At 67.0% G+C, this 54,134-nt stretch carries 56 protein-coding genes, 4 tRNA genes and 1 pseudogene; 31 read left to right on the top strand and 30 right to left on the bottom strand.

The window, feature by feature from the left end; translation table 11 throughout:
- Positions 1–93 precede the first annotated feature (93 nt).
- Together ACW5IY_RS15400 and ACW5IY_RS15395 are read left to right on the top strand one after the other, a co-directional pair.
- A complete protein-coding gene (locus ACW5IY_RS15400; protein ID WP_049434117.1) occupies positions 94–1,284 on the top strand; it encodes a glycoside hydrolase family 18 protein in 1,191 nt (396 codons plus the stop codon).
- 91 nt (positions 1,285–1,375) lie between these two features.
- Complete coding sequence (locus ACW5IY_RS15395) at positions 1,376–1,780, top strand: VOC family protein (protein ID WP_049434118.1); 405 nt, start codon at positions 1,376–1,378, stop codon at positions 1,778–1,780.
- Positions 1,781–1,803: 23 nt separating this feature from the next.
- Here the strand turns inward: ACW5IY_RS15395 and ACW5IY_RS15390 are convergent, their stop codons facing one another.
- The 3 genes from ACW5IY_RS15390 to ACW5IY_RS15380 are packed head-to-tail and all read right to left on the bottom strand — an operon-like array spanning position 1,804 to position 3,933.
- Positions 1,804–3,363: a PepSY-associated TM helix domain-containing protein gene (locus ACW5IY_RS15390; protein ID WP_049434119.1), complete on the bottom strand. Its 1,560-nt coding sequence runs from the start codon at positions 3,361–3,363 to the stop codon at positions 1,804–1,806.
- Between the two features lie 10 nt (positions 3,364–3,373).
- Positions 3,374–3,637 carry a hypothetical protein gene (locus ACW5IY_RS15385; RefSeq protein WP_049434120.1) on the bottom strand — a complete coding sequence of 88 codons (264 nt, stop codon included), beginning with the start codon at positions 3,635–3,637 and terminating at the stop codon, positions 3,374–3,376.
- Positions 3,637–3,933 (bottom strand): hypothetical protein, encoded by a 297-nt coding sequence (locus ACW5IY_RS15380; protein ID WP_049434122.1) that lies wholly within the window; start codon positions 3,931–3,933, stop codon positions 3,637–3,639. The genes ACW5IY_RS15385 and ACW5IY_RS15380 overlap by 1 nt, the downstream gene beginning before the upstream one ends.
- Before the next feature lie 429 nt (positions 3,934–4,362).
- Here ACW5IY_RS15380 and thrS point away from each other — a divergent pair, with 429 nt between their 5' ends.
- From thrS to ACW5IY_RS15335, 9 genes are all read left to right on the top strand, one after another.
- Entirely contained in the window at positions 4,363–6,264 is a 1,902-nt protein-coding gene (thrS, locus tag ACW5IY_RS15375) for a threonine--tRNA ligase (RefSeq protein WP_049434123.1), read from the top strand.
- A gap of 48 nt (positions 6,265–6,312) precedes the next feature.
- Entirely contained in the window at positions 6,313–6,855 is a 543-nt protein-coding gene (gene infC, locus ACW5IY_RS15370) for a translation initiation factor IF-3 (RefSeq protein ID WP_019660568.1), read from the top strand.
- Between the two features lie 264 nt (positions 6,856–7,119).
- Positions 7,120–7,317, top strand: a complete 198-nt coding sequence (gene rpmI, locus ACW5IY_RS15365) for a 50S ribosomal protein L35 (protein WP_005410436.1) — start codon at positions 7,120–7,122, stop codon at positions 7,315–7,317.
- 11 nt (positions 7,318–7,328) lie between these two features.
- Entirely contained in the window at positions 7,329–7,688 is a 360-nt protein-coding gene (gene rplT / locus ACW5IY_RS15360) for a 50S ribosomal protein L20 (RefSeq protein WP_005410435.1), read from the top strand.
- Positions 7,689–7,881: 193 nt separating this feature from the next.
- Positions 7,882–8,877, top strand: a complete 996-nt coding sequence (pheS, locus tag ACW5IY_RS15355) for a phenylalanine--tRNA ligase subunit alpha (RefSeq protein ID WP_049430376.1) — start codon at positions 7,882–7,884, stop codon at positions 8,875–8,877.
- Positions 8,878–8,998: 121 nt separating this feature from the next.
- Positions 8,999–11,380 carry a phenylalanine--tRNA ligase subunit beta gene (pheT, locus tag ACW5IY_RS15350; RefSeq protein ID WP_049434124.1) on the top strand — a complete coding sequence of 794 codons (2,382 nt, stop codon included), beginning with the start codon at positions 8,999–9,001 and terminating at the stop codon, positions 11,378–11,380.
- Between the two features lie 27 nt (positions 11,381–11,407).
- Positions 11,408–11,707 carry an integration host factor subunit alpha gene (locus tag ACW5IY_RS15345; protein WP_005410432.1) on the top strand — a complete coding sequence of 100 codons (300 nt, stop codon included), beginning with the start codon at positions 11,408–11,410 and terminating at the stop codon, positions 11,705–11,707.
- On the top strand, positions 11,688–12,044 hold the full coding sequence (locus ACW5IY_RS15340; protein ID WP_005410431.1) for a MerR family transcriptional regulator: 357 nt from the start codon (positions 11,688–11,690) through the stop codon (positions 12,042–12,044). Before ACW5IY_RS15345 ends, ACW5IY_RS15340 begins: the two co-directional genes overlap by 20 nt.
- A 68-nt stretch (positions 12,045–12,112) precedes the next feature.
- Positions 12,113–12,189 (top strand) — tRNA-Pro (locus ACW5IY_RS15335).
- Positions 12,190–12,257: 68 nt separating this feature from the next.
- Here the strand turns inward: ACW5IY_RS15335 and ACW5IY_RS15330 are convergent.
- From ACW5IY_RS15330 to ACW5IY_RS15320, 3 genes are all read right to left on the bottom strand, one after another.
- Complete coding sequence (locus ACW5IY_RS15330; protein ID WP_049434125.1) at positions 12,258–12,698, bottom strand: GNAT family N-acetyltransferase; 441 nt, start codon at positions 12,696–12,698, stop codon at positions 12,258–12,260.
- Positions 12,695–13,048 (bottom strand): DUF6713 family protein, encoded by a 354-nt coding sequence (locus ACW5IY_RS15325; protein WP_049434126.1) that lies wholly within the window; start codon positions 13,046–13,048, stop codon positions 12,695–12,697. The genes ACW5IY_RS15330 and ACW5IY_RS15325 overlap by 4 nt, the downstream gene beginning before the upstream one ends.
- 86 nt (positions 13,049–13,134) lie before the next feature.
- On the bottom strand, positions 13,135–13,644 hold the full coding sequence (locus tag ACW5IY_RS15320; protein WP_049434128.1) for a DUF3011 domain-containing protein: 510 nt from the start codon (positions 13,642–13,644) through the stop codon (positions 13,135–13,137).
- Positions 13,645–13,886: 242 nt separating this feature from the next.
- Between ACW5IY_RS15320 and ACW5IY_RS15315 the strand changes: the two genes are divergently transcribed.
- Positions 13,887–14,282 carry a hypothetical protein gene (locus tag ACW5IY_RS15315; protein ID WP_049434130.1) on the top strand — a complete coding sequence of 132 codons (396 nt, stop codon included), beginning with the start codon at positions 13,887–13,889 and terminating at the stop codon, positions 14,280–14,282.
- 24 nt (positions 14,283–14,306) lie between these two features.
- Here ACW5IY_RS15315 and ACW5IY_RS15310 read toward each other — a convergent pair whose 3' ends face one another.
- The gene (locus ACW5IY_RS15310; protein ID WP_049434133.1) at positions 14,307–14,999 is read right to left on the bottom strand and encodes an aspartate/glutamate racemase family protein; all 693 of its coding nucleotides are present in this window, start codon (positions 14,997–14,999) and stop codon (positions 14,307–14,309) included.
- A 150-nt stretch (positions 15,000–15,149) separates the two neighbouring features.
- Here ACW5IY_RS15310 and ACW5IY_RS15305 point away from each other — a divergent pair, with 150 nt between their 5' ends.
- From ACW5IY_RS15305 to ACW5IY_RS15295, 3 genes are all read left to right on the top strand, one after another.
- The gene (locus ACW5IY_RS15305; protein WP_049434135.1) at positions 15,150–15,782 is read left to right on the top strand and encodes a cation transporter; all 633 of its coding nucleotides are present in this window, start codon (positions 15,150–15,152) and stop codon (positions 15,780–15,782) included.
- A 97-nt stretch (positions 15,783–15,879) separates the two neighbouring features.
- Positions 15,880–16,521, top strand: a complete 642-nt coding sequence (locus ACW5IY_RS15300; RefSeq protein ID WP_019336882.1) for a LysE family translocator — start codon at positions 15,880–15,882, stop codon at positions 16,519–16,521.
- Positions 16,522–16,615: 94 nt separating this feature from the next.
- The gene (locus tag ACW5IY_RS15295) at positions 16,616–16,789 is read left to right on the top strand and encodes a DUF1328 domain-containing protein (protein WP_006380555.1); all 174 of its coding nucleotides are present in this window, start codon (positions 16,616–16,618) and stop codon (positions 16,787–16,789) included.
- A 22-nt stretch (positions 16,790–16,811) separates the two neighbouring features.
- Here the strand turns inward: ACW5IY_RS15295 and ACW5IY_RS15290 are convergent, their stop codons facing one another.
- From ACW5IY_RS15290 to ACW5IY_RS15275, 4 genes are all read right to left on the bottom strand, one after another.
- Positions 16,812–17,144: an SMR family transporter gene (locus ACW5IY_RS15290; protein WP_049434138.1), complete on the bottom strand. Its 333-nt coding sequence runs from the start codon at positions 17,142–17,144 to the stop codon at positions 16,812–16,814.
- A gap of 13 nt (positions 17,145–17,157) precedes the next feature.
- Positions 17,158–17,730 (bottom strand): TetR/AcrR family transcriptional regulator, encoded by a 573-nt coding sequence (locus ACW5IY_RS15285; RefSeq protein WP_049434141.1) that lies wholly within the window; start codon positions 17,728–17,730, stop codon positions 17,158–17,160.
- Positions 17,731–17,818: 88 nt separating this feature from the next.
- A complete protein-coding gene (locus ACW5IY_RS15280; RefSeq protein WP_019660549.1) occupies positions 17,819–18,052 on the bottom strand; it encodes a DUF1653 domain-containing protein in 234 nt (77 codons plus the stop codon).
- 12 nt (positions 18,053–18,064) lie between these two features.
- Entirely contained in the window at positions 18,065–18,349 is a 285-nt protein-coding gene (locus ACW5IY_RS15275; RefSeq protein WP_049434143.1) for a hypothetical protein, read from the bottom strand.
- A gap of 402 nt (positions 18,350–18,751) precedes the next feature.
- On the opposite strand from ACW5IY_RS15275, the gene ACW5IY_RS15270 reads away from it, so the two are divergent.
- The 3 genes from ACW5IY_RS15270 (at position 18,752) to ACW5IY_RS15260 (ending at position 20,024) form a co-directional block, all read left to right on the top strand.
- The gene (locus tag ACW5IY_RS15270) at positions 18,752–18,958 is read left to right on the top strand and encodes a hypothetical protein (protein ID WP_049434145.1); all 207 of its coding nucleotides are present in this window, start codon (positions 18,752–18,754) and stop codon (positions 18,956–18,958) included.
- Between the two features lie 131 nt (positions 18,959–19,089).
- Entirely contained in the window at positions 19,090–19,653 is a 564-nt protein-coding gene (locus tag ACW5IY_RS15265; RefSeq protein WP_010486507.1) for a DUF3011 domain-containing protein, read from the top strand.
- A 167-nt stretch (positions 19,654–19,820) separates the two neighbouring features.
- Positions 19,821–20,024: a hypothetical protein gene (locus ACW5IY_RS15260; RefSeq protein ID WP_005417823.1), complete on the top strand. Its 204-nt coding sequence runs from the start codon at positions 19,821–19,823 to the stop codon at positions 20,022–20,024.
- Positions 20,025–20,124: 100 nt separating this feature from the next.
- On the opposite strand, the gene dxs is transcribed toward ACW5IY_RS15260, so the two are convergent.
- From dxs to ACW5IY_RS15220, 8 genes and pseudogenes are all read right to left on the bottom strand, one after another.
- On the bottom strand, positions 20,125–22,032 hold the full coding sequence (gene dxs / locus ACW5IY_RS15255; RefSeq protein WP_010486509.1) for a 1-deoxy-D-xylulose-5-phosphate synthase: 1,908 nt from the start codon (positions 22,030–22,032) through the stop codon (positions 20,125–20,127).
- A gap of 105 nt (positions 22,033–22,137) precedes the next feature.
- Positions 22,138–22,803 (bottom strand): HNH endonuclease, encoded by a 666-nt coding sequence (locus ACW5IY_RS15250; RefSeq protein ID WP_019336875.1) that lies wholly within the window; start codon positions 22,801–22,803, stop codon positions 22,138–22,140.
- 488 nt (positions 22,804–23,291) lie between these two features.
- Positions 23,292–25,080, bottom strand: a pseudogene (locus ACW5IY_RS15245) (acyl-CoA dehydrogenase C-terminal domain-containing protein).
- 65 nt (positions 25,081–25,145) lie between these two features.
- Positions 25,146–25,622 carry an LEA/WHy family protein gene (locus ACW5IY_RS15240; protein WP_049401709.1) on the bottom strand — a complete coding sequence of 159 codons (477 nt, stop codon included), beginning with the start codon at positions 25,620–25,622 and terminating at the stop codon, positions 25,146–25,148.
- A gap of 162 nt (positions 25,623–25,784) precedes the next feature.
- Positions 25,785–26,336, bottom strand: a complete 552-nt coding sequence (locus tag ACW5IY_RS15235; RefSeq protein WP_049437370.1) for a lipocalin family protein — start codon at positions 26,334–26,336, stop codon at positions 25,785–25,787.
- Between the two features lie 97 nt (positions 26,337–26,433).
- Positions 26,434–27,009 carry a hypothetical protein gene (locus tag ACW5IY_RS15230; RefSeq protein ID WP_049437371.1) on the bottom strand — a complete coding sequence of 192 codons (576 nt, stop codon included), beginning with the start codon at positions 27,007–27,009 and terminating at the stop codon, positions 26,434–26,436.
- A gap of 100 nt (positions 27,010–27,109) precedes the next feature.
- A tRNA-Phe gene (locus tag ACW5IY_RS15225) sits at positions 27,110–27,185 on the bottom strand.
- 73 nt (positions 27,186–27,258) lie between these two features.
- Positions 27,259–27,334 (bottom strand) — tRNA-Phe (locus ACW5IY_RS15220).
- A 334-nt stretch (positions 27,335–27,668) separates the two neighbouring features.
- Between ACW5IY_RS15220 and ACW5IY_RS15215 the strand changes: the two genes are divergently transcribed.
- Positions 27,669–28,694, top strand: coding sequence for an NADP-dependent oxidoreductase (locus ACW5IY_RS15215; protein WP_049437373.1), 1,026 nt, complete (start codon positions 27,669–27,671; stop codon positions 28,692–28,694).
- Between the two features lie 37 nt (positions 28,695–28,731).
- On the opposite strand, the gene ACW5IY_RS15210 is transcribed toward ACW5IY_RS15215, so the two are convergent.
- The gene (locus ACW5IY_RS15210; RefSeq protein ID WP_049437375.1) at positions 28,732–29,574 is read right to left on the bottom strand and encodes a bifunctional transcriptional activator/DNA repair enzyme AdaA; all 843 of its coding nucleotides are present in this window, start codon (positions 29,572–29,574) and stop codon (positions 28,732–28,734) included.
- A gap of 132 nt (positions 29,575–29,706) precedes the next feature.
- Between ACW5IY_RS15210 and ACW5IY_RS15205 the strand changes: the two genes are divergently transcribed.
- Positions 29,707–30,468 (top strand): SDR family oxidoreductase, encoded by a 762-nt coding sequence (locus ACW5IY_RS15205; protein ID WP_049437377.1) that lies wholly within the window; start codon positions 29,707–29,709, stop codon positions 30,466–30,468.
- Between the two features lie 6 nt (positions 30,469–30,474).
- Here ACW5IY_RS15205 and ACW5IY_RS15200 read toward each other — a convergent pair whose 3' ends face one another.
- Positions 30,475–30,960, bottom strand: coding sequence for a hypothetical protein (locus tag ACW5IY_RS15200; RefSeq protein ID WP_049437416.1), 486 nt, complete (start codon positions 30,958–30,960; stop codon positions 30,475–30,477).
- Positions 30,961–31,120: 160 nt separating this feature from the next.
- Here ACW5IY_RS15200 and ACW5IY_RS15195 point away from each other — a divergent pair, with 160 nt between their 5' ends.
- Positions 31,121–31,291, top strand: coding sequence for a hypothetical protein (locus ACW5IY_RS15195; protein WP_162838413.1), 171 nt, complete (start codon positions 31,121–31,123; stop codon positions 31,289–31,291).
- A 63-nt stretch (positions 31,292–31,354) separates the two neighbouring features.
- On the opposite strand, the gene ACW5IY_RS15190 is transcribed toward ACW5IY_RS15195, so the two are convergent.
- The 4 genes from ACW5IY_RS15190 to ACW5IY_RS15175 all read right to left on the bottom strand — a co-directional run bounded on the left by ACW5IY_RS15190 (position 31,355) and on the right by ACW5IY_RS15175 (position 34,411).
- Positions 31,355–31,430: transfer RNA gene (locus ACW5IY_RS15190), tRNA-Ala, on the bottom strand.
- A 94-nt stretch (positions 31,431–31,524) separates the two neighbouring features.
- Positions 31,525–32,451, bottom strand: a complete 927-nt coding sequence (locus ACW5IY_RS15185) for an alpha/beta hydrolase (RefSeq protein WP_049437381.1) — start codon at positions 32,449–32,451, stop codon at positions 31,525–31,527.
- Positions 32,441–33,334, bottom strand: a complete 894-nt coding sequence (locus ACW5IY_RS15180; protein ID WP_049437383.1) for an alpha/beta fold hydrolase — start codon at positions 33,332–33,334, stop codon at positions 32,441–32,443. Before ACW5IY_RS15180 ends, ACW5IY_RS15185 begins: the two co-directional genes overlap by 11 nt.
- A gap of 21 nt (positions 33,335–33,355) precedes the next feature.
- Positions 33,356–34,411, bottom strand: coding sequence for a sugar phosphate isomerase/epimerase family protein (locus tag ACW5IY_RS15175; RefSeq protein WP_049437385.1), 1,056 nt, complete (start codon positions 34,409–34,411; stop codon positions 33,356–33,358).
- 101 nt (positions 34,412–34,512) lie between these two features.
- Here ACW5IY_RS15175 and ACW5IY_RS15170 point away from each other — a divergent pair, with 101 nt between their 5' ends.
- Positions 34,513–35,094: a TetR/AcrR family transcriptional regulator gene (locus tag ACW5IY_RS15170; RefSeq protein WP_049437387.1), complete on the top strand. Its 582-nt coding sequence runs from the start codon at positions 34,513–34,515 to the stop codon at positions 35,092–35,094.
- Positions 35,095–35,274: 180 nt separating this feature from the next.
- Positions 35,275–37,605 carry a TonB-dependent receptor domain-containing protein gene (locus tag ACW5IY_RS15165; RefSeq protein WP_049437389.1) on the top strand — a complete coding sequence of 777 codons (2,331 nt, stop codon included), beginning with the start codon at positions 35,275–35,277 and terminating at the stop codon, positions 37,603–37,605.
- A gap of 75 nt (positions 37,606–37,680) precedes the next feature.
- Here ACW5IY_RS15165 and ACW5IY_RS15160 read toward each other — a convergent pair whose 3' ends face one another.
- Positions 37,681–38,754 carry a hypothetical protein gene (locus ACW5IY_RS15160; RefSeq protein ID WP_049437392.1) on the bottom strand — a complete coding sequence of 358 codons (1,074 nt, stop codon included), beginning with the start codon at positions 38,752–38,754 and terminating at the stop codon, positions 37,681–37,683.
- Between the two features lie 90 nt (positions 38,755–38,844).
- Positions 38,845–39,924, bottom strand: coding sequence for a ribonuclease D (rnd, locus tag ACW5IY_RS15155; protein ID WP_049437393.1), 1,080 nt, complete (start codon positions 39,922–39,924; stop codon positions 38,845–38,847).
- A gap of 84 nt (positions 39,925–40,008) precedes the next feature.
- Between rnd and ACW5IY_RS15150 the strand changes: the two genes are divergently transcribed.
- Both ACW5IY_RS15150 and ACW5IY_RS15145 read left to right on the top strand, forming a co-directional pair.
- Positions 40,009–41,895: a formylglycine-generating enzyme family protein gene (locus ACW5IY_RS15150; RefSeq protein ID WP_049437395.1), complete on the top strand. Its 1,887-nt coding sequence runs from the start codon at positions 40,009–40,011 to the stop codon at positions 41,893–41,895.
- 89 nt (positions 41,896–41,984) lie between these two features.
- Positions 41,985–42,881: a M48 family metallopeptidase gene (locus ACW5IY_RS15145; protein ID WP_049437397.1), complete on the top strand. Its 897-nt coding sequence runs from the start codon at positions 41,985–41,987 to the stop codon at positions 42,879–42,881.
- 538 nt (positions 42,882–43,419) lie between these two features.
- Here the strand turns inward: ACW5IY_RS15145 and xseA are convergent.
- On the bottom strand, positions 43,420–44,751 hold the full coding sequence (gene xseA, locus ACW5IY_RS15140) for an exodeoxyribonuclease VII large subunit (protein WP_049437398.1): 1,332 nt from the start codon (positions 44,749–44,751) through the stop codon (positions 43,420–43,422).
- A 44-nt stretch (positions 44,752–44,795) separates the two neighbouring features.
- Positions 44,796–45,866, bottom strand: coding sequence for a tRNA epoxyqueuosine(34) reductase QueG (gene queG, locus ACW5IY_RS15135; protein ID WP_049437400.1), 1,071 nt, complete (start codon positions 45,864–45,866; stop codon positions 44,796–44,798).
- A gap of 23 nt (positions 45,867–45,889) precedes the next feature.
- Between queG and ACW5IY_RS15130 the strand changes: the two genes are divergently transcribed.
- The 6 genes from ACW5IY_RS15130 to ACW5IY_RS15105 all read left to right on the top strand — a co-directional run bounded on the left by ACW5IY_RS15130 (position 45,890) and on the right by ACW5IY_RS15105 (position 53,397).
- Positions 45,890–47,374 carry an NAD(P)H-hydrate dehydratase gene (locus tag ACW5IY_RS15130; RefSeq protein WP_049437402.1) on the top strand — a complete coding sequence of 495 codons (1,485 nt, stop codon included), beginning with the start codon at positions 45,890–45,892 and terminating at the stop codon, positions 47,372–47,374.
- Positions 47,371–47,853 carry a tRNA (adenosine(37)-N6)-threonylcarbamoyltransferase complex ATPase subunit type 1 TsaE gene (gene tsaE / locus ACW5IY_RS15125; protein WP_049437404.1) on the top strand — a complete coding sequence of 161 codons (483 nt, stop codon included), beginning with the start codon at positions 47,371–47,373 and terminating at the stop codon, positions 47,851–47,853. Before ACW5IY_RS15130 ends, tsaE begins: the two co-directional genes overlap by 4 nt.
- An 82-nt stretch (positions 47,854–47,935) precedes the next feature.
- On the top strand, positions 47,936–49,504 hold the full coding sequence (locus ACW5IY_RS15120; protein WP_049437406.1) for an N-acetylmuramoyl-L-alanine amidase: 1,569 nt from the start codon (positions 47,936–47,938) through the stop codon (positions 49,502–49,504).
- A gap of 92 nt (positions 49,505–49,596) precedes the next feature.
- Positions 49,597–51,501: a DNA mismatch repair endonuclease MutL gene (gene mutL / locus ACW5IY_RS15115; RefSeq protein ID WP_049437407.1), complete on the top strand. Its 1,905-nt coding sequence runs from the start codon at positions 49,597–49,599 to the stop codon at positions 51,499–51,501.
- Between the two features lie 11 nt (positions 51,502–51,512).
- Positions 51,513–52,442 (top strand): DUF1684 domain-containing protein, encoded by a 930-nt coding sequence (locus ACW5IY_RS15110; protein WP_049437409.1) that lies wholly within the window; start codon positions 51,513–51,515, stop codon positions 52,440–52,442.
- A gap of 1 nt (position 52,443) precedes the next feature.
- Positions 52,444–53,397: a TraB/GumN family protein gene (locus ACW5IY_RS15105; protein WP_049437410.1), complete on the top strand. Its 954-nt coding sequence runs from the start codon at positions 52,444–52,446 to the stop codon at positions 53,395–53,397.
- Between the two features lie 73 nt (positions 53,398–53,470).
- On the opposite strand, the gene phaR is transcribed toward ACW5IY_RS15105, so the two are convergent.
- Positions 53,471–54,010, bottom strand: coding sequence for a polyhydroxyalkanoate synthesis repressor PhaR (phaR, locus tag ACW5IY_RS15100; RefSeq protein WP_049437418.1), 540 nt, complete (start codon positions 54,008–54,010; stop codon positions 53,471–53,473).
- Positions 54,011–54,134 lie beyond the last annotated feature (124 nt).

Here is a 54,134-nt window from a genome sequence, read left to right as displayed (position 1 = left end):
ATCGTTGCTGTCCACTGGACGACATGTGGCGACATGGGTCCCACAGCCTCATCGGTTTGCTAACGTGGCGGCGCCTTCGAACCGGGAGATTCCATGTTCCGCCAGACCGTGGCCGTCCTTGCCGTGCTGATTGCCGGCGCCCTGCCCATTTCCGCGCACGCTGCGCCCGCACAGCCGCCGATCTTCGGTGCCTACTACCCCGGTGGTTCCGCCGAGCGCTATCCGGTGTCGAGCATTCCCGCCGAGCGCTTGACCCATCTGTTCTATGCGTTCTCCACCATCGAGGACGGCCGCTGCACGGTCGGTGCCGAAGCGCCGAAGAACTTCGCCGCGCTGGCTGAACTCAAGAAGGCGCATCCGCACCTGCACACGCTGATTTCGATCGGTGGCTGGGGCGCGGGTGGGTTCTCCGATGCAGCGTTGACCGAGGCCAGCCGCAAGCGCCTGGTGGACTCATGCATGGCACTGTTCTTTGATCGCCATGCCGGCAGCTTCGATGGCGTGGATATCGACTGGGAATTCCCGGTCAGTGGCGGCCCGAAGGAGCTGGCGCACCGTCCGCAGGATCGCACCAATCTGACCAAGCTCGCGCAGGCGTTCCGCGTGGCACTTGATGCGCGCGGTCGCAAGGCGGGGCGGCCGATGCTGCTGACCGCCGCGCTGGCCGCCGGTCGCCTGCAGACCGATGGCCCCTACGATCCGGCCGCCAGCTACGACCTGCCGGCGCTGGCCAAGGTGTTCGATTTCATCAACCTGATGAGCTACGACATGGGCACTGGCTTCTCGACGGTGTCGACCTTCAACGCACCGCTGCATGAGGTACCGGCCGACCCACTGGCGCCGGAGCTGCGGCGCTGGAACAACGTGGCCGGCGCGGTGCAGTACTACCGCGAGCACGGTGTGCCGGCCGGCAAGCTGGTGCTGGGCGTGCCGTTCTACGGGCGCGGCTTCAAGGTCACCGGCGATGCCCCGGATGGGTTGTACCAGCCCTACAGCGCACCGGCCGATGCAGGCGACTGGCGGGTGATCAAGGCGCGCTATCTCGACCAGCCGGGCTGGACCAAGCACTGGCAGCCTCAGGCACAGAGCCCATGGCTGTACAACGCCGCGCAGAAGATCTTCATCAGCTATGAGGACCCGCGCTCGATCGGCCTGCGTGCGCAGTTCGCCCGCGAGCAGGGCCTGGCCGGCGTGTTCATGTGGGAGCTGACCGGCGACGACGAGCAGGCCAGCCTGCTCAACGCCATGCTGGGCCCCTGGCAGAAGGCGCGCGTCGGCGATTGAGCTGGCATCAGGCGATGCCCGGCGCAATGCCGCAACGCCATCGGCCCAACCCCGCACAGCATGTCCATGCCCGCAGCGTTACGCTGCGGGTATGATCCATCTCGAACGCCTGGACCATCTGGTCCTCACCGTCGCCGACATCGACCGCAGCTGTGATTTCTACCAGCGCGTGCTCGGCATGCAGGTCGTGCGCTTCGGCGCGGGCCGTACCGCGCTGCAGTTCGGCCAGCAGAAGATCAATCTGCATCCGGCCAGTGCCCCGCTGCAGCCGCATGCGTTACGACCCATGCCGGGCAGTGCCGACCTGTGCCTGGTCACGCGTACGGCGACAGTCGATGTGCTGGCACACCTGCAGGCGCAGGCCGTCGCGGTGGAGGAAGGGCCGGTGGCCCGCACCGGCGCACTGGGTCCGATCGAATCGGTGTACTTCCGCGACCCGGATGGCAACCTGATCGAAGTCAGCCGCTACCTGGACCCAGCGCACCTGCTCCGGTAGCGCGTGCCATGCCCGGCGAAGGCTCAGTTGGCCCAGACGCTGTTCGGATCGCCGTTGCGGGCACGGCGTTGACTGGCCACTGCCAGGCGGGCGAAGCCGAAGGCCATGGCCAGCGCGATGGCATCGACCCAGAACAGCGGCCAGTGGCCACGCGCCGCAGCACGCCACAGCCAGTCACCATTGAGTGCGCCGTGCAGGATCGGCACCAGCGCGGTACTGATCGCCGCCGCCCACAGCAGCTCGCGTGCGGCCTGTGCCGGGCGGCGCAGCGCGGCCCACAGCGCACAGGCTGCCCAGCTGCTGAAGCAGGCCCAGCGGATGCCGTGGTCGACCGCCGCCGGCGCCAGCCGTTCCAGCACCAGCGCGGTGAGGAACGCGACCGAGATCGCCACGCACAGGCCGATGCACACGCCGACCGTGGCCCGTGCCATGTTCACTCCGGCGCGCGGCTGCTGCGGCTGGCGACGCTTGCGCCGCGACTCGATCCACAGCAGGTTGCCCGAGTAGAACAGGAACGCACCGCCCAGGCCGAGCAGGAAGTACAGCCAGACCACCACGCCGTTGCCGAACTCACCGAAGTGCAGCGCATAGGCGGCGCTGAGCGTGGCGTGGTTGGCGTCGCGCTGGCCTGGCAGCTGTGTGGCCAGTACCTGGCCGGTGGCGACATCCAGCGCCACGGCGCCGAGCGGGCCGAGCGTGCCGGTGGATTCGCCGGTGATCTCGATGGTGGCGTTGGTGTCGCCCGCGTTGGCCAGCTTCAGGTAGGCCGGCTCGAAGCTGGTCACGCCCTGTGCGCGCGCCACCTCCAGCGCCCGCGCATGCAGCACGCGCAGGCTACCCGGCGACGAGGGGATGCCGGCCGCTTCCCGCACCGGTGCGGTGTCCATCGCTGTTGGCACGGCCTGCAGGGCCTTGCCGTCGAAGATCAGGGGGTTGAGCAGGGCCATCTGCACGAACACCAGGCAGAGCAGGGCGCCGGTCACCGCGAACATCAGGTGGAAGGGCAGGCTCAGTACGCCGATCACGTTGTGCGCGTCCTGCCACAGCTGTTTCAGGTTGCGCCCCGGACGCAGCGCGAACAGGTCGCCGAGCAGCTTCGGCAGATGGATCACAAGGCCGCTCAGCAGCGCCATGCCGTACAGCAGGCTGACAATGCCCATCACGTAGATGCCGGCCACAGGCAGGCCGAGGCTGTAGTGCAGTTCGTTGACCAGTTCCGCCAGCCCGGTCTGCGGCGGCGTCGGGCTGCCTGCGATCTGGCCTGGCCAGGCATAGCGCCAGCTGCCGTCATCGGCCTGCCAATATGCCAGTGGCTGCGGATGTTCGGCGCCGGGGAAGGTCATGCCGACGTGGCGGCGGGCTTCCGGATGCGTGGCCAGCACGTCCTCCAGCAGGTACTGCGCATCGTCCAGCCCGGCCGGCAGCGCGGTGGCTGCGCCAGGCGTCTGCCACAGCGGCAGGTCGTGGTGGAACAGGGTCAGCGCACCGGCATAGAAGGCCACGAACAGGCCGAAGCCGGCCACCAGGCCGACCCAGGTATGCAGGGTGGTGAACGTGCGCAGGGTCTGGGAGCTGAACTTCATGGGACGGGTCTCATTGCACCACGCCGATCAGGCGCAGCAGCCCAAGCACGGCGAAGCCGGTGGCGGCGCCGCCACCCAGCACCAGCCAGGCACTCAGCGCGCTGCGGAAACTGAACGCCCACAGGGCGGCCAGCATCCACAGCGGGATGAAGGCGATCAGGGTTGGCACCAACGCCCGCTGCCAGGGGCCGGGCGGCAGCCATGCCAGCAGGCCGGTCGCGGCCGCGGCCAGGAAGAAGCCGGCGACGATGCCGGCGAAGGCGCGCGGCCACATCAGGGCGACTCCGGGCCGGGACGGTGCCAGGCGGCCAGGGCCGGCAACAGCATCGCAGCCAGCATCCAGGTGCACAGCATCGCCACCAGGCCAGCGGCAAAGCCAAGCTCGGCCATCCACAGCCAAAGCGCGGCGGCAGCGGCGACCAGGCCGATCTGGCGGCCAAGGCGGCCGGCGCGGCGCAGGCGCGGCCAGCGGCAGTGCGGCGAGGCGGCATAGAAGGCCAGCGCCGAGAACATCGCTGCCAGCATGCCCAGGCTGCAGAAGCCGAGCGTGGAAAGGCCGACGGTGATCATCGCGGGCGGCCAGCGTGGCAGCGGGCCGGCGAACGCGGGGCACGGGCGGGGCCGGCGGGAGCCGGTCGGAGCGGGTGGCGCATCACGAGGTCCTGGGGGAAAGCGGGCAGGCTGGCACGGGGCGGGCTGCGTGCACATGGTAGTCATTGCGTTTTCACGCTGCCAGCGGCGGCCATTCAGCGGACCGTACGGTAGCCCTTGGGCTTTCCGGTGCGCTGGTTTAAGATCATCCACACTCCCTGACTGGAACAAGGTGGCCCGCGCCCAGCGCCGGCCGAGCGTGCGACATGAGCACTACCACCGCCCACTGTTGACCTGCCCCCGAAGGCCCTGTGTTCCAGGCGCCCTCGTGGCGCTTTTTTATTGCCCGGGCGCCGCCCCGGGAGCGCTTTCCAGCCCGCCCCGCGGGCCCCGCACGAAGCCAATGCGATGATCAACATTACCCTTCCCGACGGCAGCCGCCGCGAGTTTGAAAACCCCGTCAGCGTCATGGACGTCGCCCAGTCGATCGGCGCCGGCCTGGCCAAGGCCACCATCGCCGGTGCCGTCGATGGCGTGCTGGTCGATGCCAGCGACGTCATCGACCACGATGCCAGCCTGCGCATCATCACCGCCAAGGACGAGGAGGGCGTGGAGATCATCCGCCACTCCTGCGCCCACCTGGTCGGCCACGCCGTCAAGCAGCTGTACCCGGACGTGAAGATGGTGATCGGCCCGGTGATCGCCGAGGGCTTCTACTACGACATCTACTCCGAGCGCCCGTTCACCCCGGACGACATGGCCGCGATCGAGAAGCGCATGGGTGAACTGATCGCCCAGGACTACGACGTCATCAAGAAGGTGACGCCGCGCGCCGAAGTGATCGAGATCTTCAAGTCCCGCGGCGAGGACTACAAGCTGCGCCTGATCGAGGACATGTCCGACGACATCCAGGCGATGGGCATGTACTACCACCAGGAATACGTGGACATGTGCCGCGGCCCGCACGTGCCGAACACGCGCTTCCTGAAGGCCTTCAAGCTGACCCGCATCTCCGGCGCCTACTGGCGTGGCGACGCGCAGAACGAACAGCTGCAGCGCATCTATGGCACCGCCTGGGCCGACAAGAAGCAGCTTGAGGCGTACATCAAGCGCATCGAGGAAGCCGAGATGCGCGACCACCGCCGCATCGGCAAGCAGCAGGACCTGTTCCACCTGCAGGAAGAAGCGCCGGGCCTGGTGTTCTGGCACCCGAAGGGCTGGGCGCTGTGGCAGGTGGTCGAGCAGTACATGCGCAAGGTGTACCGCAAGACCGGCTACGGCGAAGTGCGCTGCCCGCAGATCCTGGACGTGAGCCTGTGGCAGAAATCCGGCCACTGGGACAACTACCAGGACGCGATGTTCTTCACCGAATCGGAGAAGCGCACCTACGCGCTCAAGCCGATGAACTGCCCGGGCCACGTGCAGGTGTTCAACCAGGGCCTGCACAGCTACCGCGACCTGCCGATCCGCTATGGTGAGTTCGGGGCCTGCCATCGCAACGAGCCGTCCGGCGCGCTGCACGGCATCCTGCGCGTGCGTGGTTTCACCCAGGACGACGGCCACGTGTTCTGCACGGAAAACCAGGTCGAGGCGGAAGTGACCGCATTCCACCAGCAGGCGCTGGCGGTCTACCAGCACTTCGGCTTCGATGAGATCCAGGTCAAGATCGCCCTGCGTCCGGAATCGCGCCTGGGCGATGACGCCACCTGGGACAAGGCCGAGGGCGCGCTGCGCTCGGCACTGTCCAGCAATGGGGTGGAGTGGCAGGAGCTGCCGGGCGAGGGCGCCTTCTACGGCCCGAAGATCGAGTACCACCTGAAGGATGCCATCGGCCGTACCTGGCAGCTGGGCACCATGCAGGTCGACTTCATGATGCCGGGCCGCCTGGGCGCCGAGTACGTGGACGAGAACAGCCAGAAGAAGCATCCGGTCATGCTGCACCGCGCCATCGTCGGCTCGATGGAGCGCTTCCTGGGCATCCTGATCGAGCACCATGCCGGCCAGTTCCCGGCCTGGCTGGCGCCGACCCAGGTGGTGGTGGCCAACATCACCGACGCCCAGGCCGAGTACGTCTCGGGCGTGACCAAAACCCTTGCGGAGCAAGGCTTCCGCGTCAGCTCGGATTTGCGTAACGAGAAGATCGGCTATAAAATCCGCGAGCATACGTTGCAGCGCGTGCCCTACCTGCTGGTCATCGGTGACCGCGAGAAGGAAAATGGGGCTGTGGCGGTGCGTACGCGTTCTGGCGAAGATCTGGGCAGCATGAGCCTGCAGGCCTTCATCGAGCGGCTCCACGCCGAGGGCGCGTAAGCAAAGGTCCGGTCCGGGCGCACAGGCACCCGGACCGGTTCGATACCCTTGGGAGAACGTAATATCAGCACCCCTGACAACAAACAGAACCGCAAGAATCAGGAAATCCGTGTGCCGCGCGTCCGCGTGATCGGCAGTGACGGAGAAATGATCGGCGTGTTGTCGCGCGACGAAGCGCTGTCCATGGCCGAAGATGAAGGCCTGGACCTGGTCGAGATCCAGCCGCAGGCCGATCCGCCGGTCTGCAAGATCATGGACTTCGGCAAGTTCAAGTTCGAAGCGCAGAAGAAGGCCAGCGAGGCCAAGAAGAAGACCAAGCAGGTCGAGATCAAGGAAGTGAAGTTCCGTCCGGTCACGGACGAGGGCGACTACCAGATCAAGCTGCGCAAGATGCGCGGGTTCCTCGAGGATGGTGACAAGATCAAGGTCAACATCCGCTTCCGTGGCCGTGAAATGAGCCACCAGGAACTGGGCCGCGAAATGGCCAACCGGATCGAGGCCGATCTGGGCGAGGACATCGTCATTGAATCCCGTCCGCGCCTGGAAGGGCGTCAGATGGTCATGATGATCGCGCCGAAGAAGAAGACCTGAGGCCTGACGGGCCGCCTTCCGGGGCGCCTGGCTGAATGGTTCAGGATAAGGGGACGCCGCTGGCGTCCCTTTGCTTTTGCAGGAGGCCGGTGAATTGCCGGTAACGGGTTGCAGGGGCTGGTGGCAGGGCGGTTTTGCCTGTATCATGCCCGGCTCGACCCACCCAGGACGGGTCGTACGCCGATCATGGCAGGACGGAAAGAGCGGCCCAGGCCGCCGCCAGATCAGTCAGAAACCAGGGTCACCCCCATCAAGGACATTGCAATGCCCAAGATCAAGACCAACCGGGCAGCGGCCAAGCGTTTCCGCAAGACCGCCTCGGGCAAGTACAAGTGCGGCCACGCCAACCGTAGCCACATCCTCACGAAGAAAGCGACCAAGCGTAAGCGTAATCTGCGTCAGACGGGCCATGTCCGTGCAGAAGACGCAGGCCGTCTGGACCGCATGCTCCCTTACCTCTGAGGAACTGAAAAATGGCACGAGTTAAGCGTGGCGTACAGGCGCGTCGCCGCCACAAGAAAATTCTGGATCTCGCCAAGGGCTATTACAACGCCCGTCGCAAGGTCTTCCGCGTCGCCAAGCAGGCGGTCATCAAGGCACAGCAGTACGCCTACATCGGCCGTAAGCAGAAGAAGCGCAACTTCCGTTCGCTGTGGATCACCCGTATCAATGCGGCTGCCCGCATCAACGGCCTGAGCTACAGCCGCTTCATGAACGGTCTGCTGAAGGCCGGCATCACCCTGGATCGCAAGGTCCTGGCTGACATCGCCGTGCACGACGCAGCCGGTTTTGCTGCGCTGGCCGAAAAGGCCAAGGGCGCGCTGGCGGCATAAGTCCTTCCCGATGCCGTAACCGTTCACTCGGAACGGTGTCAGGTCAAGGCAATGCATGGGGAAGGGCGCAAGTCCTTCCCCATTCTTTTTTGGGTCCCGGCGAAGCCACGATGGCAGCGCGGGGACAGCGGTGGCGACAGGGGTCGGCCCTTCGCGCATCGCGATGGCAGATCGACTGGAGTTCCGGCCCCCCATGAGCGACATCCAATCCCTCACCACCCAGGCGCTGGCCGATGTGGCCGCCGCACAGAGCCCCGACGTGCTGGAACAGCTGCGCGTGGCCCTGCTTGGCAAGAGTGGCAGCATCACTTCGCAGCTCAAGCAGCTCGGCGCCCTGCCGGCCGAGGAGCGCAAGGCCGCCGGTGAAGCGATCAACCAGGCCCGTGACGCGCTGACCCGCGCGCTGGGCGAGCGCAAGGCGCTGCTGGAAGACGCGGCACTGGATGCGCGCCTGGCCGCCGAAGCCATCGACATCACCCTGCCGGGCCGCAATGGCGACCGTGCCGGCCTGCACCCGATCACCCGCACCCTGGAGCGCATCACCGGCATCTTCGGCCGGCTGGGCTACGAGCTGTCGGAAGGGCCGGAGATCGAGGACGACTGGCACAACTTCGAGGCGCTGAACTTCCCGCCGCACCACCCGGCGCGCGCCATGCACGACACCTTCTACTTCGGCGACGGCCGCCTGCTGCGTACGCATACCTCGGGTGTGCAGGTGCGCTACATGGGCGACCACGCGCCGCCGCTGCGCATGATCGCCGCCGGCAAGGTGTACCGCAGCGACAGCGACCAGACCCATTCGCCGATGTTCCACCAGGTCGAAGGCCTGCTGGTCGACGAGCATTCGACCTTCGCCGACCTGAAGGGCACGCTGGCCGAGTTCGTGCGCGCGTTCTTCGAGCGCGATTTCGAAATGCGTTTTCGTCCCAGCTACTTCCCGTTCGTTGAGCCGGGCGCGGAGGTGGACATCGCCTGGCAGCAGCCTGATGGCAGCACCCGCTGGCTGGAAGTGCTCGGCTGCGGCATGGTCCATCCGAACGTGCTGCGCAATGTCGGCATCGATCCGGAGCGTTACACCGGCTTCGCTTTCGGCATGGGCGTGGAGCGTTTCGCGATGCTGCGCTACGGCGTCAACGACCTGCGCGCGTTCTTCGAGAACGACGTGCGGTTCCTGAAGCAGTTCGCGTAAGCCGCAACCGTGTAGAGCCGAGCCATGCTCGGCTGCTTTTCTGGATGGACGCCTCCTTGCGCATGCGCTGGGCGACCACAAAAACCGCAACGGGAGGCACACCTCCCACCAGGGTGACACCATGAAATTCTCCGAAAACTGGCTGCGCAGCCACGTCCCGACCTCCGCCTCGCGCGATGAGCTCAGCGCGGTGCTGACCGCCATCGGCCTGGAAGTGGAAGAGGTGACCGCGCTCGGCGACGGCCTCGACCACGTGGTCGTGGCGCGCATCGTGGAAGCCGTGCGCCATCCGGAAGCGGATCGCCTGCAGGTGTGCAAGGTCGATGCCGGGCAGGGCGAGCTGCTGCAGATCGTGTGCGGCGCGCCGAACGCGCGCCCGGGCCTGGTCGCGCCGCTGGCGATGGTCGGTGCGCAGATCGGCGAGCTGAAGATCAAGCCGGCCAAGCTGCGTGGCGTCGAGTCCAACGGCATGCTGTGCTCGGCCAAGGAGCTGGGCCTGGACAATGATGCATCCGGCCTGCTGGAGCTGCCGGACGACGCACCGGTCGGCCAGTCCCTGGTCGAGTACCTGGGGCTGCCGGACGCCAGCATCGAGATCAAGCTGACCCCGAACCGCGCCGACTGCTTCAGCCTGCGCGGCATCGCCTATGACGTCGCCGCCGCGACCCGCAGTGAAGTGCTGGACTTCGCGGCCGACGCCATTGCGCCGGTCGGCAGCCGCGAACTGTCGATCCAGCTCGACGCCGGCGCCGAAGCACCGCGTTACCTGGGCCGCGTCATCGAAGGCGTCAACGCCGCTGCCAAGACCCCGCTGTGGATGGCCGAGCGCCTGCGCCGCAGCGGTGTGCGTCCGGTCTCGCTGCTGGTCGACATCACCCAGTACGTGATGCTGGAGCTGGGCCAGCCGATGCATGCCTACGACCTCGGTACCCTGCAGGGCAGTATCGCCGTGCGCCGTTCGCGCGCGGGCGAGAGCCTGAAGCTGCTGGACGGCCGCGATGCCGCACTGGACGACAGCTTCCTGGTGGTTACCGATGCTGACCGTGCGGTCGGCCTGGCCGGCCTGATGGGCGGCTTCGACACCCGCGTCACCGACGCCACCTCCGCCGTGTTCCTGGAAGCTGCGCACTTCGCGCCGGCCGCGATCATGGGCCGTGGCCGCAAGTTGGGCCTGCATACCGATGCAGGCCATCGCTTCGAGCGTGGCGTCGACCCGGCATTGCCGCGCACCGCCATCGAATACGCCACCCGCCTGGTGCTGGACCTGGCCGGCGGTACCCCGGCGCCGGTCACCGAGGCCGTGCGCGCCGATGACCTGCCGCAGCCGGCGACGATCGTGCTGCGCCGCGCGCGCATCACCCGCGTACTCGGCATCACCATCGACGACGCCGAAGTCGAGCGCATCCTGCGCGCGCTGGGCATGGACGTGGCCGCCACTGCCGAGGGCTGGCAGGTCGCTGCGCCGAGCCGCCGTTTCGACATCGCCATCGAAGAAGACCTGATCGAAGAGCTGGCCCGTATCCACGGTTACGAGCAGATTCCGACCACGCTGCCGGGCGGCGCCGCCCGCGTGGCGATGCCGAGCGAGACCCAGCTGGACGCACTGAGCGTGCGCCGCCAGCTGATCGCCCGCGACCAGCAGGAAACCGTCAACTTCGCCTTCGTCGACGACGCGCTGCTGACCCAGTGGCAGCTGCGCGACGGCCTGGTGCCGCTGGCCAACCCGCTGTCGGCCGAACTGGCGGTGATGCGCCCGTCGCTGCTGCCGGGCCTGGTCGCCACGTTGGGCCGTAACGCCGCCCGCCAGCTCGGCCGCGTGCGCCTGTTCGAGCTCGGCCGTGTGTTCGCCCAGCAGGCCGGAGACGGCCAACCGGCGCCGCTGGAAACCCCGCGCGTGGCCGCTGCGGTCTGCGGTGACGCGCAGGCGGTGCAGTGGGGTTTGCCGACCCGCAAGGTCGATTTCCATGACCTGAAGGGCGACCTGGAATCGCTGGCGGCTGCCAGTGGCGCGCAGCTGGAGTTCCGCCCGTCGGCCCGTCCCTACGGCCACCCGGTGCGTTCGGCCGAGGTGTTCCGCGATGGCGTGGCGATCGGCTGGATCGGCCAGGTCCATCCGCGCCTGGTCAAGGCGATGGACATCGAAGCCGACGTCTACGCCTTCGAACTGGACCTGGAACCGCTGACCGCCCGCCGCGTGCCGCGTGCAGGCGAGCTGTCGCGCTTCCCGGCCGTGCGCCGCGACCTGGCGTTCCTGGTGCCTGAACAGGTGGCCTGGGCCGATCTGGCGGCGACCGTCCGCCAGGCCGCCGGCCCGCTGCTGCGCGACCTGAACCTGTTCGACCGCTATGTCGGCCAGGGCGTCGAGCCGGGATTCAAGAGTCTCGCTATGGGCTTGATTTTGCAGGACAAGTCGCGCACTCTGACGGACCGCGACGTGGATGCGGTGGTGGCCGAGGCGGTCACTGCCATCGAGCGTGAACACCACGCCCGGATCCGCGGCTGAGCGGGCAGCACTCGGGGGTAGCAGGCAATGGCATTGACCAAGGCGGAGATGGCGGAAAAGCTGTTCGACGAAGTCGGTCTGAACAAGCGGGAAGCCAAGGAATTCGTCGACGCGTTTTTCGATGTGCTGCGTGAAGCATTGGAACAGGGACGTCAGGTGAAGCTGTCGGGCTTCGGTAATTTCGATCTTCGGCGCAAGAACCAGCGCCCAGGTCGCAACCCCAAGACCGGCGAGGAAATTCCGATTTCCGCCCGTACGGTGGTCACCTTCCGTCCGGGCCAGAAGCTCAAGGAGAGGGTGGAAGCTTATGCTGGATCCGGGCAGTAACCGCGAACTACCGCCAATCCCGGCCAAGCGCTACTTCACCATCGGTGAAGTCAGCGAGCTGTGCGACGTCAAGCCGCACGTCCTTCGCTACTGGGAAACCGAGTTTCCCAGCCTTGAGCCGGCCAAGCGCCGAGGCAACCGCCGCTACTACCAGCGCCACGACGTGCTGATGGTGCGGCAGATCCGCAGCCTGCTGTACGAACAGGGCTACACCATCGGTGGCGCACGCCTGCGTCTGGATGGGCCCGATGCCCGCGAGGAATCGGCGCTGAGCAACCAGATCATCAAGCAGGTGCGCATGGAGCTGGAAGAAGTGCTGCAGTTGTTGCGCCGCTGATCCCATTTCCATCGTAATCCGCTATACTTCACGGCCCGCCGCACTGGCGGGCACATCGCAGCATCAGTCGGGGCGTAGCGCAGCCTGGTAGCGCATCTGCCTGGGGGGCAGAGGGTCGTCGGTTCGAATCCGGCCGTCCCGACCACTGTGATGAATCAAGAAGCCTGCGCAGCAATGCGTGGGCTTTTTTGTGCGCGCTGCTGATGCCGATGATCAGTCTTCAGCGAAGCGGTAGATCAGCTGCGGGTCGCCGTCATCCAATCCGTGCACGATGCCGCTGTCGATGAAGCCCGACGCAACGAGCAGGCGCTGCATGCCGATGTTGGAGGCATTGGTCGAGGTGAACAGCTTGCCGCGACCGCGCCGTGCGATCGCGTGTCGCAGCAGTGCGGTACCGATGCCCTGGCCGCGCCGTTCGCGCGACACCATCAGCATCTCGACGAAGGCCTCGCCGAAGAAGTGGTGATGCATGACCAGGTAGCCGACGACCCTGCCGTCCTGCTCGGCGACCTGCAGGCCGCCGTGTGCCAGCCAGTTGCCAATCTGCATGATCCGCTCTGGATCAATGGCTGCCACGCTGTCGAGCGCGATCAAGGCATCCGCGTCCCGGGGGCTGCCGTTACGCAGGCGCGGAGAACGCGACGTCCGGCTCATCGCGGGCGGAGCTGCAGCAACAGGCCGCCACCCGATACAAAACAGGCGAGCAGGACGATGATCGACAGCGGCAGGTGGAATTCATTGCGACCGAGCAGGGCAAACGCCAGGTGGATCAACGCCGTGCCAATGCCGAGCGCGCCACAGACCAGTGCATAGCCGCGCGCCGTGGATGTGCCCAGCAGGGTATGGCGATAACCCCAAAGCACGGCGCCGACTGCGAACAGGTTGAACAGCAGGAAGCCCTGGATGCCGCCGGGCACATGGAACATGGTCCATTCCTGCCAGAACGCAGCGTCGATCTGATGCAGGATCAACGCCAGCAGCGTCGCCAGATACCATCGTTCCATGTCGTGCTCCATGCCATGCAGGCCATAGTCTATCGACTCCGCCTTGCACGCACGCCTACTCGTTGCAGCCAGCGCGTGGCAGGCAGTCAATACACCCGGAACTCGGCACGGCAGCCGTCGCTGACCCACACGCCGCGACGGTCCCAGCCCCAGTTGCGGTCCTCGATGCAGGTCGTCACCGATTTCTGCTTGACCAGCCGTACCCCGTGACGAACGCGAATCCGGCACTCCTTGTCCTTGTTCTCGTAGGACTCGCAGACCAGGCGTTCACCCTCGTTGTCGCGGTCACGGCCGCGGCCACGTCCCGGCCAGCGCCCGTATCCGTCGGCGACGAACTCGGCACGGCAGCCATCGGTCACCCACAGCATGCGGCGGCTCTGGCCCCAGTTCTGGTTCTCCACGCAGCGGGTGACTGACAGTTGCCTGGCCAGGCGCATCGGGCCCTGGATGGGGCATTGCTCGGTCTTGTTGAACTGGGATTCGCAGCGCAGCGCTGGAATGTGATCAGTGTCGTAGTCCTGGGCGGCCACGGCGGTGGCGGCCAGCAGCAGGGCAAGGGCGGCGCCGGTGATCGGCAGCAGCGGGCGAAGGGTCATGGGGAGCCTCGAGCGGGGATTCGGGCGGCAAGAATGACCCAGCACGGGGCCGTCGGAACGCATCGTTCCGGAAGTGGCTCAGTAAGGATTTAGTAGTGCGCACGGGCCCATGCAGAGGCTTACATCCCGTATCATCGCTGCACATCCGATCGCATCGGTTTACACCTTCTTACATGTCTTCCACGCCTGTCGGCGCAGCCTGTGGCTGCCGTCACTGGTGTGCGGGCGGCCTGTGGGGGAGGATGCGCGGACCACGACGACCACAGGGGGTTGCGTTGATCAGCAGTACCGTCATTCATCGCTCGGCCGACGCAGGCGGCGCCGAGGTGCGGGTCCTGGACACCACGTTCAAGGGCAAGCACGTGTTCATTGCCTGGGGTCTGCGCGGGCCGGAACTGGCCCGCAGCGCGGACCCGGCTGCGACCGTGGCCGCACGCAAGGCGCTGCACGCGGTTGCCGGCCACAGCGAAGGGCCGCGCAGCCCGGAAGTGTTCATCGCCAACCAGTCGGCGGTGGCGATCACGGTCTATCGCCTGCTTACCGAAGCGCGCTCCGGCGATGCCATCTTCTTCCTCTGCGATTCCCAGGCGGTGGTCGAGTGGCTGATCACCGCGCTGGAAGTGCAGGGCGCGGACTGATTCCGCGCTGCATCGAAGGCAGGATCAGGCCAGTGCTGCGTCCACCGCAGCCCGCGCATGCAGGGCAGTGGTATCGAACAACGGCACTGCACTGTCCTCCGGGCGTACCAGCAGCATGATCTCGGTGCAGCCAAGAATGATCGCTTCGGCACCGCGCGCCACCAGTCGCGCGATCACGCCGGCATAGACCTGCCGAGAGTGCTCGCTGACCACGCCGGCAATCAGCTCCTGGTAGATGATGTCGTGCACGCTGCGCCGGTCATCGGCATCGGGCACCAGCACTTCCAGATCGAAGCGATCCTGCAGCCGGCCGCGGTAGAAGTCCTGCTCCATGGTGAAGGCGGTGCCGAGCAGGCCCACCTTGCGTGCGCCTGCCTGCACGATGGCCTGGGCGGTGGGGTCGACGATATGCAGCAGAGGCAGTGGGCAGGCCGCCTCGATGCGGTCGGCCAGCGTGTGCATGGTGTTGGTGCAGACCAGCAGCAGATCGGCACCACCGGCCTGCAGGCGCCGTGCGGCGTCGACCATGTGGTCGCCCAGTGCATCCCAGTCGCCGTCGTGCTGCAGCTGCTTGATCGGGGCGAAGTCCACCGACCACAGCAGCAGCTGCGCGGAGTGCGCGCCACCGAGGCGCTGCCGCACGTCCTCGTTGATGAGCCGGTAGTACTGGGCCGAGCTTTCCCAGCTCATGCCGCCGATCAGGCCGAGAGTCTTCATGCATTGCTCCAGGGAAGAGGGGGTCATTGCAGCACAATGAGGAAGGGCATTGCGCAATACGTGGGCGTTGGGCAGGTCCGCGAGCGGGGTCTGATCGACCCCGGTGCTGCTGCGGCGCGATAATGTCGCTACCAATGGGAGGGCGGGGCGATGGGCGAGTGTTGCGGCTGTGGCAAGACCCTGGACGTGGCGGCGATGCAGGCGCGGCACCGGCGCGTGCTGTGGATCGTGCTGCTGGTCAATCTGGCCACCTTTGCGTTGATGGTCGCTGCTGCCGGGTACAGCCATTCGTCCTCGCTGTTGTCTGGCGCCCTGGACAACCTGGGTGACGCGGCGACCTATGCATTGAGCCTGGCCGTGGTCGGCGCAGGCCTCGTGGCCAAGGCGCGGGTTGCCCTGTTCAAGGGGCTACTGATCCTGGTGGCAGCGCTCGCGGTGGCTGCGCAGATCGGATGGCGGTTGCTGCATCCGGAGGTGCCCCTGTTTGCCAGCATGGGCCTGGCGGCGCTGCTCAACCTGGCCGCCAACGCGGCGTGCCTGTGGTTGCTGACCCCTTATCGCAACGACGACATCAACCTGGCGTCCGCCTGGGAATGCTCGCGCAATGATCTGTATGAGGGCGTATCGGTGCTGCTGGCCGCGGGCCTGGTAGCGCTGTTCGGTGCGGGTTGGCCGGATCTGCTGGTAGCGGTCGCACTGCTGGTATTGTTCCTGCGCTCGGCGTTGAGGGTCCTGCGCTCGGCCTGGGTAGAGCTGCGCAGCGCGCGTCTGCTGACGTCGTGAGTACGCGTCTGTAACCGTCGCATCCGCGTCAGGCTGTATGTGACGCAGGCCATGGTCACGCTCTAAGCTTGCTGGGTTTTCCTGCGTGGATGTTGAAATGGCCCTGCATACCTGGTGGTGGTTCCTGGCCACGGTGTTCGTTCTGTGTGGCACGCCGGGGCCGAACATGCTGCATATCCTCGGCCGCAGCGTCGGACTCGGCTTCCGCGGCAGTGTGCCGGCGATGGCCGGCTGCCTGCTGGCGATGCTGCTGGTGCTGGCCGCGTCCGCTGCTGGCCTGAGCGCATTGCTTCATTCCTCGCCGATGCTGTTCGAAGTGCTGCGCTATCTGGGTGTGGCCTACCTGGCCTGGCTGGGCCTGAAGGCATGGCGCGACAGCTGCCGTCCCGCGCCTGCGGTGACGGTGGATGCGGCACTGCCGATGACGCCGACGCTTGGTGCCTGGACCGTGTTCCGTGGTGGCCTTCTGGTGGGCCTGAGCAATCCCAAGCTGCTGCTGTTCGCGGCGGCGTTCCTGCCGCAGTTCGTTGATCCGTCACGCGGCCAGGCGTTGCAGTACAGCGTGCTGGTGGCCACCTTCGCCGCCTGCGAACTGTTCTGGTACGTGATGTATGCAGCAGGTGGCCATGGCCTGCGCCGCTGGCTGGCCAAGCCGTTTGCACGACGCTGGTTCGAGCGGCTGGTGGGCAGCGTGTTCCTGGCGTTTGCCGTCGCGCTGCTGCGCTTCCGTCCGCGCTGATTCACGCCGCGCACGCGGCCTGTTCACGACTGCCGCATCGGCCACGGCCTAGCCTGATCATCCAGTACGCAGTCCCCGCGGGGAAAGGTTTGACATGATCAAGTGGGCCATCATCTTCGCCATCATCGGCGTCATTGCGGGCGTGCTCGGCTTCGGCGGCATTGCCGGTGCCGCGGTCGGCATCGCCAAGTTCCTGTTCTGGGCCGGCATCATCATTGCCGTGGTGCTGTTCCTGCTCGGCATGACCGTAGCGAAGAAGGTCAGCTAGCGTTGATCACGCAGCAGCGTGCTCAGTGTGCGCTGCTGCGCGAGAACAGGTTGATCACCAGCACGCCGGCGCAGATCAGGCCGATGCCGATCAACGCCGGTGCATCCAGGCGCTGCTTGAACACTACCAGCCCGATCAGCGAGATCAGCACGATGCCGACGCCGGACCAGATCGCGTAGGCGATGCCGGTCGGGATCGACTTCATGGTCATCGACAGCAGGTAGAAGCACAGCCCGTAGCCGACCAGCGCGCCCAGCGTCGGCGCCAGCCGGCTCATGCCGTCGGAGGCCTTCAACAGTGATGTGGCAATCACTTCCAGCATGATGGCTGCAGCAAGGTAGAGGTAGGGATTCATTGCGCGCTCCAGCTCACTGCGGGTCGCACAGTTTCAGGGCCTGTTCGGCCATGGCCAGTGCGTTGATGCGTTCCTCCTCGTCCAGCGGCCGGCCGTAGGCCGTGGCCCAGTAACCATCGGCCGCGCAGCGCGCCGCATACAGTCGGGGATCGTTGGCTTCGCCGGCGAATTCGGCCAGCATCGCACGCTTCCAGGTGCGCCAATGCGCGAGCAGGGCCGGTTCCATCAGGTTGCCCAGGGTCAGGCCGATGTCGTTGTCCTGCTCCTGCTGCAGCAGATGCTCGAAATTGGCCTGCACATAGGCGCGGCTGAAACGGCCATGGCCTTCGGGATTTTCCTGCAGCAGGGCGCGTACCCGCGCTTCGAACTCGCCGATGAGCGCGCCGACGGCTTCATCCACCAGTGCCTGCTTGCTGCTGAAATGATGGAACAACGCACCCTTGCTGACACCAGCGGCCTGCGCGACGTCCTGCACGGTCAGCGCGGCCAGGCCGTTACGGCCGATCACTTCAATGGTGGCCTGCAGCAGTGACTGGCGCACGCTGTCGGGCGCCTTGCGGCGCGAACGGGAGGGGGATGCGGACATGGGGGGAAGAAACCGACTGGACGGTACGATTGTAGCGCAGGCCCGCTGTGTTGCCGCGCGCTGCCGGCCTGGACCGGCAGCGGAACCGTCATGCGTCGATGCGGGCGAAACGAGGCTGCGGTCCGTGCTCGCCGGGCACCTGCTCGACGAACATGGCGTACGGCCGTACCCACAGGCCGCCTTCGCCATACAACGCGCGGTACAGCACCATCGGCTGCAGGGTCTCGCTGCTGCGGACGATGTCCAGCACTTCGTACTCGCCGCCCTTGAAGTGGCGGTAGCGGCCCGGGGCCAGGGTGGGGAGCGGACTCAGCTCAGCCATGGTGGGCGCGACTCACTTGCGCGCCGGGCTGGCCGGCTTTGCGCAATAGGCGTTGATGGCTTCGGCGGTATTGGCCAGGCCCTGTGCCTGCGCCAGTTCCCACGGGCGTTCGCAACGCTGGCTGTGCTCGCACCACTGGTAGCCGGCCGAACCGATGCAGCCATGCGCATCGCGATCACCGCCGACCACCGGCGTGGCCGGCGACGTGGCTGTCGCTTCGGCGTGCGTGGGTGCCTTGTCCGGGCTGGCGCAGGCGACCAGGACCAGCAGCGCGGGAATCAGAAGAAGGGATTTCATCGGCGGAGCTCCGTGCCTAAAGCAACAGTGTCGACCGCAGGAAAAACGGCAGCAAGTGCTCAGTGCAGGGCGGCGCGGATCAGTTCCTCGATCAGCACCAGATAGCTGGCCACGAAGTAGAACTTCAGCAACGTCGAACGCTGCTGCGAGAAGAAGGTGCGCATGTGGAAGGGGCCCCTGTTGGTGACGGTAGTGTGAAGCTCTGCCAACTCCGTGACAAGGGTCACGAAAGGGATTCACTAAACGGCCTCAGGGATGTGAGGGCGGTGCGGTCTGACAGTCCGGCGCGGCATTTTCGTACAAATCTGATAGGCCATCCCGGAGGTGCTCGCTAGCCTGATGGTGTACCGGCGCTCAGGGCCTTCCGCTGCCGGCGTGCCTTCATTCCGCAGGAGTCTTCCAATGGTCATTACCGTTAAATGCAACGCCCGGCACTGGTCCGTACTGGATCCGCAGGCGCATGACGCCACCCGTTATGCACGGGGCGCCGAGGCTTTCGATGTCGCTGCGGCGCGGGCCCTGGAGCACCACCGCCGTACCGGCCAGCGCAGCACGGTACGGGTCGAGGCGCTCGGCAATTCGGTGGACGCACTCCACGTCGGAAGTTGACGCCACCGGCCGAGGCGCAGTCAGCCACGGTTGAGTTGTTTGAATGGGGAAAAAACCGCCGTAGGGCGCCCCCTGTGCGCCGCGCAACGAATCCCGGATGCTTGCGCCATCGTATTCATCCGGAGATCCCGATGGGCAAGGCACTCACCTGGCGCACCCTGGCCTGCACCCTGCTGCCAATGCTGGCGGCCGCGGGCGGCGCGCAGGCGCAGAGCTATGGTTACGGTTATGACGACGATCGCTACGGCGGTCGTGATGGCGGCGGCATCGTACGCTGCGAATCGATCAAGAACCGCAGCAATGAATGCCGCCTGGAAGGCCGTGCCCGGATGATCCGCCAGTTGTCGGGCTCGCCGTGCGTGGAAGGCGAGACCTGGGGACAATCGCGCTACGGTGTCTGGGTTACCCAGGGCTGTCGTGCCGAGTTCGTTGGCGAGTACCGCCGCGGCGGTGGCTGGGGTGGTGGCCATGGCAACGGCTGGGGCAATGGCGGCAATGGCTGGGGTGGGGGTGAGGTGATCACCTGCCATTCCAACGGTCATCGCCAGGAGTACTGTGATGCGCGCATCCGTCGTGGTGTGCGCCTGGTCCGTCAGGATTCACGCAGCGCCTGCATCGAGGGCCAGACCTGGGGCTGGGACCGCCGTGGCATCTGGGTCAGCGACGGTTGCCGGGCGCAGTTCCAGGTGAATTGAGCACGCGCCTCGAAAATCAGAATAATCTGATACAGCTCACATTTTGAACGTCGTATCTTCTGCGATCAGGGCACCTCTGCGTGCCCCTGATCCGCCGCGATGAAGTCTGCCGTAACCGGCACGCCCGTCCCGCCACCGTCGATACGCTGCCTCAAGGAGTGAGCTGCATGTTGATCCGCCTGCAATGCGAGCAACGCCAATGGCGCGTGCTGCACCCGGACCGGCCGGAACCGATCGAGTTCCGCGATGGTGCCCGGGCCTACGATTTCGCTGAAACCCTCGCACGCCTCCACTTCGTCGACACCGGGCAGCGCGCTGCGGTGCGGGTGGAGGCCAGCGGCGCGTTCGTGGAAGCGGTCAGCTACGGCTGAGGGCTGGGGCTCCCTGATCTGTCCCCACGCATGGCGTGGATCGACCCCTGTTCCGCAGTGGATCCACGCCATGCGTGGATCCACTGGGTGGTGACCGGTCTCAGCCTGCCGCGCTGAGGGGCGGGGTCCCGGCAGCCAGCTGCGGCCAGCGCTTGAGTACGGCCGCGCGGATGCCTGCGGCGTCGATGCCGGCTTCGGCCAGCAGGTCCTCGCGGCTGGCGTGGTGCTGGTAGCTGTCGGGCAGGCCCAGGTGCAGGATCGGGCGCAGCACGCCTTCGGCATTGAGCAGCTCACCGACGCCGGAGCCGGCGCCACCGGCCACCACGTTGTCTTCGATCGTCACCAGCCCCTCGTGCTGGGCGGCGACAGCCAGCACCAGCTCGCGGTCCAGCGGCTTGATGAAGCGCATGTTGACCACGCTCAGGCCCAGTTCGCGGCCAACCTGTTCGGCGGCGGCCACGGTGCTGCCGAAGGCGAGCAGGGCGATACGACTGCCCTGCAGGCGAAGCTCGCCCTTGCCGATCGGCAGGGTGGAAAGGTCGGTGCCTGCGGCGACGCCGGTGCCGGTGCCGCGCGGATAGCGCACGGCGGCCGGGCCCGGGTGCTGCAGGCCGGTGCTGAGCATCTGCCGGCACTCGGCTTCATTGGATGGCGCCATCACCACCATGTTCGGCACGCAGCGCAGGAAGCTCAGGTCGAGGTTGCCGGCGTGGGTCGCACCGTCCGGGCCGACCACGCCGGCGCGGTCGATCGCGAACAGTACATCCAGGTCCTGGATGGCCACGTCGTGCACCAATTGGTCGTACGCGCGCTGCAGGAAGGTCGAATAGATCGCCACCACCGGCTTGCCACCCTGGGTCGCCATGCCGGCGGCCAGCGTGACCGCGTGCTGTTCGGCGATCGCGACGTCGAAATAGCGCTGCGGGTATTCCTTGCTGAAGCGCACCAGGCCGGAGCCTTCGCGCATCGCCGGGGTGATGCCGTACAGGCGTGGCTCGGCAGCGGCGGCATCGCACAGCCAGTCGCTGAACACGTCGGTGTAAGTGGGCTTCTTGGCGCCGGCCTTGGCCACCAGGCCCTTGTCCGGATCGAACGGACCCACCGCGTGGTAACCGATCTGATCGCCTTCGGCCGGCTCGTAGCCCTTGCCCTTGGTGGTCATCACGTGCAGCAGCTTCGGGCCCTTGGAGGCGCGCAGCGTCTTCAGCGTGGACAGCAGGGCGGGCATGTCGTGGCCGTCGATCGGGCCGGTGTAGTGGAAGCCCATTTCCTCGAACATCGTGGACGGCACGAACATGCCCTTCCAGTGTTCTTCCCAGCGCTTCACGAAGCGCGCCGGGTTGTTCTTCTTGTCGCCGAGGATCTTCTTGCCGCCTTCGCGCAGTGCATTGAGCGTGCGGCTGCCGGTAGCACGGCCGAGCATCTTGGTCAGGCCGCCGACCGCCTCGGAGATCGACATGTTGTTGTCGTTGAGGATCACCAGCAGGTTCGGCTCCGGCTCCATGCCGCCGGCGTGCATCAGCGCTTCGAAGGCCATGCCGGCGGTCATCGCACCGTCACCGATCACCGCTACGACCTGGCGGTTGTCGCCTTCGGACTGGCGAGCAATGGCCATGCCGAGCGCGGCCGAGATCGAGGTCGACGAATGGCCGACGCCGAAGGTGTCGTACTCGCTCTCTTCACGCTTCGGGAACGGCGCCACACCGTCCTTCTGCTTGACGGTGTGGATCTCGTCGCGGCGACCGGTCAGGATCTTGTGCGGGTAGGTCTGGTGACCGACGTCCCAGACCAGCTGGTCCTGCGGGGTCTGGTACAGGTAGTGCAGGGCCACGGTGAGTTCGATCACGCCCAGGCCGGCGGCGAAGTGGCCGCCGCTCTTGCCCACCGATTCGATGAGGTAGGCGCGCAGTTCGTCGGCGACCGCCCTCAATTCGGATTCGTCGAACGTGCGCAGGTCATCCGGTGTCTGGATGCGCGCGAGGCGGGGATAGCGGGCAGAGTCGATCATCATGTTCGCACTTGTTCTGAACGCCCATTTTCGCCCTCAAACGGGGGTGGGGCAAGCAAACGCCGCCGCCCGTGACAGGACGGTGAGGGTTGCATTTTCGGCGATTCAGGTGCTCAGTTTTGAGCGCTTCGGCAATTGCGCCTTCAGGAAGGCCATCTGGTCGGCCAGGATGTTGCGGTTGGACAGGATCAGATGCTCGATCCAGCTGGGCCGGTAGGGCACCGCCAGCAACGGCATTCCGGCCTGCTGCGGGGTGCGGTCGCTCTTGCGCGAGTTGCAGTGGAAGCAGGCGGTGACCACGTTTTCCCAGCAGTCCAGGCCGCCCTTGGACAGTGGCATGACGTGGTCGCGGGTGAGCGTGGGGCGGTTGAACTGCTGGCCGCAGTACATGCACAGGTGGGCGTCGCGGGCGAACAGGGCCGGGTTGGTCAGGTTCGGCGTCGGGTCGATCGCGCGGGAGCGGGCGTGGCCGCGGGCGGCGATGATCGGGTGCAGGTCCATGCCGCTCTGCAGACCGCTGAAGCGATTGGTGCCGCCGTGGATGTGCAGGCAGGGATCGCCGAGTGTCCAGGCGACGGCTTCGCGGGCGTAGAGGCACGCCGCATCCTGCCAGGTGATCCAGTCCAGTACGCGTCCGTGGGCATCAAGCGAGAGCAGCCGGACCGAACCGGGGCGATGCAGCGTCGTGGCGTTGGGCGATGCTTCGGCGCCCGGAGCAGAAAACGGAGCTCCGGCTTCGATCAGACCCAAGCGTGTAGTGTCTGTCTCCATCGGGAGAACAGCTTATACCTGAATTGTTGCGTTTTGGGTATCGCCACTTGGGCGATACCCAAAACGCAACAATTCAGGTCCGCGCATTCCTCCTATTCCCCGCGCCTTTGGCGCGCCCCCTTTAACAAAAGGGGGCTTTTCTCCAGAGGGATTTCGTTGGTTTCCATCCACGCGTGGCGTGGATTTACCGTGTCGACCAAGGTCGACACCTACCAACAGCAGCAGAAATCTGTCGAAGGCGGGGTGGGTCCGGTTGCGGGGGCGTGAGCCGCATGGGCCCGAGGCATGCCTCGGGCGGGTTGGGCAGGACGCCCAGCCCCGGTCTTGCCGTGTGCGCAGGACTGCGCACACGAGCAAGCGGCGACCGAGCTTACATGGACGTACTTGCAGCGCCCCCCGCAATTGGACCCACCCTGCCATCCCTCAGGAAGCCGGCTGTTGCTGTTGCTCCAGCCGTTGCTTCCGCGGGTGCCGGGCGGCAGCCCGGCTCAGGCGCCGAAGCGCTCGTCGTCCATCGCCATCAGCGGGGCGGCGCCGGCCTGGATGGCGGCGGCGTGGCTGAGGGTGCGCGGCAGCACGCGGGCGAAGTAGAACCGCGCGGTCTCGCGCTTGCCCTGGGCGAAGGCGGCGCCGTGCGCGCTGGCGTCGGCGGCGGCCACGCTGCGGGCCCACCAGTAGGCCAGTACCACGTACCCCGAATAGAACAGGTAGTCGTAGCTGGCCGCGCCCAGTTCGTCCGGGTTGGCGGCCGCGCGCTGCAGCACGTCCATCGTCAGCTTGCCCCATTCGGCGGCCTTGGTGCGCAGCGGTCCGATGAACTCGGCCAGCGCTTCGTTGCCCTCGTGTTCCTTGGCGAAGGCTTCGATCTCGGCCAGCATCAGCTTCAGGCCGGCGCCTTGGCTGGACGCGGTCTTGCGGCCGATCAGGTCCAGCGCCTGGATTCCGGTGGTACCTTCATACAGCGTGGTGATGCGGGCGTCGCGCGCCAGCTGCTCCATGCCGTGCTCGCGGATGTAGCCGTGGCCACCGAAGCACTGCAGGGCGTTGTAGGTGTTCTCGATGCCCCACTCGGTCTGGCAGGCCTTGGAGATCGGGGTGAGGAAGCTCACCAGGGTGTCGGCGCGCTCGCGCTCGGCGGCGTCCTCGGCATGGTGGGCGACATCGATCAGGGTGGCAGCGTGCAGGGCCAGCAGGCGGCTGCCCTCGACCAGCGACTTCACCGTCATCAGCATGCGACGCACATCCGGGTGGACCAGGATCGGGTCGGCCGGCTTGTCGGGGAACTTGGCGCCGCTGAGGGCGCGCGACTGCAGGCGCTCACGGCTGTATTTCAGCGCATTCTGGTAGGCGCGCTCGGACAGGCCGATGCCCTGCAGGCCCACACCCAGGCGCGCGGTGTTCATCATGGTGAACATGGCCTGCAGGCCCTTGTGCGGCTGGCCGACCAGGTAACCCTGCGCACCATCGAAATTCATCACGCAGGTGACCGACCCCTTGATGCCCATCTTGTGCTCGATCGAGCCGCAGCGCAGTGCGTTGCGCTCGCCGACGTTGCCGTCGCGGTCGACCTTGAACTTGGGGGTGACGAACAGCGAGATGCCCTTGGCGCCCGGAGGGGCGTCAGGCAGCTTGGCCAGCACCAGGTGCACGATGTTGCCGGTCAGGTCGTGCTCGCCGGCGGTGATGAAGATCTTGGTGCCGGTGATCGCGTAGCTGCCATCGGCATTCGGCTCGGCCTTGGTCTTGAGCAGGCCCAGGTCGGTGCCGCAGTGCGGTTCGGTCAGGCACATGGTGCCGGTCCAGCGGCCTTCGATCAGCGGCTTGAGGAAGGCCTCGTGCTGCCAGGCTTCGCCGTGCTGCTTCAGCGCTTCGATGGCCGTGCGAGAGCAGCGGGAAGTTGCCCCACGCCAGGTTGGCGGCGTTGATCATTTCGTTGAGCGGCACGCCCAGGGTGTGCGGCAGGCCCTGGCCGCCCAGTTCCGGTGAGGCGGTCAGGCCGGTCCAGCCGCCATCGACGAACTGGTCGTAGGCCTGCTTGAAGCCGGGCGGGGTGGTCACTTCACCGGTGGCCTGGTCGAGCACGCAGCCGATCTCGTCGCCGACGCTGTTGAGCGGGGCCAGCACGGTGGCGCTGAAGCGGCCGGCTTCTTCCAGCACGGCATCGACCACGTCGGCGGTGGCGTCGGTGAAGCCCAGGCGGGCGAACAGGGGTTCGACCTTGAGCACATCGTGCAGGGCGAAACGGAGGTCGGAAAGCGGGGCGGTGTAGCTGCTCATCGGTACGTCTCGATTTGATCAGGGACAGGGGGAGCGGCGCCGGGCGCCGCGGCGGAAAGCGGGAGTCAGCGCAGCACGCCCGGCAGGCCCGGGGCCTGGTTGAGGGTGCTGCGGCTGCTGATGTCGAAGCTGCGCTGCTTCTTTTCCTGCGGCGTGGCCGCCACCGTTCCCTTCAGGCCGTAAGCCAGGGTGCGGTTGCTGGCCAATGCGTCGGCCACCACCAGGCGCGCGGCCGAGCTGGGCACGAGGTCGACCTGGATGACATCGGCCGAGGTGCCGCCGATGGAGATGCCCGGCTTGGCCTGCAGGGTGCCGGCGTCGCTGTCGCCGACGGTCAGTGCCAGCGCGACGTCATCGAAGGTCATGGGCATGGAGCTGTAGTTCTGCAGGCGCAGGGCCACGGTCCAGTTGCCGTCGGCGCGCACGGTCAGCTGCTGCAGGCTGGCCGCCGGTTCCGAAACACGCTTGACGATGCCGTTGTTGCAGGCAACAAGGGCGAGGGTGCACAGGACGATCAAGGCGATACGGAAACGGTGGAGCATGGGCGCAGGTCCTCTGGAGGGGTGCGTTGGATAAGCATACTACGGCGTATGGTCGTTTGGATCGCCTGTGGCGACCCGTCGCAGAGGGTAGCGCGTGAAGATGGCGGCCGGGCGTGCGCGGCGCCGGATGGCGCGCGCGTGGTGCGCCGGATGCGGGGAGGTTCAGTCGGCGGGTGTATCGCGAATCGGGGCCATCAGGCGCAGCGGGCCGAGGTCGTAGCCCATGGCTTCGGCTTTTTCTTTCAGCTGTTCGAACCGGGCGCGATCCATTTCCGGCAGGCGCGAGAGGATCCACAGGTACTTACGGTCCGGTTCACCGACCAACGCCCACTGATAGTCCGGGTCCAGGGCCAGGACCCAGTAGTCGGCCCAGACCAGTGGCACCCAGCTCAGCCAGTCCGGCACGAAGCGCACCTGCAGCTGGCCGGGATGGCCGGCAACCGGGCGTGCTACCCCTTCAGCAACCACACGTTCTCCGTCGCCGTTGCGGCAGGCGTTGGTGACACTGATGCGGCCATCGCGGCGCAGCCCGTAGTTGGCGGTGATTTCGCCGACGCACTGTTTCTGGAATGACACCGGAAGATGCGCGATCTCGTGCCACTGGCCGGCATAGCGATCGATGTCCAGCGTGTCGACCGCGCGCACCGGCTCGGCGGCGATCACCGGCAGGGCGGCCAGCAGCAGGCAGGCGAGCAGGGCGGGGCGCAGAGGCATCGGCGTACTCCGTTAAGGAGTCCTGAGCTTAGGCGAGCGGCCAAGGCCACGTGTAAAGGTTCCATGCGCCGGCAACCATTGCCGCCGTCTGTTGCAATTACTGCTCGAACGGGCGTTGACTGCGCTCGTCGCCGTCAAAGGTAAGCGTTCGCGTATGCAGTGTGCCGCTGCTCATATCCCATTTGAAGGTGTCCAGCCCTCCGCCGCCGGTTCCCTTGGAATGCAGGCGTACTGCGCCGCGGGTCAAATTGTCGGTCAGCAGCAGTTGCGCGGAGCCGTCGGCGTCCACACGGAGTCCGGCCCGGTCCCGCCAACGGTCCTCGCCCTGTCCCTTCGGGGCATCCAGGGCAAGAGCGACGCTGTCGTCCTCGAATGTACTCAGGCCGCCTCGCTCGGCGCCGGAGGCATCGAAAATCAGGATGCCCGCTGCTCGGCTTCGTCGCCCGTCTTCTGCGCTGTCCTGGCCAATCTCCACCCGCACCACGCCGTGCTCGTCGAGTACCTGCAGCTGCCGCGTGCTCAAATGATCGACGTGTAATGGGGCATCGCGCTGCGAAAGCATCCAGGCCGTGACTGCGGTCAGGCCCAGCAACAACACGGACAGCCCGGCAACCAGCCAGTGCAGGCGTCGCAGCGATTGCTGCAGTTGCGGTAGAGAAGGGGCGTCATCCATGTCATCAGTGCTCCATGCAGTGAACCAAGGACGGTACTACAGAGCCGGCAGGCACGGTCGCGCAAAAAAAAAGACCTGCATTTCTGCAGGTCTCTGAAGATGGTGGCCGAAGACGGAATCGAACCGCCGACACGGGGATTTTCAATCCCCTGCTCTACCAACTGAGCTACTCGGCCAAATTGTGTGGCAACCGTGATCAAACCCGGTTTCCGGAAAAAAAAGACCCGCATTTCTGCAGGCCTTCGAAAGTGGTGGCCGAAGACGGAATCGAACCGCCGACACGGGGATTTTCAATCCCCTGCTCTACCAACTGAGCTACTCGGCCACATGTTTCGTTGCAGCGAGGTCGCTGCCAAGGACGCGTATATTACGGAGGTCGCCTGCCTTCGGCAAGCGTTTTGCCAAGATTTCTTCACATTGCCGTCTGCGCGCGCGCAAGTGCTTGATCCTCCGTTGTGGGGCGGGGCGTGGCCAATCGATCATGGCCTGCGGTGGAAATCAGCAGGTCGCCGCGATCGCCAAAGCTGCAGGGGCAAGGGGGGCGCCGGACCCGCGCGGGTCCGGGCAATGGAACGCTGTTTTCGTGGCCGCCATCGGGGATCGCCGCGGCGTAGTGTCGGCAGTCCTTTCCCAATGCTGGCAACAGCAGAGACCTGGCCATGTCCGATTCCTCGACCACCTCCCGCATCGTGCTTGCGTCGCGTCCGCAGGGGGCGCCAAGTGCAGCCAATTTCCGCCTGGAACAAGTTGCGTTGCCGTCATTGGCCGCTGGCGAGGTGCTGCTGCGCAACCGCTACCTGTCGCTGGACCCGTACATGCGCGGACGCATGGACGAGGGCCCGTCGTACGCCGCGCCGGTGGCGGTGGGCGAGGTGATGGAAGGGCAGACCGTGGCCGAGGTGCTGCAGTCCAATGCCGAGGGCGTGGCCGCAGGTGAGCTGGTGCTGGCGCCGGGTGGCTGGCAGACCCATGTGGTGCTGCCGGCCAAGGCACTGGGGCGCCGGCTGGATCCGGCCGGGCTGCCGCTGAGTACGGCGCTGGGGGTATATGGCATGCCCGGCTTCACCGCCTATTCCAGCCTGCATGAAATCGCCCGTTTGAAGCCGGGCGAGACGTTGGTGGTGGCTGCCGCGACCGGGCCGGTGGGTGCGACCGTGGCCCAGCTGGCCAAGCTGCAGGGCGCGCGCGTGGTCGCCATCGCCGGTGGCGAAGCCAAGCGTGCCTATCTGCAGACGCTGGGCGTGGACGTGGCGCTGGATCATCGCGCCGCTGATTTCGCCGCCCAGCTGCGCGCAGCGGTGCCCGCGGGTATCGACGTGTATTTCGAGAACGTGGGCGGGCACGTGCTGGATGCAGTGCTGCCGCTGCTCAACGATTTCGCCCGCATTCCGGTGTGCGGCACCATCGCCACCTACAACGAGCGCGGCGTCGAGCAGCCCGGGCCGGACCGGTTGCCCGCACTGTTCAGCCAGATCCTGCGCCAGCGCCTGACCGTGCGCGGTTTCATCGTGCACGACTTCAACCATCTGTGGCCGGACTTCGAACGCGAGATGCCGCAGTGGCTGCGCGAAGGCCGCATCCAGTACCGCGAGGATGTGGTGGAAGGGCTGGAGAATGCGCCGGAGGCGTTCTTCGGGCTGCTGAAGGGGCACAACTTCGGCAAGCTGGTGGTGAAGCTGGATTGAGGGCTTGGCGGTGTGCCGACCAAGGTGGGCACCTACCTCAGGCAGTCGAGGCCTTTTCCCGGCGCAGCAGTTCGCGCTTGCGCGCTACGCCCCAGGCATAGCCGGACAGGTCGCCGTCGCGGCGCACCACGCGGTGGCAGGGAACTGCCACCGCCAGCGGGTTGCTTGCGCATGCACGTGCTACGGCACGGCTCGAGCGGGGCGCGCCGATGCGTGCGGCGACATCCGCATACGACGCGGTCTGCCCGCGCGGAATCTGCTGCAGCGCCTGCCATACCCGTTGCTGGAACGCGGTGCCGCGGATGTCCAGCGGCAGCGTGGCGCCCCGCGTGGGATCCTCGACCAGGCCCACCACCTGTGCCACCAGTTGTTCATAGCCCTGGTCGGCGCCGACCAGTTCGGCCTGGCGGAAGCGTTGCTGCAATGACTGCAGCAGCGTCTCCGGATCGTCGCCGAGCAGGATCGCGACCACGCCGGTGGCACTGCTGGCGACCAGCACGCTGCCCAGTGAACTTTCGGCAAGCGCGAAGTGGATGACTTCGCCGCGACCCCCTGCGCGCCATTGCTTGGGAGTCATGCCCAGCAACTTCGGTGCGTTCTCGTAGAAGCGTCCGCTGGAACCGAAGCCGGCATCGTGGAAGGCGTCGGTGATGCGTTCCTGTTGTTCCAGCCCGGTGCGCAGGCGATCGGCGCGCAGCGCGGCAGCGTACTGCTTCGGGGTCAGCCCGGTGGCCTCCTTGAACAGGCGGTGCAGGCGGGTTGGGCTGCAACCCGCGATCCCGGCCAGTTCCTGCAGCGAGGGTTCGTCGTGGCTGGCCTGAAGGTGGCGGCAGACCCGTTCGACGCCGGCATCGAGGGCGGTGGTGGCGGTACTGTCCATGGCCGGATTCTGGCACGCGCCGGTGCTGCGGAAACTCCGTTTCCTGCACCGATGGGCCGGGCCCGGAAACGGAGTGTTGGCAGGCGAGAGGCGCGGCATCGTGGCGGCCACTTCACAATCGGTACCACGACCATGCGCCTGAACAACAAGATCGCTCTCATCACCGGTGCCAGCGCCGGCATCGGCCGCGCCAGCGCCCTGCGTTTCGCTGCAGAAGGGGCAAAGCTGGTGCTCAACGCACGGCGGCCGGAGCCGCTGCAGGCGCTGGCCGAGCAGATTCGCGCCGCCGGTGGCGAAGCCGTGGTACATGCCGCCGACGTGGCCGACCCGGGCACGGCGCAGGCGCTGGTCGATCTGGCCCAGCAGTCATTCGGCGGCCTGGACATCGCCCTCAACAATGCCGGCATGCTTGGCCCGGGCGTGCCGGCGGCGGAGTTCCCGGTGGACGCCTGGCGCGACGTGATGGCGACCAATCTGGATGCCGCCTTCCATGCGGCACGCGCGCAGTTGCCGGCACTGCTGGCGCGCGGCGGCGGCTCGCTGGTGTTCGTCGGCACCTTTGTCGGTCACACCGTGGGATTCCCAGGCATGGCGGCCTATGCGTCGAGCAAAGCCGGGCTGATCGGCCTGACCCAGGTGATCGCTACCGAATACGGTGCGCGCGGCGTGCGCAGCAACGTGCTGCTGCCCGGTGGCACCGATACCGAGATGGGGCGGCAGGCCGCACCCACCGGCGATGCCCGCGACTTCGTGCGCTCGCTGCACGCACTGAAGCGCATGGCCGAGCCGGAGGAGATCGCCAACGCGGCGCTGTTCCTTGCCAGCGATGAAAGCAGTTTCGTTACCGGTACCGCGATGCGCGTGGAGGGTGGGGTGTCGATCACCCGCACCTGAGCGGGGTCACGAGCGTGGCGCGTAGCGGATACCGCTGCTGGCCATGAAGCCTTTCGGATCGAAACGGGCCCAGGCTTCGCCCCAGTCGAACCGGGCGTGGCCGCCGGCCAGCTTGCGACCCAGCGCGGCACCCAACGTGCGGCGCATGAAGGCGACTTCGGCATCGATCGCGGTCTGGGTCGGCCAACCGTCTTCCAGTGTTGCACCGGGCAGATCGACGCCCATCGTCACCATGTCGAGCTGCTGCCCGTGGAAACACAGGCTGATGCCGGCGGGCGCACCGCCCAGGCTGAGCCGGTGCAGGCTGAGCCAGTGATAGCCGGTGCCGACATCGCGCTGCCCTCGCACCAGCGCGGCGTAGGCGACACGCGCCTCATCCCGTGACAGGGTGGGGCCGATCAGCGTCGGCAGGTTGCCGAGCTGGATGCTGCCGTCGGTCGCATTGAGGAGCATCGGCAACACGTGCGCAGCGTGCTGGGCAGGAGAGGGCATGGCATACCGGTAGGCGTGGTGCCCCGGATTCTGGCTGCGCGGGGGCTGCGGCGGCAAGCCAGTCCTGCACATGACGTTGGCGCAGGACTGACCTGCGGCTTACCCGGCAACCTCTAGCGTGGTGGGCAACGAGGGCCCGGCGCCGGCGTGGGAGATTTCGATGAACGAGCGAAGCAAGGGTCAGGACCCGAAGCAGGGCATCCAGGAAAGTCGCCAGGACAGGAAGCAGGACGATGTGGCCAAGCAGCGGCCGGGCCAGCGCGATCAACAGGTGCGTGATACACACTCGCGCAGTCCACATCGCAAGGATGGCGGTGAGGAGCCGGCCTGAGCCGTGGGCGCTTATAAAGAAAAAACCCGCAGATCATGGAGATCTACGGGTTCTTCTGAATAGTGGTGGAGCCAAGGAGGATCGAACTCCTGACCTCGTCATTGCGAACGACGCGCTCTCCCAGCTGAGCTATGGCCCCACGGCAGGCTTTCAGTGTAGCGCTGCCTGCCGGGCTTGCCAAGCGCCGGGCCGGGACGGCGGCAGGCGTTGATCTGCCGCCGCCCCCAGCCGGTTCAGGCCAGCGCCTGGCGCAGCAGATCGCCCGCGCGCTGTACCGCCACGCCAGTGGAAACAGCCACGCCCTGCAGGTGGATGCAGGCATGGATCATCCCCGGCAGCCGCTCCAGCGTGCAGTCGACACCCGCAGCCTGCAGGCGGTGCGCGTACTGCTCGGCCTCGTCGCGCAGCGGATCGTGCTCGCAGCTGAGTACGGAGGCTGGCGCCAGTCCCTGCAGGTCTGTTGCCTGCGCGGGCGAGGCCAGTGACGGTGGCTGATCCAGATCACCCAGATAGGCCTGCCAGCAGCGCTGCATCAGTTCGGCGCTGAGGTAGTAGCCCGCGGCGTAGTCGCGGTAGGAATCGCTGCCCATGCCGGCATCCAGCGCCGGGTACAGCAGCAATTGGTGGCACGGTTGCGGCAGGGCCCGTTCGCGCAGCAGCAGGCAGCAGGCGGCGGCGAGGTTGCCACCGGCGCTGTCGCCGCCGATCGCCAACCGTTGCGGGTCCAGGTCGAGGCGCTCGGTGTTGTCCTGCAACCACTGCCAGGCGTCGGCGACGTCATGCAGTGGAACCGGGAACGGGTGTTCCGGCGCCAGCCGGTAGCCCACGGCCACAATCACGCAGCCGCTGGCATTGGCCAGCGCACGGCAGGGGCCGTCATAGACCGCCAGCGAACACTGGAACCAGCCGCCACCGTGAGCGAACAACAGGGCCGGCGACGGGCCATCGCGCAGCCCTTGCGGTGTATAGAGGCGGACCTCCAACGCATGCCCGTCGCGTGCGATCACCGTGTGCTCGATCACGCGTGCAACCGGCTGCGGCGCACCCTGCAGCGTCGGCAACGCCCCCTCGCTGATCGCACGCAGTTCCCGCAGATCGTCGGGCAATGGCTGTGATGCCACAGCGTCGACGAACTGCTGCAGTTTCGGTTCAAGCCGCATGGCGCGCCTCCTGCAGGAATGGCAGCAGCTGCGCGAGGAACGCCTGCGGCGCTTCTTCCATGATGAAGTGACCGCAGCCCGGCACGATGCTGCCGCGCACGTTGTCGGCGTGCGGTTGCAGGGTCAGCATCGGCGCATCGGCGGTGGCGTGCTCGGCGCCGATGGCCAGCACCGGCATCGCCAGCCGGCGTTGTGCACGTTCCTTGTTCTGGCGGATGGTTTCCGGAATCGCGCGGTACCAGGCGAAGCCGGCCCGCAGCGCGCCGGGGCGGCTGTAGGCGGCGATGTAGGTGTCGGCAGCCACCGCGTCACGGCGGTACGACCAGCGGTCGAACATGAATTCCAGATAGGCGCGCTCGCGGCCACTGATCAGTGCCTCGGGCAGGTCCGCCACCTGGTTGAACATGAAGTGCCAGAGGAAGATATTGTCGGCCGGCGCAGCGAAGATGCCCGGTTCCGGCGCCAGGCCGGGAATCACCGCTTCGGTGACGGCCAGCTGGCGCACGGCCTGCGGCTGGTCGCTGGCCAGCGCATAGGCAATCCACATGCCGATGTCATGCCCGACCACCTGGTAACGGTCGTGGCCCAGCGCCTGCATGGTCTGGTGCAGGACGGCGGCGGCGCTGCCGGTGTCGTAGCCGTGGGTGGGGCGGTCGGATTCACCGATGCCCGGCGGATCAACCGCGATGGCTTCGAAACCAGCCTCGGCCAGCGCGTGCAGCACGTGGCGCCAGGCGTACCAGGTCTGCGGCCAGCCGGGAATCAGCAATACGGGTTCACCGTGGCCTGCGGATACGCAATGCACGCGCTGGCCGTCGATGCGCAGGTAATGGTGGCGCAGCGAAGCGTCGCCGGCAGCGCCAGCGGAAAGGGAAGTGGTCATGGGGGAGTGCTCCGTTGGGGCTCAGGCGATGCCGAGCATCTGCTGCATCTGTGCGGTGCTGATCGGTGCACCGGCGAAGTCGTCGAAGATCTTGTCGGTGACCGGAATGATGTGGTCGCGGATGAATGCGGCGCCTTCGCGTGCGCCGGCTTCCTGGTCCTTCAGGCAGCACTCCCACTCCAGCGTCGCCCAGCCCTGGTAGTCGTACTGGGCCAGCTTGGAGAAGATCGACTTGAAGTCGACCTGGCCATCTCCCAGCGAGCGGAAGCGGCCCGCACGTTCGGTCCAGTCGGCATACCCGCCATAGATGCCCTGGCGGCCGTCGGGGCGGAACTCCGCATCCTTGACGTGGAACATGCGGATCAGCGGGTGGTAGATGTCCAGGAACTGCAGGTAATCCAGCTGCTGCAGCACGAAGTGGCTGGGATCGAACAGGATGCGGCAGCGCTGGTGCTGGCCGACGCGCTCGAAGAAGCGCTCGAAGCTGGTGCCGTCATGCAGGTCTTCGCTGGGATGGATCTCGTAGCAGAGGTTGATGCCGTTGTCCTCGCAGGTATCGAGGACCGGCCGCCAGCGTCGTGCCAGTTCATCGAAGGCCGCGTCGATCAGGCCCGGCGGGCGCTGCGGGAACGGGAACAGGTAGGGCCAGGCGAACGAGCCGGAGAAGGTGCCCATGTCCTGCAGGCCGAGACGGCGTGACGCGCGCGCGGCCAGGTGCAGCTGCTGCTGCGCCCATTCGCTGCGGGCCTTCGGATTGCCGCGCAGTGCTTCCGGCGCGAAGCCATCGCAGAGTTCATCGTAGGCCGGATGCACGGCCACCAGCTGGCCGAGGATGTGGGTGGTCAGTTCGCTGACCTGCAGGCCGTGCTCGGCGAGGGTGCCGCGAATGTCATCGCAGTAGTCCTGGCTGTCGGCGGCGGTGGCCAGATCGAACAGGCGTGCATCCCACGCGGGAATCTGCAGGGCCTTGAAACCGTGGCCGGCGGCCCACGCGGCAATGCCGGCAAGTGAGTTGAAAGGGGGTTGGTCTCCGGCGAACTGCGCCAGGTGCAGGCTGGGGCCCTTGAGGGTCTGCATGTGTTGCTCCAATTGTTTGTCGGTCGACAAAGAATAGGCGCGACCCTCGCGGTGGTCAACACCCGCGTTACACTGCGCGCCTCACTGGAGCAGGCAGGCAGATGGCAGGGCGACCGCGCGAATTCGACAGGGACCAGGCGTTGCGCAAGGCGATGCTGCTGTTCTGGCAGCACGGCTATGAAGGCACGTCGATGTCGGCACTGGTCGAAACGCTGGGCATCGCGTCGGCGCGCATCTACGCCGCGTTCGGCAGCAAGGAGCAGCTGTTCCGCGAAGCCGTGGCGCTGTACGAAGAGGGCGAGGGCGGTTTCGCGCCGCGCGCGCTGGAGCAGGCAACATTGCGTGAGGCGATCGGTTCGATGCTGCGCGAAGCCGTGCTGACCTACACCCGTCGCGGGCGCCCGCATGGTTGCCTGGTGGTGTCCTCGGCCAGCAGCGTGTCGCCCGATGGCGAAGGCGTGCGGGACTGGCTGGCCAGCCATCGTCGCCAGCGCACGGCGGCGATCATCGCGCGCCTGCAGCAGGCGCAGGCCGAGGGTGAGCTGGCCGACGACGCGGCAGTGCAGGCACTGGGCGATCACTTCGCCACGGTGCTGCATGGCATCTCGGTGCAGGCCCGTGACGGCATCAGCCGCGAGCGCCTGCTGGCGATGGTCGATGTCGCGTTGACCCCGCTGCCCTGAGTCAAGCCTTCAGGGCGTGCGGAATGCCCGGTGACTGTGCCGAAACCGCTTGTTTCGCCGGGTTTGAGTGCTGCGCAACGAAATCGTAACAATTTGGGGGATAATGGCCGCTTGCGCAGTTTTCCTCCTTTTTGCCGCCCGGCCCGCGCAGGCCGCACGGACGCCTCCTCAGAGCATTGCATGCCCTCCCATACCGATTCCCGCCGCCTGTCGGGTCTGTCGTCTTCCCTTGTTTCCTTCCGCCGCCACCCGCTGGCACTGGCCTGTGCCGGCCTGGCCCTGGTCGGCAGCTTCGGTGCCGCCGCGCAGGACAGCGCGCCGACCCCGACCGGCCTGGACACGATCACCGTGACCGCCGAACACCGTGAGCAGAACCTGCAGGAAGTGCCGGTTTCGGTCGGCGTGGTGCAGGGCGAGCGCATGCGCGACTTCACCGCCGGCGGCGACGACACCCTGCTGGCGCTGTCCGGCCGCGTGCCGAGCCTGTATGCGGAAACCACCACCGGCCGCATCTTCCCGCGCTTCTACATCCGTGGCCTGGGCAACATCGACTTCTACCTGGGTGCCTCGCAGCCGGTCTCGATCATCCAGGACGACGTAGTGCTGGAACACGTGGTGCTGAAGTCCAACCCGGTCTATGACGTGGACCAGGTGGAAGTGCTGCGCGGCCCGCAGTGCTCGCTGTTCGGCCGCAACACCACCGCCGGCATCGTCAAGTTCGACACCCTGAAGCCGACCCAGGACTACACCGGCCGCGTCAGCGCCAGCTATGCGACCTACAACAGCGTGTCGATCGACGGCGGCTTCGGCGGCCCGATCAACGACATCGCCTCGTTCCGCGTGTCGGCGCTGTACCAGCACCGCGACGACTACGTCGACAACACCTACAAGGGCCCGAGCGCCGACGGCACGGTCAGCCCGAAGAAGAATGCCATGGGTGGCTTCGATGACCGCAACGTGCGCGCGCAGCTGCTGCTGACCCCGAGCGACCAGTTCTCGATCCTGGCCTCGGCCCACGCCCGCGATTACGAAGGCACCTCGACCCTGTTCCTGCGCGGCGCGCTGACCAAGGGCTCGAACAAGACCGACGTGCCGCGCGACAAGGTTGCCTACGACGAAGCTGACAACAATCCGCAGGCCTACAAGACCTACGGCGGTTCGGTGAAGGCACGTTACGACTTCGGCGCGATCGACTTCACCTCGATCACCGCCTACGAAACCACCTCCGGCTACAGCCGTGGTGACACCGACGGTGGCGCCGCGGCGAACTTCCCGGTGAACGGCGTGCCGAACGGCTACGGCCAGTCGATGGGCCGCATCCGCGACCTGGACCAATGGACCCAGGAATTCCGCCTGGCCAGCCATGACGACAGCGCCCTGCAGTGGCAGGCCGGTGCGTTCTACTTCAACGGCAGCGACACCACCGACTTCTACCAGCGCGCATGGTTCCTGCAGGGCGCGGCACGCAACCCGAACAACTGGGTGCGCCTGCGCAACAAGAACACCTCGTGGGCCGGTTTCGGCCAGCTGAGCTACGCCTTCACCGACAAGTTCACTGTCACTGCCGGCCTGCGCCAGACCAAGGACGAGAAGCACACCCGTCTGCTGAAGACCGCCGATACCGCCGCCGGCGTGGTCACCTACAAGGGCCGCACCGACGTCAAGATGTCCGACACCACGCCGAGCTGGGATCTGAGCGCGATGTATCAGTTCACCCCGAACGTGAGCGTCTACGCCAAGGTCGCGCGCGGTTTCCGTGGCCCGACCATCCAGGGCCGTTCGGCGGTGTTCAATGCCGACTTCACCACCGCCGATTCCGAGACGATCCTGTCCTGGGAAGCGGGCGTGAAGAGCAGCCTGTGGGACAACCGCCTGCGCCTGAATGCCACCGCGTTCACCTACACCGTCAACGACATCCAGCTCAACGGCAACGATTCGGACGGCAACGGCGTGCTGTTCAACGCCGACAAGGCCAAGGCCTACGGCTTTGAAGCCGACATGGAACTGCGCCCGATCCCGAACCTGACCCTGAGCGCCGGCCTGAGCCTGCTGCACAGCGAGATCAAGGACAAGCGCGTCTACGCGCAGGTCTGCGGCCTCAACGGCCAGGTGGTCTGCACCGTCGGCGACCCGACGATCAAGGTCGGTGCCAACACGTTCGCCCAGATCGACGGCAACCCGCTGCCGAACGCGCCGAAGTACAACGTCAACCTGGCCGCCCGCTACGACTTCCCGGTCAGCGACGCCGGCACCATGTTCGTCTCCACCGACTGGAACAAGCAGGGTTACACCAGCTTCGTGCTGTACGACAGCAAGGAGTTCAACTCCAAGGGTGATTTCGAGGGCGGCCTGAAGATCGGCTACTCGGGCAACTATGGTGCCTACGAAGTGGCGCTGTTCGCGCGCAACATCACCAACGAGAAGAACCTCAAGGGTGTGATCGAGAACTACATGGCGGCGGTTTACAACGAACCGCGCACCGTGGGTGTCTCGTTGAACATGAACTGGTAAGCCTTACCCCGTCGTGTAACGGAAACGGCGCTCATCGAGCGCCGTTTTTAGTTGCTGGCCAGGCATCATCCGTGCTCAAGGCGTGGCGCTGACGCCCTTGCCCAGCGCTGCATCGGACGGCGCACTGGGGCCCAGCACCTGCAGCTGCATCGCCTCCATCCGCTCCAGTACCTTGCGCTGCTTGCCGTTGAGGCCGCGCGAGGTGATTGCGATGTGCTTGCGTGCAGCGTCCAGCGGCGCGGGTTGGTAGTGCACCCTGAAGCGGCGCAGGGCGCATCCCGTCAGCTTGTCGACCGGTGCGCAGTCGTTCGCGTTGAAATCGATATCGCCGTCGGCGGCAACAATGAAGGGGCTGAGCAGGATCTGCCCTTCGCGGGCAGTGAAGCCTAGTGGCGCGTGGGCCTTGGCGATGACCGCCTGGATGCGTAGGGCAGGGATATCTTCAGGGACGATCCTGTCATCCCAGTAGCCTTCGGTCGGGCGCGAGGTTTCGTAGTTCTGGGTGCCCCATGCCACGCAGTTGCCGGAGGCCACATGCACCGAGATGCAGACCTGCTGGGAGTGCTGATCGGTCAGGACGCCGGGTGGTACCCAGACCTTCTTCCAGGAATAGAAACGGTAATCGACGTCGGCCAGGCGGGTGGCGCCGATGTCCTTCGATACTTCGTCCGTGGTCCCTAGCGGCTTCAGCTTGGCTACGCGGGTGTTCAGGCGGTAGTTCTCCGCACCGTTCAGCAGATAGGTGCCCGGCGGAATCAGATGCACCTCGAACACGTCCATCAACACCGTCCGCTGCGGGCCGGTTTCCAGTTCGTTGGTGTTGAACAGCTGCACATAGCCCTGGGAGGGAATGTCCTTGTGCTGGAAGGACACTCGCGTCGAGAACCCGGGTAGGTCGGTCGAGCGGTTGCCCAGATGAAAGCCTGGGACCGGAGAGCCGACGCCTGGTCCGCCGTTGTGCACGGCATACGGGGCCGGCACCAGCACGGCAACCAGACCGTCGCGGGTGGCACCGTCAATGATGTCCACCAGCTTGGCTGTGTTCTCCTTTTCCTGTGCATAGGAAAGCGGTGCTGCCTGCCCAGAGCATGTCAGGCCCAACGTGGTTAGCAGCAGTGCGCAGGCGGTCGCGATCTTGAGGCTCCGCATCGACGTCTCCTTGTCAGTACCGGCAAACCCTAGCACGGCCCCTGCAGGCTTGAGGTGCACGGCGCCGGCGTGGTCCGGCGCCTTGTGCCATCAACGTGCGGGCAGCAGCGCCTGCAGCCGCGACTCCAGTTCCTGCTGGCGCCAGCCGGCCAGTGCGGCTGGCCATTGGCGGCGTTCCAGATAGCTTTCCAGATGCTTGCGGGATGCCAGCACGCCATCCGGCAGGCCCAGCTCGCGGCTGCGTTCGGCCACCGCGTCCTGCAGCTTCTTCACTACCTGCTTGTTGCTGTCGTTGGCGGGCAGTGCCAGCGGTGCCTCGGCCTCATCGGCCAGCGGCGTGGACAGTGCCTGCCAGACCGCGCCTGCCAGCTTGCGCGGTGCCTTCGGGAACTGCTCGAACAGCTTGCCCAGCGCAGTCTCGTCGGCCGGTGGCGTGCGCGCCAGGGTGGCGGCCAGTTCGTTGTCCAGGATCCAGCTTCGCGGGCGGTCGCTGTTGCGTGCCTGCACATCACGCCAGCGCAGCAAGCGCAGCAGGCGGTGCTGTGCGGCGGCGTCGAGGAACTGCGCCGAGCGCATCGCCAGATGCGGCCAGCGGTCCTCGTCGTTGGCGACGCTGGCCAGCAGGCGCTCGCCATCGTCGTGCAGCCACTGCTGGCGGCCGAGCGCCTGCAGCTTGGCATCAATGGCGTCATGCAGCGCGAACAGGTGCTCGACATCGTCGGCGGCATACTGCAGCTGCGACTCGGAAAGCGGGCGGCGCATCCAGTCCGAACGGGTTTCGCCCTTGGCCAGCGCCACGCCGGTGATCTCCGCCACCAGCTTCTGGTAGCCCATGCCGCCGCCGATGCCGGCCAGCGATGCCCCGATCTGGGTGTCGAACAGTGGTCGCGGCAGCACGCCGCACGCCCACTTGAAGGCGACCAGGTCTTCGCTGGCGCTGTGCATCACCTTGGTGATGGATTCATCGGCCAGCCACGGTGCCAGCGCCTCGGTCATGCCGGGAATCAGCGGGTCGATCAGCAGGATGTCCTGCCCGACCGCCATCTGCACCAGGGCCAGCTGCGGCCAGAAGGTGCGTTCACGGATGAATTCGGTGTCCAGGCCGATGCGGGTCGGGCGCTGCTGGAAGTACGCATCCAGCTCGGCGGGGGTGGTGATCCAGGTTGCCACGGTTCAGGGCCTACTACTCGGGTTTGCTCAGGCAGGGGAGAATAGCCTAACGTCGGTGCGCGTCCGTGCCGAAGGAGGCTCCGCTTGCGTTTTCCGTTGTCGTCCGCGCTGTGCACCGCCCTGGCCATGGCCTTGGCAGGCTGCACGCCGTCGCCCCCCACGGCAGCGGACCGGAGTGCCGGGGAGGAGGCGCGCCCGTCCGCGAACGCAGACAGCGACGAGCGCCCGCAGGCTGGGCAGGGCAGCGTGACCATCGCCGGTGAGGATGCCGCCGAGGATGTACAGCAGTGGACGCCGCCGCGGGTGGACCGCCAGGGCCGCAGCCTGGCCCAGTTGCGCCGCGCGGCCGGGCAGGCCTTCACCGAGGGCCGGCTGTATGAGGATGCCGATGCCGCCATCCCGCTGTGGCTGGCGGTACAGGAAGAGGACCCGGATGACCGCCAGGCCCGCCAGGGCCTGCAGCGTGCCCGCCAGCGCCTGCAGCAGCAGGCGGATGCGCTGCTGGTGCGGCCGCTGAAGCAGCGCGAGGCGCTGGCCGAGGCGAGCCGCCAGGCGCTGGTGCTGCTGACCCTGGCGCCCAAGGACGAGAAGGTACGCGCACTGCAGGGTCGGGTGGAGCTTGCCCAGCGGGTGGTCGCTTACAACCGCGCCGGTGAAGAAGACCTGCGCGCGGACCGGATCGGCGAGGATGGCGACGGGGCTATCGGCAACTTCCGCGAGGCGCTGGCACTGGACGAGAACAACAGCCGTGCACGGCAGGGACTGGCCGCGGCCGAAAGCGGGCTGATCCGTCGTGCCGAGGACGCTGCACGCACGCGCGATTTCGCCAGCGCAGGCACCTGGCTGGCCGAAGCCAGCAAGGTGCGCGACTCGTCGCCGACCATTGCCGACGCGTTCGAGCGCATCGAGCAGATCCGTGCGGCGGCATTGCTGCAGCTGCGCGATGACGGCCTGCGCGACCTGTCCACGCCGCAGGGCCTGAAGCCGGCACGCGAGAAACTGGCCGAGGCCCTGCGCATCGCCCTGCCGGGAGACGCGGTGGTGGCCCAGCTGCGTGAGCGCATCGACCTGGCCACCCACTACGGCAGCTTCCGCCCGGGACAGGTGTTCAGCGACGCCATGCGTGATGGCGGACGCGGGCCGCAGATGGTGGTGGTGCCGCATGGCGGTTTCCAGATGGGCGCCGGTGATGCCGAACCGGGTTCGAGCGATGCCGAGCGACCATCGCACTATGTGCGCTTTGATCGAGGCTTCGCGATGGCGATCACCGAGGTCACGGTCAGCGATTTCCAGCGCTACGTGAAGGCGACCAATGCGCGCCCCCGGGCGACGCGGCGCGGCCATTCGGTGGTCTATGACGAACGCAGCGGCAATTTCATCCGCCGCAGCGGCGTGGACTGGCGTTCGGATTACGACGGTGGCCGCGCGATGGCCAATTCGCCGGTGATGCACGTCAGCATCCGCGATGCCGAAAACTACGCGGCGTGGTTGTCCGAGCAGACCGGGCGCAGCTACCGGTTGCCCAGTGAAGCAGAGTTCGAGTACGCGCTGCGCGGCGGCAACAGTGGTCGCTACCCCTGGGGCGATGCGGGCACGCCGCCGCCGGGCAGCGGCAATTTCACCGGCAGCAAGGATGTGTCGCCCTCCGGGCGGCATTGGCACAACGCCTTCATCGGTTATGGCGATGGCTGGTGGGGGCCGGCACCGGTAGGGAGTTTCCAGGCCAATGCCTTCGGCCTGCACGACATGGGCGGCAATCTCAGCGAATGGGTGGCCGATTGCTGGCATGCCAGCTACCGGCGCGCGCCCTCCGATGGCGCCGCCTGGTTCAACCCGGGCTGTCGCGCACGGGTGATCCGGGGGGGCAACTGGGCCAATGCGCCGGAGCAGACACGCGCCGCCTGGCGGCAATCCCAGGACTCGGATACCACCAACGCGCGCATCGGCTTCCGCCTGGTACGCGGCATCTGATCGGCAGCCGGCTTCACCCGTTGCTGGCATCGGCGCACTAAGATTGCGCCGTGCCCGCCGGCCGGCGGGGCCTGCTGGAAGCCGACCCGATGCGCAACGATCCCTTTTCCCGCCCGCCACAAGGCTCGCAGCGCCGCGGCCTGTTCGGCAACATCCGCTGGTGGGTGTTGCTGCTGGCCGCCGGCTACGCGGTCTTCTACTGGTTTTCCAACCGCACGGTGGATCCGTATACCGGCGAGAAGGTGATGATCGACAGCAGCCTGGACGCGCGCCAGGAGACTGCTTTGGGGCTGCAGGCCTACCAGCAGATCCTGTCGCAGGAACGGCCGATGGACCCCAATGCACCGATCGCGCGTGATGTGCGTGACATCGCCCAGCGCCTGATCGCCAAGGTCGATGTGGTGGAGACCGCGCTGGCCCAGGAGCATGGCGTGCAGCCGGCGCACTTCGCGCGGGACTTCCAGTGGGAAGTGAATGTGATCCCCTCCGACCAGGCCAATGCGTTCTGCCTGCCGGGCGGCAAGATGGCGGTCTATACCGGGTTGGTGCCGGTGGCGCGCACCCGCGATGCGATGGCGGTGGTGATGGGGCATGAGATCGCGCATGCGCTGCTGCGCCATGGTGCGCAGCGCATGGCCCAGCAGAAGCTGACCCAGATCGGGCAGGTGGCCGGCGCCGCCAGCGGCATGGATGCGCAGCAGCAACAGATGATGATGTCGGCGATGGGCTACGGTTACCTGTTGCCGTATGCACGCAGCCACGAGACGCAGGCCGACGAAGTAGGCCTGATGCTGGCGGCGGCGGCGTGCTTCGACCCACGCGAGGCGGTGCCGCTGTGGCAGCGCATGGGCCAGGCCAGTGGTGGCCAGTCACCGCCGGAGTTCGCGTCTACTCACCCGAACCCGGGTACCCGTATCCAGAACCTGCAGGCACTGATGCCGAAGGCGCTCGAGTACCGGCAGAAGTTCTGCGAGCAGGCAAAGTAGAGGGTGTTCGGCAGGGCTTGCAGCCCTGCACCTGCCGAAGCCAGAGCAACAGCAACCGCCGAAGCAAAGGCTGGCTATCCGTGGGATGGCGGGGTGGGTCCGGTTGCGGGAGACGCCGTAAACCCGTCCATGGGGGCTTGGCCGCGGCATCCATGCCGCGGACACTCCCGCAACCGGACCCACCCCGCCTTCGACAGAGGTCCGCGATCTGCCGGAATGGCGCTTGGGGTCAGATCCGTTTTCCGCAGGAAAACGGATCTGACCCCGAATTGATTCGATATCTGAAAGAGATTCATCCACGCATGGCGTGGATCTACCGACCGTCATCGGGACACTGTCGAGGGTGGGGCGGTGTGGCTGTGCAGGACCGTTGGCGCCATGGATGGCGCCATCGAGCCCCCAGGGATGGGTTTACGGCGTGTCCTGCACAGCCACACCACCCCGCCAAGCTATCAGCAATCCAGAGCCGCTTTCGCTGTTGCTTCGGCTGTTGCATTTGCCTCTGCAGGTGCAGGGCGCAGCCCTGCCGAACAACCCTCTACTTGACCTGCACGTCGATCACGCCGTCGCCGACGCGCGCCTGCAGCGCATCGCCAGGCTGCACCTGGTCGACCTTCCGTACCAGGGTGCCATCGTCACTGCGGGTCAGGATGCTGTAGCCACGGGCCACGGTCGCCAGCGGGCTGACTGCTTCCAGCGAACGCGCCAGCCCGCGCAGGCGCAGTGCATCGCGTTCCAGCAGGCGCTGCATTGCAGCCTGCGGACGCCCACGCAGGGCGGCGAGGCGGCGCTGCATCGCGTCGAGCTGGCGCTGCGGATGGTGCCCGCGCAACACCGCCGCTGCATGGCGCAGGCGTGCGGCACGGCGTTCCTGCTGCTGGTTGAACGCGGCATGCAGGCGCCGGCCCAGGTCCAGCTGGCGGCGACGCAGCAGATCCAGCCTGGCCTGCGGGCTCTGTGCGTTGAGGCGCAGCAGCGCGCGATCGGCGCGCTGCATGGCCTGCTGCATTGTGTGCCGCTGCAACTGCACCATGCGTGCCGCCGTGCGGCGCAGGCGCAGCGCCAGTTCGCGCTGGTCCGGCACCAGCAGTTCGGCGGCCACCGATGGTGTCGGCGCGCGCAGGTCGGCGGCGAAGTCGCTCAGGCTGAAGTCGGTTTCGTGGCCAACCGCCGACACCACCGGGGTGCGGCTGGCGGCGATCGCACGGGCCAGTGCTTCATCGTTGAAGGCCCACAGGTCTTCCAGCGAACCGCCGCCGCGGGTCAGCAGGATCACGTCGTAGCGACCACTTGCATCGGCGGCCTCCAGCAGGCGGGTGATCTGTGCAGCGGCGCTGCTGCCCTGCACCAGGGTCGGCAGCAGGTCCACTTCCAGCAGCGGGAAGCGGCGGGCCAGCACGCTCAGTACATCGCGCACGGCGGCGCCGGTGGGCGAGGTGATCACCGCCAGGCGCTGCACGTGCGCCGGCATCGGCCGCTTTCGCGCCGGGTCGAACAGGCCCTCGGCCTCCAGGCGTGCCTTCAGCTCTTCGAAGGCGCGGCGCAATGCGCCTTCGCCGGCTTCCTCCATGTGGTCCAGCACCATCTGGTACTCGCCACGGGCGTCATACAGGGTCACCTTGCCGCGCACCAGCACGCGCATGCCTTCGCGCGGCACGAACTTCAGGTACTGCGCCTTCATCCGGAACATCGCCGCGCGCAGCTGTGCACGTGCGTCTTTCAGGGTGAAATACAGGTGCCCGGAAGAAGGACGCGCCACGCTGCCCAGCTCGGCCTCGACCCAGATCGCCGGGAAGCTGCCTTCCAGCAGGTCGCGGGCCAGGGTGTTGAGCTGGCTGGGAGTGAGAATGTCGTTGTTGCGTGGCTGCATGGGAACGGCGTGCTGCGGGCGGAACGGGGGCTCAGGATCGCACGTCAGCGCACCGTGTGCTGGCCCAGCGCCCACTGCACGTGTTCACGCACCAGTGGCGAGGGATCATCGACGCGGGTCTGCAACGCGGCCAGCGCTTCGGCCGAGGACGGTGCATTGCCCAGCGCCACGGCGATGTTGCGCAGCCAGCGCTCATGGCCGCTGCGCCGGATCGGGCTGCCTTCGGTGCGGCGCAGGAACTCGGCTTCATCCCAGGCGAACAGCTGGTCAAGCCGCGCGGTATCGAGGTTGTTGCGTGCGCGGAAATCGGCTTCGTCGGTACGCTTGGCGAACTTGTTCCAAGGGCAGACCAGTTGGCAGTCGTCACAGCCGTAGATGCGGTTGCCGATCAACGGGCGCATGTCTTCGGGAATGGCGCCGTCGTGCTCGATGGTCAGGTAGGAGATACAGCGTCGTGCATCCAGACGCTGCGGGCCGGTGATGGCCTGGGTCGGGCAGACATCGATGCAGCGCGTGCAGGTACCGCAATGTGCAGTGGCCGGGGCATCGATCGGCAGCGGGATATCGATGTAGATCTCGCCGATGAAGAACCATGAGCCGCCATGACGATCGATCAGGCAGGTGTGCTTGCCGATCCAGCCGAGACCGGCATTGCGCGCCAGTGCGCGTTCCAGCACGGGGGCCGAATCGACGAACACGCGGTAGCCCAGCGGTGCCACTTCATCGTTGATCTGCGTGGCCAGCTTCTGCAGGCGGTTGCGCATCAGCTTGTGGTAGTCGCGGCCCAGCGCGTAGCGCGCCACGTAGGCACGTCCCGGGTCGGCCAGGGTCGCCCAGGCTTCGGTGTCGTCCTTGTGGCTGTAGTCCATGCCCACCGAGATCACCCGTATGGTGCCGGGCAGCAGCTCCGCCGGGCGCGCGCGCAGGGTGCCGTGGCGCGCCATCCAGTCCATCGTGCCGTACAGGCCCTGGCCCAGCCAGTCGGCCAGGTGCGCTTCATCCTCGCCCAGCTCGATGCCGGCGATGCCGCAGCGCTGGAAGCCATGCGCACGGGCCAGTTCGCGGATGCGCTGCACGGCCTGGGCCGGATCGACAGGGGTGGGGGCAGGGGACATGTGCACCAGTATAAAATCCCTGCATGGCCAACCTTGCCGATCTGTTCGATTCCGCTGCCGCGCGTGCGCTTGATGCGCAGGCCTCGGCACTGGCTGCCGAGAGCGGCTGGGGCCTGATGGCGCAGGCCGGCCAGGCCGCCTGGCAGTGCCTGCTGCAGCACTGGCCGCAGGCGCGGCGGATCGGCGTGGTGGTCGGTGCGGGCAACAACGGTGGCGATGGCCATGTGCTGGCCCGTCACGCGCTGCAGGCCGGGCGTGAGGTGATGGTGGTCGCATTGCCGGGGAAGTCGCCGTCAACCGTGCTGGCACAGCGTGCAGCATCGGAATTCAGGTCCGGCGGCGGCGCCATCACCGATTTCGCCGGCGTACTGCCCGAGGCCGATATCTGGGTCGATGCCTTGTTCGGTCTGGGCTTCGATCGCGCGCCGGAAGGCGTGACGCAGGCGCTGATTGTCGCGCTCAACGCGCAGGCGGCACCGGTATTGGCGCTGGACGTGCCCAGTGGCGTCGATGCCGATCGCGGTGCCGTACCGGGCGTGGCCGTGAAGGCCGCTTTGACCCTGCAGTTCATCGTGCCGCATCGCGGGCTGTATACCGGCGACGCGCTGGATCATTGCGGCCAGAAGGCGCTGGCGCCGCTGCAGCTGCCCGCGGCCGCATGGCAGGGCGTGTCACCCGCCGCGGAGCACTGGACCCAGGCCCGCTTGCCGGCACTGCTGCCGCCGCGCCGCGCCAACACCCACAAGGGCGAATCCGGGCACGTGCTGTGCGTCGGCGGCAACCATGGCAGCGGCGGCGCCATCGCGATGGCGGCCGAGGCCGCGTTGCGTGCGGGCGCGGGATTGCTGAGCCTGGGTACCCGCCGCGATCACGTCGGCCCGTTGCTGGCGCGCCTGCCGGAGGCGATGACCCATGCGCTGGAAGACGGCGATGTGCTGCCGGCGCTGCTGGACAAGGCCAGGGTGGTGGCGATCGGGCCGGGCCTGGGCCAGGACGAATGGGCGCGCGCACTGTTTGCGCGGGTGCTGGCCAGCGCCAAGCCGCTGGTGGTCGATGCCGATGCACTGAACCTGCTGGCGCAGGATCCGCGCGCGCTGCCCGACGCCATCCTTACGCCACATCCGGGCGAGGCCGCGCGCCTGCTCGGCTGCAGTACCGCTGACATCCAGGCCGATCGCTACCGCTGTGCGCAGGCGTTGGCCGAACGCTTCCACGCCGTGGTGGTGCTGAAGGGCGCAGGCAGCATCGTGACGGCGCCCGGGCAGGCGCCACGGCTGATCGCTGCAGGCAATCCCGGCATGGCCGTGGGTGGCATGGGCGACCTGCTCACCGGCATCATCGCCAGCCTGCGCGCGCAGGGCCTTGCGGCCTTCGATGCCGCTGCGGCGGGCGCGTTGCTGCATGCGCTGGCCGGCGACGCGGCTGCCGCCGACGGCGCGCGCGGCCTGCTTCCTACTGATCTGCTGTCGCCGTTGCGGCGACTGGCCAACCCGGAACTCTCTCGATGATCGATTTCTTCCTTGCCGACAGCGATGCCACTGAACTGCTCGGGCAATGGCTGGCGGCCACCCGGCCGCCGCAGGCGCAGGTCGAACTGCGCGGCGACCTGGGCGCCGGCAAATCCACCACCGCCCGCGCACTGCTGCGTGCGCTGGGCGTGCAGGGGGCCATCCGCAGCCCGACCTACACCCTGGTCGAGCGCTATCCGCTGGCCAGCGGTGGCGAGGCCTGGCATCTGGACCTGTACCGGATCGGCCAGGCCGGCGAACTCGATTTCCTGGGCCTGGACGAGGGCAGTGCGGTGTTGTGGCTGGTGGAATGGCCGGAACGCGGCGCGGGCGCGCTGCCGCCGACCGACCTGGTGGTGGCGCTGGAGATCGAGGGGCAGGGGCGCCGCGTCCGTCTCACTGGCGCCAGCGACGTCGGACATGAATGGCTGAAACGGCTTCCCCAAGGGGGTGACTTGCAGGCCATTTCTGTCGGCTGACGAGAACAAAGACCGGCAGGTTACGGATTATTAAGGAAAAAGGTGTTGCATTCCGTTCAGCGCGGTGATTGAATCCTGAGCCATGCGCCCGGGGAACCGTCTCATCGCTATCTGTGCCGCCGTCGGACTGGGTCTGGCGAGCGTCAGTGCGTGGGCCGGTGAAGTCCGCCAGGTCCTGCTGAATACCGGCGCCACCGGCACCCGTGCCGAAATCTCGCTGGTCGGCAGTGGCGGCTACAAGACGCTGTCGCTGGCCGGACCGAACCGCCTGGTGGTCGATTTCCCGGACTCCAGCGCCATACGCAATCTGAAGATGCCGGCCGCGCAGGGCGTGGTTACGGCGGTGCGTACCGGACAGCCGGTGCCGGGCACCTTCCGTGTCGTTTTCGACCTCGCTGAATCGGTGGCGCCGTTCCGCCCGCAGATGCAGCGCGAGGGCAATGAATCCAAGCTGGTGATCGAATGGCCGGGCGATGGCCCGGCCGTGGCCGCCAGCCGTCCGGCAGTGACGCCGGCGGTGCAGCCACAGGCACCGGTCAACACGCCCGCACCGACGTCGACGCCGGCCGAAAGCGCACAGTCGCGTTCCGATGCTGCGCGTGCCACCGCGCTGCTGACTGCCCAGGTTCGCCAGCAGGCCAGTGCCACTGCCGCCGCGCCGGCCACGCCCACTCCGGCGCCGTCCACTGCACCGGCCCAGGTCGCGGCGGCCGGTACCGTGGCCAGCAGCTCGCCTTCTTCATCGCCGGCCGCGATCCTGGCTGGGCAGCGCACCGCAGCGGTGGTGACCACGCCGCCGGCCACGGTGCCAGCACCGGCACCGACGCCAGTGGAACCGCCGCGTCCGGCCATGCCCAGCGATGCGTCGCGCATCCGCATGCAGGCCGGCATGCGTCATCTGGTGGTGGCCATCGATCCGGGTCACGGCGGCCAGGATCCGGGCGCGATCGGCCCGACGGGCAAGCGCGAAAAGGATGTGACCCTGGCGGTGGCGCGTGAGCTCGCCCGCCAGGTCAATGCGACGCCGGGCCTGAAGGCGTACCTGACCCGCGACAGCGACGTGTTCATCCCGCTGCCGATGCGCGCACAGAAGGCGCGTGCGAACAAGGCCGACATCTTCATTTCGATCCATGCCGACGCGGCCGAAAACCGTTCGGCCACCGGTTCGTCGGTGTACGTGCTGTCGACCAAGGGTGCTTCTTCGCAGCGCGCCCGCTGGCTGGCGGACAAGGAAAACGCGGCTGACCTGGTCGGTGGCGTGCGCCTGCAGCAGACCGAAGGCACGCTTGCCAACGTGCTGCTGGACCTGGCCCAGAGCGGCTACATGAAGGCATCCGAGGACGCGGCCGGCCATGTGCTGGGCGGCCTGAAGCGGATCGGCAACAACCACAAGCCGAACATCGAGCGCGCCAACTTCGCGGTGCTGCGCACCTCGGACATGCCGGCGATGCTGGTGGAAACCGCGTTCATCTCCAACCCGGATGAAGAGCGCCGCCTGATCGACCCGGCCTACCAGCGCAAGATCGCCGGTGCCGTGCTGGACGGTGTGCACACCTTCTTCAGCCGCCAGCCGCCACCGGGCACGTTGTATGCCGCTCGCGCCCAGGCCGAGATCGACGCAGCCGGCACCATGGCCGGCGGCAGCAAATAAGCCGTTCCGCGCGGCGGTAGCGCCGGGCCATGCCCGGCGGGCATGTGGCTCCGCTATCATCGACCCATGAAGTCTGCTGCCCATCCTCTCCCATGAGCGCGCCCGGCCCGCGTCCGATCCGGCCGTTGCCGGAAATCCTCATCAACCAGATCGCCGCCGGCGAAGTGGTCGAACGTCCCGCGTCGGTGGTCAAGGAGCTGGTCGAGAACGCGATCGACGCCGGTGCCAGCCGCGTTGATATCGATCTTGAAGAGGGCGGTGTACGCCTGATCCGCATCCGCGACAACGGCAGTGGCATCGCGCCGGAACAGCTGCCGCTGGCGGTATCGCGCCATGCCACCAGCAAGATCGCCGATCTGGACGACCTCGAATCGGTGGCCACGCTCGGCTTCCGGGGTGAAGCGCTGCCGTCGATCGCCTCGGTCAGCCGTTTCACCCTGTCCTCGCGTCGCGCACATGACGAACACGGTTCGGCGCTGCAGATCGAAGGCGGCAAGATCGGCGAAGTGACCCCGCGCGCGCATGCGCCGGGCACCACGGTGGAAGTGCGCGAGCTGTTCTACAACGTACCGGCGCGGCGCAAGTTCCTGCGCGCCGAGCGCACCGAGCTGGGCCATATCGAAGAATGGCTGCGTTCGCTGGCGCTGGCACGGCCGGATGTCGAACTGCGCGTGTCGCACAACGGCAAGGCCTCACGCCGCTACAAGCCGGGCGATCTGTATTCCGATGCGCGATTGGCTGAAACGCTGGGCGAAGATTTCGCCAACCAGGCCGTGCGCGTCGACCACAGTGGTGCCGGCCTGCGCCTGCACGGCTGGATCGCGCAGCCGCATTATTCGCGCGCCAGCGCCGACCAGCAGTACCTGTACGTCAACGGCCGTTCGGTGCGCGACCGCAGTGTCGCCCATGCGGTGAAGATGGCTTACGGCGACGTGCTGTACCACGGCCGCCAGCCGGCCTATGTGCTGTTCCTTGAGCTCGACCCGACCCGCGTTGATGTCAACGTGCACCCGGCCAAGCACGAGGTGCGTTTCCGTGATTCGCGGCTGGTGCATGATTTTGTCTACCGCACGCTGAAGGATGCGCTGGCCGATACCCGTGCCGGCATGTCGGTGCAGGAGATCGGTGCGGGTCCGGTGCATCCGGTGGACGCCGCTGCCGCACCGATGGCATCGAGCGCAGGCGCCTCCGGTTTCGGTCTGGTACGCGGTGCCGCACCGGGTGCCGGTTCGAGTGGTGGCGGTGGTGGATTCTCTGGCTGGCGCCCGCAACAGCCGCTGGGATTGCAGGTGGCCGATGCACCGGCTGCCTATGCCGCGCTGTATACCGCACCGGCCGGCGCCGAGCGCGGTGCTGCGCTGCCGCCGATGCCGACCGAGAACGGACTGCCGGTGACCAGTGCCGACGCAGGCGTGCCGCCGCTGGGCTACGCGATCGCGCAGCTGCACGGCATCTACATCCTGGCCGAGAACGCCGAAGGCCTGATCGTGGTCGACATGCATGCGGCGCACGAGCGCATCGGCTACGAGCGGCTGAAGAACGCGCACGATGGCATCGGCCTGCAGTCGCAGCCGCTGCTGGTGCCGATCACGCTCGCAGTGGGCGAGCGCGAAGCCGACACCGCCGAGAGTGAAAGTGAAACCCTGGCCGCACTCGGCTTCGAAGTGACCCGTGCCGGCCCCGGTGCGCTGCACGTGCGCAGCATTCCGGCGCTGCTGGCGCATGCCGAACCGGAAGGCCTGCTGCGCGACGTACTGACCGACCTGCGCGAACACGGCCAGAGCCGGCGCGTGGCGAGTGCACGCGATGAGCTGCTGTCGACCATGGCCTGCCATGGCGCGGTGCGTGCCAACCGACGGCTGACCGTGCCGGAAATGAACGCGCTGCTGCGCGACATGGAAATCACCGAACGGTCGGGCCAGTGCAACCACGGCCGGCCAACCTGGGCCCGTTTTTCGCTGGCGGAGATTGACCGCTGGTTCCTGCGCGGACGTTGAGGGGAGCATCAATGCGTTATCGGGGAATGGGCGGCCTGCTGGCCGCTTTGGTGTTGGCCGCCTGCAGTCCGGCGACACCGCCGGCGCCGACGGTTACTGAAGATCCGGCTTATGCGGCCACGCAGCAGCAGTGGCGGGTAGCACGCTACCAGGACCTGACCCGGCCGGACGGTTGGACAGCGCTGGTCGGCCTGCATTGGCTGCAGAACAAATCGCACTTCGTCGGCAGCGGCACGACCAATGGCATCCGCCTGGCAGTCGGGCCGGACAAGCTGGGCCTGCTGCGCCGCGAAGGCAGCCAATGGTGGTTCACGCCTGAGGCCGGCGTTGACGTCAGCCATGACGGGCAGCCGGTGCGCGGCCGCATCCGTGTCGACACGGACAAGGATCCGCAGCCGACGCTGCTGGCCTTCGATGGTGGCAAGGGGCAGCTCAGCATCATCCGCCGCGGCCCGCGCGATGCGCTGCGGGTCAAGCATGCCGATGCACCGGCACGCCGAGATTTTGGAGGACTGGAGTACTGGCCGGGTGGTCCTGACTGGCAGGTGCAGGCGCGCTTCATCGCGCACCCGCCAGGCAAAACCCTGCCCATCGTCGACATCACCGGCCTGACCACCGAAATGCCCAATGCCGGCGCGGTCGAGTTCCAGCGCGATGGCCGCAACTGGCGGCTGGAGGCGATCGGTGCGCCTGGGCAGCCGCTGTTCCTGATCTTTGCCGATCGCACCAGTGGCCGCGGCAGCTATCCAGCCGGGCGTTACCTGGACACCGATGCGCCGGCAGCCGATGGCACGGTGCGCATCGATTTCAACCATGCCTACAACCCGCCGTGTGCGTTCACCGCCTACGCGACCTGCCCGTTGGCACCGCCGGAGAACCGGCTGGACCTGCGCGTGGAAGCGGGCGAGAAGGCTTACCACCTGCCTGAAGGAGAAGGCTGAGATGCCGATCAGATCCCTGTTGCGTACCGCCGTTGTATTGGCGGCCTGTGCGCTGGCACCGCTGGTTGCAGCGCGTACCGTGCAAGCCGACACCGCTGGCGCAGCGGCGGCCAAGCCGCCGGTGCCGTTGCTGTGGAAAGTGACCGGACCGGGCGACTCGCGCCTCTACCTGCTCGGTTCCTTCCACCTGCTGAAGCCGCAGGACTACCCGTTGTCGCCCGATGTCGAACAGGCGTTCGAGGCCTCGCAGCGGGTCGTGTTCGAACTGTCGCCGGAAGACATGCAGTCGCCACAGCTGGCCAGTCGCATGGTGCAGGCGGCGGTCCGCACCGATGGCAGCGAGCTCAAGCGTGACCTGGATGCTGCGACCTGGCAGAAGCTGCAGGTGTTCGCCACCGAGAACAAGCTGCCGCTGGCGCAGATGCAGGGCATGAAGCCGTGGTTTGTCGGCCTGAGCATTTCGGTCGGGCAGATGCAGAAGCTGGGCCTGGACCCGGCACTGGGCCTGGACCGCCACTTCATGGAGCGTGCGCAGAAGACCGGGCGCAAGACCGCGGGACTGGAAGACATCGACACCCAGATCGGCATGCTCGACGGAATGACGCTGCAGGAACAGCGGCAGATGCTGGCCGAAGCGCTGGACCAGGCTGGCAAGGCCGACGAGCAGGCACGCCAGCTGCATGATGCCTGGCGCCGGGGTGACGAGCGCCTGCTGTGGACCAGGATGGCGGCGGAAATGCGCCAGCAGTATCCGCAGCTTTACCAGCGCATCAATACCGGCCGCAATGACGCCTGGGTGCCGAAGCTGCTGCCGTACCTGCAGGCCGGGCAGGGCGGCACGCTGGTGGTGGTGGGCACGCTGCACCTGCTGGGCAACGACGGCGTGGTCGAGAAGCTGAAGGCGAAGGGTTACAAGGTCGAGCGCGTATGCACGGGGTGCAAGGCGAAGCGCTGACGTATCGTTGGCGCGATTCAAACAAAACGGCGCGCCAGGGGCGCGCCGTTTTCGTATCAACCGTTGCTGCAGCTCAGCGGCGGGTCTTGCCGCCGGTGCCGGTGCCCGGTTCGTTCGGCTTGTTGCCGGTACCTGTGCCGGTTCCCGTTCCGGTGCCGCCCGGGCGCGGGCCACCGAAGCCGGCGCCCATGTTGCGCTGGAATTCCTGCCACAGCTCCAGGTTGCGCTCGGTCAGCTGGTTCATCATCGCCCACGGGGTCTGGCCCAGCAGGTTGCCCATCTGCTGGCGGAACTGCTGCTGCTGGTCGAGGAAGACCTGCATGCTGCGCTCCAGGTAATTGCCCATGAAGCCCTGCAGGGAATCGCCGTAGAAGCGGATCAGCTGGCTCAGCAGCTGGGTGGACAGCATCGGTTCGCCGTCCTGTTCCTGGTCGGCAATGATCTGCAGCAGGACCGATCGCGTGAGGTCGTCGCCGCTCTTGGCGTCGCGGACTTCGAAGTCTTCACCGTCCAGGATCAGCTGGCGCACGTCCTCGATGGTGATGTAGCTGGAGATCTCGGTGTCGTAGAGACGGCGGTTCGGATACTTCTTGATGATGCGGGTCGCAGCCATGAAGCGGTACTCGTCACAGTAGACGCGCAGCATGGCGCAGTGCAGCAGCCGTTGCAACCGCCTCAGCCCCCGCCAGGCTTGGCTTTCGGCGGCGATCATGTTGCGCAACAAGGGTTTGCGTGCT

The organism is Stenotrophomonas sp. C-A, assembly GCF_054030835.1.
Note: the sequence above shows the minus strand (reverse complement) of the source record. Positions and strands in the feature narration are given on the sequence as shown.

Coding starts and splice junctions, on each gene's coding strand:
- ACW5IY_RS15400 (WP_049434117.1), top strand. CDS start 94: ATGTTCCGCCAGACCGTGGCCGTCCTTGCCGTGCTGATTGCCGGCGCC.
- ACW5IY_RS15395 (WP_049434118.1), top strand. CDS start 1,376: ATGATCCATCTCGAACGCCTGGACCATCTGGTCCTCACCGTCGCCGAC.
- ACW5IY_RS15390 (WP_049434119.1), bottom strand. CDS start 3,363: ATGAAGTTCAGCTCCCAGACCCTGCGCACGTTCACCACCCTGCATACC.
- ACW5IY_RS15385 (WP_049434120.1), bottom strand. CDS start 3,637: ATGTGGCCGCGCGCCTTCGCCGGCATCGTCGCCGGCTTCTTCCTGGCC.
- ACW5IY_RS15380 (WP_049434122.1), bottom strand. CDS start 3,933: ATGATCACCGTCGGCCTTTCCACGCTCGGCTTCTGCAGCCTGGGCATG.
- thrS (WP_049434123.1), top strand. CDS start 4,363: ATGATCAACATTACCCTTCCCGACGGCAGCCGCCGCGAGTTTGAAAAC.
- rpmI (WP_005410436.1), top strand. CDS start 7,120: ATGCCCAAGATCAAGACCAACCGGGCAGCGGCCAAGCGTTTCCGCAAG.
- rplT (WP_005410435.1), top strand. CDS start 7,329: ATGGCACGAGTTAAGCGTGGCGTACAGGCGCGTCGCCGCCACAAGAAA.
- pheS (WP_049430376.1), top strand. CDS start 7,882: ATGAGCGACATCCAATCCCTCACCACCCAGGCGCTGGCCGATGTGGCC.
- pheT (WP_049434124.1), top strand. CDS start 8,999: ATGAAATTCTCCGAAAACTGGCTGCGCAGCCACGTCCCGACCTCCGCC.
- ACW5IY_RS15345 (WP_005410432.1), top strand. CDS start 11,408: ATGGCATTGACCAAGGCGGAGATGGCGGAAAAGCTGTTCGACGAAGTC.
- ACW5IY_RS15340 (WP_005410431.1), top strand. CDS start 11,688: ATGCTGGATCCGGGCAGTAACCGCGAACTACCGCCAATCCCGGCCAAG.
- ACW5IY_RS15330 (WP_049434125.1), bottom strand. CDS start 12,698: ATGAGCCGGACGTCGCGTTCTCCGCGCCTGCGTAACGGCAGCCCCCGG.
- ACW5IY_RS15325 (WP_049434126.1), bottom strand. CDS start 13,048: ATGGAACGATGGTATCTGGCGACGCTGCTGGCGTTGATCCTGCATCAG.
- ACW5IY_RS15320 (WP_049434128.1), bottom strand. CDS start 13,644: ATGACCCTTCGCCCGCTGCTGCCGATCACCGGCGCCGCCCTTGCCCTG.
- ACW5IY_RS15315 (WP_049434130.1), top strand. CDS start 13,887: ATGCGCGGACCACGACGACCACAGGGGGTTGCGTTGATCAGCAGTACC.
- ACW5IY_RS15310 (WP_049434133.1), bottom strand. CDS start 14,999: ATGAAGACTCTCGGCCTGATCGGCGGCATGAGCTGGGAAAGCTCGGCC.
- ACW5IY_RS15305 (WP_049434135.1), top strand. CDS start 15,150: ATGGGCGAGTGTTGCGGCTGTGGCAAGACCCTGGACGTGGCGGCGATG.
- ACW5IY_RS15300 (WP_019336882.1), top strand. CDS start 15,880: ATGGCCCTGCATACCTGGTGGTGGTTCCTGGCCACGGTGTTCGTTCTG.
- ACW5IY_RS15295 (WP_006380555.1), top strand. CDS start 16,616: ATGATCAAGTGGGCCATCATCTTCGCCATCATCGGCGTCATTGCGGGC.
- ACW5IY_RS15290 (WP_049434138.1), bottom strand. CDS start 17,144: ATGAATCCCTACCTCTACCTTGCTGCAGCCATCATGCTGGAAGTGATT.
- ACW5IY_RS15285 (WP_049434141.1), bottom strand. CDS start 17,730: ATGTCCGCATCCCCCTCCCGTTCGCGCCGCAAGGCGCCCGACAGCGTG.
- ACW5IY_RS15280 (WP_019660549.1), bottom strand. CDS start 18,052: ATGGCTGAGCTGAGTCCGCTCCCCACCCTGGCCCCGGGCCGCTACCGC.
- ACW5IY_RS15275 (WP_049434143.1), bottom strand. CDS start 18,349: ATGAAATCCCTTCTTCTGATTCCCGCGCTGCTGGTCCTGGTCGCCTGC.
- ACW5IY_RS15270 (WP_049434145.1), top strand. CDS start 18,752: ATGGTCATTACCGTTAAATGCAACGCCCGGCACTGGTCCGTACTGGAT.
- ACW5IY_RS15265 (WP_010486507.1), top strand. CDS start 19,090: ATGGGCAAGGCACTCACCTGGCGCACCCTGGCCTGCACCCTGCTGCCA.
- ACW5IY_RS15260 (WP_005417823.1), top strand. CDS start 19,821: ATGTTGATCCGCCTGCAATGCGAGCAACGCCAATGGCGCGTGCTGCAC.
- dxs (WP_010486509.1), bottom strand. CDS start 22,032: ATGATCGACTCTGCCCGCTATCCCCGCCTCGCGCGCATCCAGACACCG.
- ACW5IY_RS15250 (WP_019336875.1), bottom strand. CDS start 22,803: ATGGAGACAGACACTACACGCTTGGGTCTGATCGAAGCCGGAGCTCCG.
- ACW5IY_RS15240 (WP_049401709.1), bottom strand. CDS start 25,622: ATGCTCCACCGTTTCCGTATCGCCTTGATCGTCCTGTGCACCCTCGCC.
- ACW5IY_RS15235 (WP_049437370.1), bottom strand. CDS start 26,336: ATGCCTCTGCGCCCCGCCCTGCTCGCCTGCCTGCTGCTGGCCGCCCTG.
- ACW5IY_RS15230 (WP_049437371.1), bottom strand. CDS start 27,009: ATGGATGACGCCCCTTCTCTACCGCAACTGCAGCAATCGCTGCGACGC.
- ACW5IY_RS15215 (WP_049437373.1), top strand. CDS start 27,669: ATGTCCGATTCCTCGACCACCTCCCGCATCGTGCTTGCGTCGCGTCCG.
- ACW5IY_RS15210 (WP_049437375.1), bottom strand. CDS start 29,574: ATGGACAGTACCGCCACCACCGCCCTCGATGCCGGCGTCGAACGGGTC.
- ACW5IY_RS15205 (WP_049437377.1), top strand. CDS start 29,707: ATGCGCCTGAACAACAAGATCGCTCTCATCACCGGTGCCAGCGCCGGC.
- ACW5IY_RS15200 (WP_049437416.1), bottom strand. CDS start 30,960: ATGCCCTCTCCTGCCCAGCACGCTGCGCACGTGTTGCCGATGCTCCTC.
- ACW5IY_RS15195 (WP_162838413.1), top strand. CDS start 31,121: ATGAACGAGCGAAGCAAGGGTCAGGACCCGAAGCAGGGCATCCAGGAA.
- ACW5IY_RS15185 (WP_049437381.1), bottom strand. CDS start 32,451: ATGCGGCTTGAACCGAAACTGCAGCAGTTCGTCGACGCTGTGGCATCA.
- ACW5IY_RS15180 (WP_049437383.1), bottom strand. CDS start 33,334: ATGACCACTTCCCTTTCCGCTGGCGCTGCCGGCGACGCTTCGCTGCGC.
- ACW5IY_RS15175 (WP_049437385.1), bottom strand. CDS start 34,411: ATGCAGACCCTCAAGGGCCCCAGCCTGCACCTGGCGCAGTTCGCCGGA.
- ACW5IY_RS15170 (WP_049437387.1), top strand. CDS start 34,513: ATGGCAGGGCGACCGCGCGAATTCGACAGGGACCAGGCGTTGCGCAAG.
- ACW5IY_RS15165 (WP_049437389.1), top strand. CDS start 35,275: ATGCCCTCCCATACCGATTCCCGCCGCCTGTCGGGTCTGTCGTCTTCC.
- ACW5IY_RS15160 (WP_049437392.1), bottom strand. CDS start 38,754: ATGCGGAGCCTCAAGATCGCGACCGCCTGCGCACTGCTGCTAACCACG.
- ACW5IY_RS15145 (WP_049437397.1), top strand. CDS start 41,985: ATGCGCAACGATCCCTTTTCCCGCCCGCCACAAGGCTCGCAGCGCCGC.
- xseA (WP_049437398.1), bottom strand. CDS start 44,751: ATGCAGCCACGCAACAACGACATTCTCACTCCCAGCCAGCTCAACACC.
- queG (WP_049437400.1), bottom strand. CDS start 45,866: ATGTCCCCTGCCCCCACCCCTGTCGATCCGGCCCAGGCCGTGCAGCGC.
- ACW5IY_RS15130 (WP_049437402.1), top strand. CDS start 45,890: ATGGCCAACCTTGCCGATCTGTTCGATTCCGCTGCCGCGCGTGCGCTT.
- tsaE (WP_049437404.1), top strand. CDS start 47,371: ATGATCGATTTCTTCCTTGCCGACAGCGATGCCACTGAACTGCTCGGG.
- ACW5IY_RS15120 (WP_049437406.1), top strand. CDS start 47,936: ATGCGCCCGGGGAACCGTCTCATCGCTATCTGTGCCGCCGTCGGACTG.
- mutL (WP_049437407.1), top strand. CDS start 49,597: ATGAGCGCGCCCGGCCCGCGTCCGATCCGGCCGTTGCCGGAAATCCTC.
- ACW5IY_RS15110 (WP_049437409.1), top strand. CDS start 51,513: ATGCGTTATCGGGGAATGGGCGGCCTGCTGGCCGCTTTGGTGTTGGCC.
- ACW5IY_RS15105 (WP_049437410.1), top strand. CDS start 52,444: ATGCCGATCAGATCCCTGTTGCGTACCGCCGTTGTATTGGCGGCCTGT.
- phaR (WP_049437418.1), bottom strand. CDS start 54,010: ATGGCTGCGACCCGCATCATCAAGAAGTATCCGAACCGCCGTCTCTAC.